Origin of the sequence: Bradyrhizobium sp. SMVTL-02 (assembly GCF_051853005.1) — a bacterium.
In the GTDB taxonomy this organism is placed as follows: Bacteria; Pseudomonadota; Alphaproteobacteria; order Rhizobiales; family Xanthobacteraceae; genus Bradyrhizobium.
The window spans coordinates 2724640-2780754 of sequence record NZ_CP182469.1; the positions used below are offsets into that span (position 1 = coordinate 2724640).

Consider the following 56115-nt stretch of genomic DNA (forward strand, 5'->3'; position numbering starts at 1 on the left):
CTGGTAACGCTCGGGCATGTTCTGCTCGATCATCTCCCAGACGCCGCCCTTGAAATAGACGGTGCCGGGCGAGACCACGTTGACCCGGATCTTCTTCTTCGCGTATTGCCGCGCCAGTCCCTTGGCCATGTGGATCAGCGCGGCTTTGATCGGGCCGTAGGAGCTGGCCGTGTCCGCCTGCGCCGCGGAGACCGACGAGATGATCACGAAGGCCGCATCGCCGCTGCTGGCGCCGCTGGCTTCGAGGAACGGCTGCGCGGCGTTGAAGGCGTGCACGGCACCGAGCACGTCGAGCCGGAAGTTCTGCTCCCAGGACGCCGGATCGCCTCCTTGTGCCATTGCGCCGGCGTTGGAGAACAGCATGTCGATGCCGCCGAGCTCTTTTGCAGCACCCTCGATCCAGCTTTTCAGTGCCGCGCCGTCGGTCACATCGACCGGGCTGCCGGTGGCGCGGATTCCGCTCGCCTTCAACTCCGCGACGGTTGCCGCGACCTGATCCGCGTTGCGCGCGCAGACCGCGACATTGCTGCCTTCACCTGCCAGCGTCGCCGCAATCGCCCGCCCGATGCCGCGCGTGCCGCCAAGCACGACGGCGTTCTTGCCATTGAGACCGAGATCCATTGTTGGCTCCTTTTTGTTGGTCGCAGGGACTGTAGCTGTTTCGACAGACGCCCAGAAGCCTCCACGTCGTCATTGCGAGGAGCTCTTGCCACGAAGCAATCCAGACTGACGCCGCGGAACGATTCTGGATTGCTGCTCGCGCAATGACGTCGAGAGAGGTCGGGCCGCCTCACTCCGGCGCAGCCCCCACCGGCGGGCCGCCGGGCGGGCGGTGGAGGAAGGTCAGCGATGCATAGGCGCCGACCCAGGAGCCGATCGCGGCGAAGGCGACATAGAAGGCGTTTTCGGTATAGCTGATCACGGCGTAGGAGGAGAGCAGGTACCAGATCGCGCTCCACGTCGCCGCCGGGACGCGCTTGCGCGCGACCACGGCGGAGGTGAACATCACATAGACCGCGTCGGTGGCCGCCGTTGCGACGAACACGGCGCCCGCGGTGAGGGGATCGATGGCGGCCATTGCATTTCCTTATGTGCTAATGAGATGGTCGTGAAAATTAAGGGAGCGAAGCGGCCATGCAAAGCCCCGCCGATATTCTCAAGGACATCTGGACCACCGCGGGCGGCGAGGCGGCCGCGCTCGATCGCGTGCGGCTGACCGGCACAGAGCCGCAGATCCCGTCCTCGTTTCGCGTCGCTGTCGCCGGCCAGGCCACGATCGCCGCCGTTGGTCTCGCCGCCGCCGAGATCTGGCGGCTGCGCAGCGGGCAGATGCAGGACGTCACCGTCGACATGCGCCACGCCGTGGCCGAATGCCGCTCCGAGCGCTATTTGCGCCTCGACGACAAGCCGCCGCCACCGGCCTGGGACGCGATCGCCGGCGTCTACAGGACGGGCGATGGCCGCTTCGTCCGCTGCCACACCAATTTCCCGCATCACCGCGACGCCGTCTGCAAGGTGCTCGGTTGCGAAGCGGAGCGCGAGAAGGTGCAGGCTGCGTTGATGCAGTGGAAGGGCGAGGATTTTGAAACCGCGGCCTATGCTGCGGGCGGCGTCGTTGCCTTGATGCGCTCGTACGACGAATGGTCGGCGCTACCGCAGGCGCGTGCGCTCGCCGAATTGCCGCTGCTCTCGATCGAGAAGGTCGGTGAGGCCCCGCCGAAACCATGGCCCAAAGGCGATCGTCCGCTTGCCGGCATTCGCGTGCTCGATCTCTCCCGCGTCATCGCAGGCCCTGTCGCGGGCCGCACGCTCGCCGCGCATGGTGCCGATGTGCTCTTGGTATCCGGGCCCGAGCTGCCCGCCATTCCCTGGCTCACCATCGACACCGGCCGCGGCAAGCTCACCACCTTCATCGAGCTGAAGAGCGAAGCGGGCAGGGCGCAATTGCGCGCGCTGCTCAAGGACGCCGACATCTTCTCGCAGGGCTATCGCCCGCGCGCGCTCGCCGCCCTCGGCTTTGCGCCTGAAGAGGTTGCCACGATCAGTCCCGGCATCGTCTATGTCACGCTGTCGGCCTATGGCCATGCCGGCCCCTGGGCCGAGCGGCGCGGCTTCGACTCGCTGGTGCAGACCACGACCGGCTTCAACCATGCCGAGGGAGAGGCAGCGGGCATCGAGGGTCCCAAGGAATTGCCGGCACAGATGCTCGATCACGCTACTGGCTATCTGATGGCGTTCGGCGCGATGATGGCCAGGGCGCGCCAGACGCGCGAAGGCGGCAGCTGGCACGTCCGCGTGTCGCTGGCGCAGACCGGCCGCTGGCTGTGGAATCTCGGCCGGCTCGACGGCGGACTGAACACCCCGGATATTACGGGGGAGGCCGTACATGCGGCGTTCATCGAGAGCATGCCATCTGGCTTCGGTACGTTGAAGGCGGTGCAGCATTCGGCCCTGCTGTCGAAGACGCCGGCGCAATGGAGCCGTCCGGCGATGCCACTCGGCAGTCATCCGGCACGGTGGCCGGTTCGAACCTGACGTGGGGCTGACGCGTCGCAAAATTTTAACGCAAACGGAAAGGAGCGAAGCGTTTTTTAGGTTGTTTGAAATCCCAATTCGGCACTATTAGCGCGACCGATAAGGCAGGCGTCTGCCGAGACCGTCGCAGATACGACCGGGCCCCATGGTACTCGAAAATACCAAGCGATTGCAGGTGCTTACAAAACAGCGGGTGATCACATCCGTAGTTTTACTAGCTCTTGCCGGCGGCGGGGCCTACGGCTTTCTCCATGTAGGCGCCAAGGAGAAGAGCCACTCCGAGATTTCCAGCCAGTCGCGCAGGAATGCGCAGACTTTCACGCCGACGCCGTCCGAATGGGCGACGCTGACGATCGAGCCGGTCAAGGCCAAGACCTTCCGGGCCGAATATGTCACCGAGGGCAAGGTCGCGGTCGACGAGGATCGCTCGACGCCGGTGTTCTCGCCTTATGCGGGCAGGGTCACCAAGCTGCTCGCAAAGCCCGGCGAGACCCTGACGCAAGGTCAACCGCTGTTCACAATCGAGGCCGCCGACACCGTGCAGGCCCAGAACGATTTCATCGCCGCGATGACCGCGCAGAACAAGGCGAAGTCGGCGATCGATCTCGCCGACATCCAGTTCAAGCGCGCGAAGGATCTCTATGAGGGCCACGCCATTCCGCTGAAGGACTATCAGCAAGCGGAGGCGAACCAGGTCCAGGCGCAGAACGACATGCGCTCCTCGGTGACGGCGCTGGAGGCCGCACGCAGCAAGCTGCGCATCCTCGGCTTCACCGACGAGGCCATCAAGGCGTTCCAGGACAAGGGCACGATCAACCGGGAGATCACGATCTACTCGCCGATCTCAGGCACGGTCGTGCAGCGCAAGATCGGCCCGGGTCAGTACGTCAATTCCGGCGCCAGCGATCCGGTGTTCGTGATCGGCGATCTCTCGACGGTCTGGCTCACCGCCTTCGTGCGCGAGAGCGATGCGGCCGCGGTGTGCATCGACCAGGACATCAGCGTCAACGTGATGGCGCTGCCGGGCCGCCCGCTCACCGCCAAGATCAACTACGTGGCCGCGGCGATCGATCCGACCACCCGTCGCCTTCTGGTCCGCGCCACCATCGACAACAAGGACGGCCTGCTCAAGCCGGAGATGTTCGCAAACGTCACGATCTATTCGGCCGGTGACCGTGCCGCGCCGGCGGTGCCCAAGCAGGCCCTGATCTACGAAGCCGACAAGGTCCGTCTCTGGGTCGCGCGCGAGGACAAGTCGGTCGAGCTGCGCGAGATCAAGATCGGCCTCATCAACGGCAACCTCGTCGAAGTCACCAGCAACCTGAAACCCGGCGAGCAGATCGTCGTCAAGGGCAGCCTGTTCATCGACCGCGCGGCGTCCGGCAGCTGATCGACGACTCAAGAAACTGAAGACCTGAATGGATCGCCTCGTCGCCCTTGCCGTCAACCGGCGCTTCCTGATGGTCGGCATGTTCGTGGCCGTGCTGATCGGCGGCCTGATCGCGTTCAACCAGCTCAACATCGAGGCCTATCCCGACCCGACCCCGCCGATGGTCGACATCGTGACGCAGAGCCCGGGCCTGTCGGCCGAGGAAATCGAGCGCTACATCACGATCCCGATCGAGACCCAGGTTGCGGGCCTGAAGAACCTCACCACCATCCGCACCATCTCGCTCTACGGCCTCTCCGACATCAAGCTGCAGTTCTCCTTCGCCTACACCTATGACGAGGCGCTGCAGCAGGTCCTGAACCGCCTGGCGCAGCTTGCGCCGCTGCCGGGCAACGTGCAGCCGCAGATCTCGCCGCTCAGCCCGATCGGCGAAATCTTCCGCTACCGCCTGGTCGGCCCGCCGAACTACAGCGTGCTCGATCTCAAGACCATCCAGGACTGGATCCTGCAGCGCCGCTTCCGCGCCGTGCCCGGCGTGATCGACGTCACCGGATGGGGCGGCAAGAGCAAGACCTACGAGCTTCAGGTCGATTTCAACAAGCTGGTCGCCAACGGCCTGACGCTGCCGCAACTGCTCCAGGCGGTCGGCAATTCCAACGTCAATGTCGGCGGCAACACCGTCAATATCGGCCAGCAATCCGCGGTGGTGCGCGGCGTCGGCCTGATCCGCTCGATCGACGATCTCGCCAACACCATGGTCTCGCAGACCAACGGCAACCCGGTGCTGGTCAAGGACGTCGCCACGGTCACCGTGGGGCAACGGCCCCGTCTCGGCATCGCCGGCATCGACGATTCCGACGACATCGTGCAGGGCATCGTGCTGATGCGCCGCGGCGAGCAGAGCTCGCCGACCATCAAGCGCGTGCACCAGCTCGTTCAGACCATCAACAACTCCAGCATCCTGCCGCCCGGCGTACGCATCGAGCGCATCTACGACCGCGGCGACCTGATCGAGCTCACCACTCACACCGTGCTGCACAACATGGTGGTCGGCATCCTGCTGATCGTGCTGTTGCAATGGATCTTCCTCGGCGACCTCCGCAGCGCGCTGATCGTCGGCGCCACGATTCCGTTCGCGCTGTTCTTCGCGGTGATCATCCTGGTGCTGCGCGGGGAATCGGCGAACCTGTTGTCTGTCGGCGCGATCGATTTCGGCCTGATCGTCGACGCCACCGTCATCATGGTCGAGGCGATCTTCCGCCGCCTGACGCAGACGACGCCGGTGTCGGAACACGAGCATATGTCGAACGAGACGCTGTTCGGCATGAAGAGCCACGCCATCCTCAGCGCTGCCGCCGACGTCTCGCGCTCGATCTTCTTTGCCGCCGCGATCATCATCGCGGCCTTCCTGCCGCTGTTCACGCTCTCCGGCGTCGAGGGCAACATCTTCGGGCCGATGGCGCGCACCTATGCCTACGCGCTGGCCGGCGGCCTCCTTGCCACCTTCACCGTCACCCCGGCGCTCTCCGCCATCATCCTGCCCGCGCATGTCGAGGAGACCGAGACCCGCGTGATGCTGATCCTGCACCGGCTCTACATGCCGGTGCTGAACTGGGCCGTGGCCAACCGCAGCATCGTGCTCGGCGGCGCGGTCGGCCTCGTGGTGATGACGGTGGCGCTGGGCCGGCTGCTCGGCCTCGAATTCCTGCCCAAGCTGGAAGAGGGCAATCTCTGGATCCGCGCCACGCTGCCGCCGACCATCTCGCTCCAGGAAGGCAACAGCTACGTCAACGAGATGCGCAAGGTGATCCGGGCCCGGCCCGAGGTCGAATCCGTGGTGTCGCAGCACGGCCGTCCGGACGATGGCACCGACGCCGCCGGCTTCTTCAATGCCGAATTCTTCGCTCCGCTCAAGCCCGTCAGCCAATGGCCCGGCACGCGCGACAAGGAGGAGCTGACCGCGGAACTGCTCAAGCAGCTCGACGACCGCTTCCCCGGCGTCGAGTTCAACTTCTCGCAATATCTGCAGGACAACGTCTCCGAAGCCGTCTCCGGTGTGAAGGGCGAGAACTCGATCAAGCTGTTCGGCAGCGACCTGCAGGCGCTCACCGACACCGCCAACAAGATCAAGCAGGTGCTGTCGACCGTGCAGGGCGTCACCGACCTTGCGGTGTTCACCTCGCTCGGCCAGCCGACCGTCCAGATCGACATCGACCGCGCCAAGGCGGCGCGCTACGGACTCGCTCCCGGCGACATCAACGCCACCATCAAGGTCGCGATCGGCGGTGACACCGCCGGCGATCTCTACGAGCCCGGAAGCGACCGCCACTTCCCGATCATCGTTCGCCTTGCGCCGGAATTCCGCAGGAGCGCCGAGGCGATCCAGAATCTGCGTATCGGCGCGCCCGGGCCGAACGGGACCGTCACGCAGATCCCGCTCAGCGAGGTCGCCACCATCAGCCTCGTCTCGGGCGCGGCCTACATCTATCGCGAGCAGCAGGAACGCTATCTGCCGATCAAGTTCTCGGTGCGCGAGCGCGACCTCGGCAGCGCGATCCGCGAGGCGCAGCAGAAGATCGCCGACCAGGTGCAGCTGCCGCCGGGCTCGCACATGGAATGGGTCGGCGAGTTCGGCAATCTCCAGGACGCGATCCGGCGGCTGTCCATCGTGGTGCCGATCTCGCTGGCGCTGATCGGTGTGCTGCTCTGGTTCAATTTCGGCTCGATGACCGACACGCTGCTCGCGATGAGCGTGATCCCGATGGCGATCTTCGGCGGCGTGCTGGGGCTGTTGATCTCCGGCACTGCGTTCAGCGTGTCCGCGGCGATCGGCTTCATCGCGCTGTTCGGCATCGCCGTGATGGACGGCATCATCATCCTGTCGCAGTTCAACCAGCTGATCGAAGAGGGCATGGACCGCATGAGCGCGGTGATCCGCACCGGCGAGCTGCAGCTCCGGCCCGTGCTGATGACCTGCGTCGTCGCGGGCGTTGGCCTGTTGCCGGCAGCGCTGTCCGAAGGCATCGGCTCGCAGGTGCAGAAGCCGCTCGCGGTCGTCGTCGTCACCGGCATGATGCTGGCGCCGGTCGTGATCTTGGTGACGCTGCCGGTGCTGATCTCCTTCTTCTCCCGCCGCGCGCGCTAACGCCCGGCGCGGACGTCAAAATCCGTAGAGCCGCGCCGGATTGTCGACAAGGATCTTCTTGCGCGCATCCGCGTCCGGCGCCCATACCGGCAGCTGGTTGAGCAGGCGTCCGTCGTCGATCTGGTAGAGCGGGGCGATGTCGGTGGCTTTGCGTCCTTCGACCCGGCTCGAATCCGGATGCGGCCAGTCGGTGCCCCAGACGATGCGATCCGGATTCGCCGCGATCAGGGCCCGCGCGAACGGCACCATGTCCTGATAATCCGGCGCGAGCTTCGAGGAGCGATAGGCGCCGGAGATCTTCACATAGGCCTTGCCGGACTTCACCAGCGCGACGAGATCGGAGAAGCCCGGCTGCTCCAGGCCGAGCGAGGCCTCCAGGCCGCCGAAATGGTCGAACACGACCGGCACCGGCGCCGTCTCGACCAGGTCCTTGATCGCGGAGATCATGGCCAGCGTGGTGTAGAGCTGCACGTGCCAGCCGCGCGCCTTCATGCGCTCGACGGCGGCGGTGAAGCGTGACCTTCCGACATTGGGGTCGTTGACGCCGCCAGTTGCGAGATTGAGGCGCATGCCGCGGAAACCGTCCGCCTGCATCGCATCGAGCTGTGCCTCGGTCGTCTTGTCGTCGATCACGGCGACGCCGCGCGCATTGGCACCGCGCGCCTTCATGCCGAACAAGGTCGACGAATTGTCGGTGCCGTAGACGCTGGGGGTGACGATCACCACGCGTTCGATATGCAGCGCCTTGTGCAGTGCAACCATTTCTTCAGGGCTTGCCGGCTAGCGGCGTGTAGACGCGCCCGGCGAAGAACGGAAACTTCTCGACATCACCATGAATGTGAGTGTGGCAGTCGCAGGCATGCGCGGGGACGTCGAAATTGACCGGCGTCGCAGGCTGCGCCGCGCGGGCGTGGGCTCTGTTGGTCATGGCTACTCCGGCGGCAAGGGAGGCAAGCAGGACGCTGCGTCGGTTGAGCACGGTTTCTCTCCCTGTTGTTGTTATTTGGCACTGGTGCCGGGACACTATCACATCAGCCGGGGCAGCCCCTGCGCCTCGTTGCATAGCTGCTCGACAAGCTCCGCAAGCGCGCGTGAGCCGTCAACGCGCACGACCGGGCAGGGCAGCTCCGAGAGCCATGCTTCATCTTTTGCGAGACTACGGCCCTCGCGATCGCCGGCTTCGTAGCGCGAGGCCCATTCCACGAACGACTCCGTCTCCTCATGACGCCAGCCGCCCTGTGCGACAGCATCGGCTCCGAAATGCGCGGCCTCGCGATCACGCAGGCGCTGCAACCGAAGCTCGCGCGGCGTCGTCACAAAGACGACGAGATCGAACAACGGAACGAGTTCGTTGCCCCAGCCGGTGACGGTTCCGCTCAGCACCCAATCGAGACGCGGCAGAAACATCTCGCGCATCAGGCGCAGGCGGTCGGCGACGAGGCGGGTCGTCTGGTAGGGCGGCACGGTTGGCAGCCAGAAATAATCGTCGGTGTCTTGATGCGACAGCGCAAGCCGGCCCGCCAGCGCGCTTCCGAGCGTCGTCACCCCGGAGCCCGAAGCTCCCATCAGATGGATGCGGCGGCTTTTCATCGGCACCGACCCAGGAGATTTTGAGGCTACTGCCCCGACGGCGTGCGCAGGCCGTGCCAGGCGTCGCGGACCTGCTGGTAGTGCACTTCGGGCAGATAGTCCGGTGTGTTCAGGTTCAAGGTCTTGACGTCGAGATGGCCAACGGCGCTGAGCAGCGTGTAGGAGGCGATCACGCGGTCGCGCATCGCACCGATCAGGCGGGCCTTGGCCTGGATCAGGTCGGCCTGCGAGTTCAGCACGTCCACCGTGGTGCGCTGGCCGCCGGCCGCCTCGCGCTGCACGCCCTGCAGCGCGACGGTTGCCGCCTTCACCTCGGATTCCGAGGCCGAGACCGCGATCTTGGCGCCTTCATTGGCGACCCAGGCGCTGACCGCCGCCGTGCGCGCCTGGTTCCGCACCTGATCGAGCACCAGCCGGCTCTGTGCAGTGACCTCCTTGGCCTGCCGGGTTTGCGCGGCGGCCTGGCCGCCGTCATAGATCGGCACGGTGACATTGGCGACGATCGAGGCCTGGTCCTCGGCGAAGGTTCCGAGTGTCGGGTCGTTGTTGCGGCTCTTGCTGGCGCTGCCCTGGACGCTGGCGCTCGGCAGCAGCGCGCCCTCGGCGACGCGGATGTTGGTCGAGGCGACGTCGACGTCGAAACCTGCCGCCATCACCGCCGGGTGCTGACGGATCGCCAGCGAGAGCGCATCCTCGCGGCTCTTCGGCAGATAGCGATCGACCACCTCGGCGGGCTTGAGCTGCGACGGTGCGTTGCCGATCACCTGCGTGTAAGTCGCCTGGCTCACCGCAAGCGCGACCTCGGCGGCGTTGAGATCGGAAAGGCCACGGTTGAGGCGGGCTTCGGCCTGGGCGCTGTCGGTCGGCGTCACGTCGCCGGCATTGAGGCGGCGCTGGGTGACCGCGAGGGTCTCCCGGAGGAAGGCCACGTTGGAGCGCTGCGCCTCGACAAGCGACTGGTTCGCCAGCACGTTGGTATAGGCGGTGACCGCGTCGAGCAGCACGCCCTGGCCGACATTGCGCAGCGCCTCGCGGCCCGACTGCACCTGGAGCTCGGCGGCCCGCACGTTGTTGGCGGTGCGGAAGCCGTTGAACAGGGTCTGCGTCACGGTGACGCCGATGATCCACGGCTTCAGATCGGCGGTCTGGATGGTGTTGTTGGGCAAAAGGTTGCGCACCGATTGCAGGCCGGCGCTGAGGCTCGCCACGAGCTGCGGACGGTAGCCGGCGAGCGCCTGCGGCACGCTCTCGTCGGTGGCGCGCTGGCGCGCGCGCTCGGCATTGAGTTGTGGGTTGGTCTGGTAGGCTTTTGCGAGCGCCTCGGGCAAGGCTTCGGCCCATGCAGCCGAGGGCAGGGCGCACGAGAACGCCAGCGTGGTCCATATCGCAAGCACAGGACCCACGCCCGATCGACGTCGCGCCATCACGCGACCAGCTCTGGCGGTACGCCCACTCATGTAATCCCGCTAAACCCCGGCTGTCCGCCCCCGCGACGGTGGCCTCTTAACTGTTTAACCAGCCGAGGTCCCGCAGGCAAACTGCCGCGGGGAAAACCCCCATCTATTCCGTGCTTGTTGCAGGTGCGTCACAGCATTTTGCGAAAAGACGCCGGAGCCTTACACCAGCCTGACGCTTCCGCGCGTTACCGGTTCTTGTTCACCGGCTGGCGCTTCTCGATGAACGCCGCCATGCCTTCGGAGCGGTCTTCGAGTGCGAAGGTCGCGTGGAACAGGTTGCGCTCGACGCTCATGCCCTCGGCAAGCGTCGTCTCGAAGGCACGGTTCACCGCCTCCTTGGCCATCGCGGCTGCCGGGCGCGACATCGAGGCGATCTTCTCGGCGGCGGCCATGACCTCGTCCATCAGCTTGTCGGCAGGCACGATGCGGCTGACGAGGCCCGAGCGCTCGGCCTCGGCCGCATCCATCATCCGCCCGGTGAGGCAGAGGTCCATCGCCTTGGACTTGCCGATGGCGCGGGTCAGGCGCTGGGTGCCGCCGATGCCGGGAATGGTGCCGAGGGTGATTTCGGGCTGGCCGAACTTGGCGGTGTCGGCGGCGATGATGAAGTCGCACATCATGGCCAGTTCACAGCCGCCGCCGAGCGCGTAACCCGCGACCGCGGCGATGGTCGGTTTGCGGCAGCGCGCGACGCGGTCGCCGCCGATCGCGGCGAAGTCTTCGGAGAACATGTCGATGAAGCCCTTCGGCTGCATCTCCTTGATGTCGGCGCCGGCGGCAAAGGCCTTCTCGCTGCCGGTCACGACGATGCAGCCGATGGCATCATCGGCCTCGAGATCGTCGACCGCCGCCGCGATCTCGCGGAAGACGCCGAAGGAGAGCGCGTTGAGCATCTTCGGCCGGTTCAGCTTGATGATGCCGACCGCGCCTTTGCTTTCGACGATGATGTGTTCGAACGTGCTCATGCTCCACCCACGCTTTTGATTGGGTGGGCAATGTGCCTGCTGGCGCGATGGGCTTCAAGAGCCCAAGGAAGCCTTCGGAACAAAGCGGCCCGGAACACGCTGCAAGTCGCGCGTTCCAGGCCTGGAAACTTAGGCGGGGCAACTCAGGCCAGCAAATTCAGGCCATGAACATGCGCGCGGCGGACGCCAAGGTCAGCAGCGTGCCGACGGCGATGAAGATCTTGCCGATCATGGAGCTCTGGTCCCAGGCCGAGCTCTGATGGCTGCTGGCCATCACCGGCGCGGGACGCGGCTGCGCCTCGCTTGCGGCAGGCACCGCCTTCTGGGCGGGTGGGCTGTCCTGTTGCGCGGCGCCGTCGAGATCGTTCGGCTGGTCGGGGGCGACGATCTGGCTCTCGGCATTCGGGGCCGCGGTATTGTCGGCCGCCGCCTGAACGTTGTCGTTGGCGCGGCCGGTCATGGCGGAGGCCGCAGCCGCGGGCGTATCGGCAGCGGCAAGCTGCGCATTGGCGTTGGCGACCCCGGGCGGCATCTGGCTCGAGGCGGTCGGGCCGCCGGCGGCCTTGTCGCCGGACGAGTTCTGCGCCGTCTTGTTGCTGGTGCGGCGAGAAGACTGGTGCCGGTGCTTGCCCGGTTTGATTGCATCGGCCTCTTTGCCCACGCTGTCCGATTGGCTGCTTGTGGTCGAGGCTGGCGCCGCCTGTGCAGCGCCTCCGAACAGCAGGAAAAACCCGGCAAGAAGAATCAGGGCAGCGCGCCCGCTGGCTTTCATCATGTTGACGATCTCCCCAATTCGCCCATCCCCGGACCGAACAGAGACGCCGCGAGGTGACGACAGCGGGGCAGAAAAGGGGAATCTTCGGGCCACACTGGGCAAAAGCGGGGCAGGTCCTCCGGTGCCGCCAGCCGCCGGGTGCGGACGGGAACGATCGGTGTTATGAGCCGTCGCGGGTTTTTGCGGTCGCATCGGCGCATCGGCTCTCAGCATCGATCACGAGTTCGTGATCGCGCGGGACCGGCGTAACAAATTGAAAGAGCGGCCGAATTGCATGGTGAGGGGCGCGCGTGCGCGGACGTGAGGACGAATGGACCGGCCTGATGCGGTCGGCCATGGCAGGCGATGATGCGGCGTATCATCGCCTGTTGAAGGCGGTCACGCCGGTGCTGCGCGTTGCCGCGAGGCGCGGCCTGGCGCGGGCCGGGCAGCCTCCCGACCAGGCCGAGGATATCGTGCAGGAGATTTTGTTGGCGGTGCACCTGAAACGGCACACCTGGGACAGCGAAGCGCCCTTCGCGCCCTGGCTGTTCGCGATCGCCCGCAACAAGCTGATCGATGCGCTCAGGCGCCGCGGCAGGCGCGTCTTCGTCAACATCGACGATTTCGCCGAGACGCTGCCGGGCGAGGCGCCGCACGAGACGGCTTCGGCCGGAGAGGTTGCGGCGCAACTCGGCACGCTGCCGCAGCGCCAGCGCGACGTGCTGCAGTCGATCGCGGTCGAGGCCGCCTCGATCAAGGACACGGCGGCGAAGTTTTCGATGAGCGAAGGTGCGGTGCGGGTCGCACTGCACCGCGGACTTGCCGCACTGACGGCCAAACTGCGGGACCACTAGGCATGGATACCGATCAACTCATTCGCTCGCTCGCGGCCGACAACGCCCACCGCGCGCCCCGCGTCGGCGCCGTGCTGACCATGGCGCTGCTGGTGGCCGCGCCGCTATCGATCCTGATCTTCGCGACCTTCCTCGGCGTGCGCGCCGACGTGATGAGCGCGATGGGCAATCCGTTCTTCGACATGAAGTTCGCGGTGACGCTGTCGCTCGCGATTCCCGCGATCATCGTCAGCCTGCATCTGTCGCGGCCGGAAGCCCTGCTGCGCGGCTGGGGCTGGCTGCTGCTGCTCCCCGTCGGCCTGCTTGCAGTTGCGATCGGCAGCGAGGCGATGATGGCGCCTGCGATGCCGATGACGATGCGCCTGATGGGCAAGAACTCCAGGACTTGCCTGATGGCGATCCCCGCTATGTCGCTGCCGCTGCTTGCGGGGGCGCTGATTGGCCTTCGCCACGGCGCGCCGTCGCGGCCTGCGCTTGCCGGTGCGCTCGCAGGCCTCGTGTCGGCCGGACTTGCCGCGACGCTCTATGCCTCGCACTGCACCGACGATTCACCGCTGTTCGTCGCGACCTGGTACACGATTGCGACGGCGGTGGTGACCGTGATCGGCGCGGCGGTGGGATCGAGGGTTTTGCGGTACTAAATCCGGCGGCTTCAAGCCGCCGGCGTCGCGTTCTGCATGCGATGGAAGCGCAGCACCTGCTGCGCGGTCGAGCTGCGGAGCGCCTCGTAGCTGTCGCGTAGCGCCAGCATGTCGGCCGTCGTGCCGCCTGAGAGCTTCTCGCGCATGGCGATGATCGCGCGCACGCTCGACCATTGCATGCCCGCGACCTTGGCGAGGATCATCACGCCCTCGGTGCGGCTTTCGATCATCATGGTCTCGGCGGTCTCGACCGCAACGCCCGCGAGCGCGGCGAGCCCCGCATTGGTCTCGTCGAACTTGCCCTGCTCGGCGAAGGTGGTGACCTGGAATTCGTTGAGGCGGCCGTCCTCGTGCAGCGACTTCACCAGCGCGCGCGCCATCTCGGTCTGCCGGGTCATGGCGGCGGCGCGGACCCGCTGGGCCGCCTGCTGCACCACGCTCGATACCTCGTCAGCGAGCCCGGGATGCGCCGCCTCCAGCTTCCTGCGCACGCTCAGGGACGCCTTCGCGACCAGCTTCAGGTAGTGATGGCGCGGCAGGCTGGGCCGCAGGCCGATGCAGGTCGCGAGGCCGTCGTCGCGTTCGGCGCGCGTGACGAGGTCGGTGAGACTTTGCTCGGAGAACTGCGCGCCCGGATTGCTGACGGTCGATTGCACCACGTCCTCGTTGCCGCGCGTCACCAGCACGTCGGTCAGCGCTTCCGACAGAACCCGCCGCAGCGAGATCGCCTTCAGATGGGCCTGGCCCCGCGTGCGCGCGATCTCGATCAGGGTGGCCTCGTCCAGCCGTTCCGATTTCGTCAGCACGGGTCCTGCGACCTCGATGACCTCGTCGAGCGCCAGCGTGCGGATGATCTTCGGCGGCGCGGCCGCGATCGGTGCGAGGCGATCGGCGAGCAGCGCCCTGGCTGACGTCTCGATCTGCTGGATCAGGCACTCGAACACGTCGTCGAACACGCGGATGTGGTCGTCGGAATAGTCCACCGCGTTGCCCACGAAGAGATCGGTGACACGGCGCAGCGTCTCGACCCGGCGCGCAACGGTGCCGTGCGAGAGCGCGGCCTGCAATTCTTCAAGCAAATTCTCGGATGATTTTTCGGGTCTGGATCTCATTGCCCTGTCCTGGAGCGTTAGGTCCGGCGGAGCCTCTGGCCCCCCGGGAGAAAAAATGGATTGGTCAGTTCGTTACGATGCGGTTGCGCCCTTGCGCCCTGGCGGAATAGAGCGCGCTGTCGGCGCGCGCGAGAAACGTGTCGGCAGTATCATTGTCGCGAAGCGTCACGACGCCCGCTGAAATCGTCACGTGCATGCCCGCAGAGAATTCGTTCCAGTCGAGTTCGGCGACGACGCGGCGAAAGCGCTCGAGTGTGCGCGAGACGGCGTCGCCTTCGGTGTCCGGCAGCAGTAGCAGGAACTCCTCGCCGCCGTAGCGGCAGAAGCTGTCGGCCACCGCCTCGGGCGTCAGGACGAGAGCCGCGATCTCAGCGGCATTCCTCTCGGGAAGCGACGTCGCGGCCGTGTTCATGGTCCCGCCAATGGTGGATGTCAGCCCAAAAATCTACGTGGCAAGCCTTTAGGTTTGGTATCCTTTGAAACGGAATCCGAAGCCTGCAGCGGAACAGGATGGCATTGGCCGGAGGGGGAATTTGCCCGCGGTTAGGCATCGTCTGCGATGCGGTCGAGCCAAAGCGGGAGTTCGTGAGACATACGTCGTGCAGGACTGCTATGGAACCGGACTTGATCGGCCCGCCTGTGCGGGCAGGCATCCGCAGGAAAGTGTTTCAGTATTATGTTACCGATCTGCACTGAGGAGGTCGCCCGGCGAGGGTGGGGCAAGAAAGGCGCATGTATGTGGGGCAGATCACACCGGTCCCCGTACGATCGTGGCAGGTTGAACAATTTTGCACCGCCCGTCGAACCCTCTGCCGCATCGACCCGACCAACCTTGCGAGACGAGCTTTGAGCGTGACACAGGCGGCTTCGGACGAGGTCCTGATCGCCAGGATCGCTCAAGGCGACCGGCTCGCCATGCAGGTGCTGTACGGGCGGCACCATGTCAGGGTCTACAGGTTCGGGCTGAGGCTCGTGCGGGACGAGCAGGCGGCGGAAGACCTCATCAGCGAGGTGTTTCTCGACGTTTGGCGTCAAGCCGGCAAGTTCGAAGGCCGATCCGCCGTATCCACCTGGCTGCTGGCAATCACCCGATTCAAGGCCCTCTCGGCGCTCCGGCGCAGGAAGGATTTTGAGCTGGACGAAGATGCCGCGAACGCGATCGAGGACCAGTCCGACGATCCGGAAACGGTGGTGCAGAAGAAGGATACCAGTGCGGCGTTGCGGGAGTGCCTCACGGGCCTCTCGCCGGAACATCGGGAGATCGTCGATCTCGTCTACTACCACGAGAAGTCCGTGGAAGAAGTCGCCGAAATTGTCGGGATACCGGAGAACACTGTTAAGACGCGCTTGTTCTATGCGCGCAGGAAACTGGCCGAACTGCTGAAAGCAGCCGGTGTTGAGCGAGGCTGGCCATGATGGCTTTGAGCAAGACGATGCTGCAGCAAGAGCCCAGTGAAATTGAACTGCTGCTGCCGTGGCACGCCGCCGGCACGCTGAACGCGCGCGATGCCCGCCGCGTCGAGGACGCGCTGGCGCGCGATCCGGAGCTCGCCAGGCAATATGCCGCGATCCGCGGCGAGTACGAAGAGACAATCCATCTGAACGAGAGCCTGGGCGCTCCGTCGGCGCGCGCGATGCAGAAGCTGTTCACCGCGATCGATGCCGAGCCGGCGCGTGCCGTCGGTTCGCTGCCGCTGTCGGCGCGCATCGCGACCTTCTTCGCGAGCCTGTCGCCGCGAACGCTGGCCTGGTCGGCGGGTCTCGGCGCCATCGCGCTGCTGCTGCAGGCCGGCATCATCGGCGCGGTGCTGATGAAGACCCAGACCGCGACCTTCCAGACCGCCTCGCTTTCGACCGGCGCGCCGATCACGCGCGAACTCGGTGCGTCCGCAGCACCGGCTCGCGCGCTGGTGCGCTTCACGCCCGAGGCGCGTGTTGCCGACATCACCGCATTGCTCGACAGCTACCAGGCGTCGATCATCGGTGATGCCAAGGGCGGCATGTTCCGCCTGCAGTTCGACAAGGCAATGAGCCAGGACGCGCTCGCCGCGCTGCTCGCCAGGATGCAGCGCGAGAAGTTCGTCAACCTCGCCGTTGCGGCGCCGTAGGGCGCCTCTGAATCTATGACGCGCAAGTCCGAGAGTAAGTTGCGAACCGCGGCCTACGCCTCGTCGGTCGGGGCCGCGCTGCTGCTCGCCGCCTGCCTCGGCGTCGAGGTCGCGCAGGCGCAGGCGATCATGCGCACGCCGACGATCAGCGTTCCCTCGCGCACGCCGACCATCACTCCCACCGTCACTGCGCGGGCGGTGAGCGTTGGTCCCGGCCCACGCACGATCACCACGACGACGGTCGCACGGATCCCGTCGGCTCGGATCGGGCCGATGCCGGTGCTGCCCTACGTGCGCTATTCGCCCAACCTGTATTCGAGCTGCACGGCGCCCTATCGCGATGCTGACGGCGAATGCCTGGCGCAGCCGAACGCAGGCGGCGAGGGCGGTGGAAAATCGGGCAAGAAGACTGCCGGCAAGGGGCGCGGGAACAACACGCGGGTTGTGGTGAACCAGCGCATCTTCCCGGGCGAATTCGTCGCCGAGATCGACGGCGGCCTCTCGGTAACGGAGGCCGACGCGCTCGCGCGCCGCCATGGCCTCGCGCGCCTCGCATCCGAGAATTTTCCGCTGATCGGGGCGACGTTCGGCCTGTTCCGCATCACCGACGGCCGGCCCACCGAGACGGTGCGGCGCGAATTCGCCGCCGACGGCAGTGTGCGCTCGGTCCAGCCGAACTTCCGCTACGCGCTGCAGGACCAGAAATCCGCCGTGCCGGTCGAGGGCGACCCTGCGCAATACGCGCTGGCAAAGCTTCGCCTTCCACAGGCGCACACGCTGGCGCATGGCGCCAATGTGAGGGTTGCGGTGATCGACTCCGGGATCGATGCCAAGCATCCCGAGCTCGCCAATTCCATCTCCGATAATTTCGACGCGCTCGGCAGCGCCGATGGCCCGCACGTTCACGGTACCGGCATCGCCGGCGCCATCGTGGCGCATGCCAAGCTGATGGGCGGCGCGCCCGAGGCGCGCATCATCGCCATCCGCGCCTTCGGCGGCACCACGGGCGGCGCCGAGAGCTCGTCCTATATCATCCTGCGCTCGCTGAACTATGCCGCCGAGCACGGCGCGCAGATCATCAATATGAGCTTTGCAGGTCCCAAAGACGCCGTGATCGAGCGCGCCATCGCGGCGACGGCCGCGCGCGGCCTCGTGCTGATCGCGGCGGCCGGCAATGCCGGCGCGAAATCGCCGCCGCTTTATCCCGCCGCCAATCCCAACGTGATCGCGGTCAGCGCGACCGACCAGCAGGACAAGCTGTTTTCCGCGTCCAACCGCGGCAATTACATCGCGCTGGCGGCGCCCGGCGTCGACATCTTCCTGCCGGCGCCGGACGGCAAATACCAGATGACCTCGGGAACCTCGTTCTCGGCGGCCTATGTTTCCGGCGTCGCGGCGCTGCTGCTCGAGCGCAACTACACACTCAAGCCGGAAGCGCTGCGCATGACGCTGGCGAAGACCGCGCGCGATCTCGGCTCACCCGGGCGTGATGATCTGTTCGGCGATGGCGAGCCCGATGCGTATGCCGCGGTGATGGCTATTCCCGCCGACAGCACGACGCCGGTCGCGGCTGCGCCCGGTACAACAAAACGTGAAGACGCCGACAAGCGTCGCGAGGAGCCGGGGATCCGCGCGATCGAGCAGCCCTCGCTGTCGAGCGCAGGCGATAAAGCCGCGATTTCTCAGGCGGATAGGGCCGCGACGCGATAGTCGCTGCGACAGATTGCGCGCACGCCAAAAGTCAAAAAATCAAACGGCGCATTTGAACGTTCAGCCGGGTAGCACGACCAAATTATGTGGGAGCGGTCATCCCTCCCCATCAGTCATATCAGGCGCGAGCGCCCATCCACCCCAAGCGCCCATATGGCTCGACCCGTCCGGTTGTCCCCCCGGACGGGTCTTTTCTTTTTTGGCATCCGAACCCTCCAAGCGATATTTGGGATCAGCTTCAGGTTGAGCGATCGCGGCGGCGCCGAGCGCCAGCGTTCATCAAGTGCAGCGCGCGTCCGTCATGCTTGTGCGAAGCTTGACTGGAAATCACAGCAATTGTCCGCGCGACTACGGTGTTTCACGACCCACCGTGTGTCGTTGCTGGACAAGTCAAAACTTTTCCACAAAATATTCATGTCGCGTCTAAATTGATTCGTGTGCGTTGCGTCCCCCGCGTCCGTCTCTTCTCCCAACGGGCTGGTTCATGACACATCGCCAAGAGTCTGGTTACGCGCCCTTCCGCGCGGAGGGTTGCAGCCGCGAAGTCGCGGCACGCTGGTGCGCTCTCGCCGAGCAGCGGCTGGAGCATCTGTCCGAAATGTTCGAGACCGGACGCTGGCGCCGCTATCACTCCGAGCTCGGCTTTCTCGAAAACATCCAGGAAGCCAAGCGCGCCGTCCAGACCTGGCGCGCCATCGCCACGGGCGGGGACGTCGCAGCGGCAGCGGCGAGCGTCACCTCCGCATTCGGCTGGTCGCCGGCGACGATGCCGCGCGTGTTTCCGCGCGAGCAGCAGGTGCAGACCGTGCAGCCCAAGACCGTGCAGCCCAAGACCGTGCAGCCCAAGACCTTGCAGCCCAAGACCTTGCAGCCCAAGACCTTGCAGCCAAAGGCCGTCCACATCGCCCCCGAGACCGCCCTGCCGATCAATCTCGATCCCAAGCCGGATGTTCGAGCCAAAGTCCCCGAAGCCCCGCTGGTGCCGCTGGCTGCGCCCGTGGCGATAGCCTCGTTCACCGCGCCCGCCGAGATGTCGCCGCCGCTCAGGGCTCCCACTGCGCGGGCCCCGTCAACCGCACCCGCCGTGATGCCGGCGGTCGCGACGCCTGCTGCGATGGCGCCCTTCACAGCGCCCGCTGTGAAGCCGTCGGTTGCTACGCCTGCGCCGGCCGCCGAAATCGTCGCGGCTCCCGAGCGCGTCGCCGAATTCACCCTCAGCCTCGACGGCATCGAAGCGAAGTACCCGCTGCTCAGGAATGCGTTCTAAGGGACGTGCGAAGACATCAGCGGCGTCCTAATTTGGCGGGTCATCCTGAGGTGCGAGTTTCGCGGTGCAGAGCACCGCGGACCGAGCCTCGAAGGAACGGCCCGGCTGCCAGCCGCGCACCTACCGCCGCACCGCATTCCCGCCCACCATGACCTGCGCAAACCGCTGGGCGTCGTCCGCCGACAGGTCCGCGGTCACCGCGCGGGCATGGTCGAGGCCGACCACGGCGCCGCGCGGGGTTTCCGAGATCATGTTGTTGTTGACGAGCGCGGTGCCGGCGCCGGGCACCACGGAGACGCCGATGCCGGCGAGTGCCTTGCGGATCACGTTGCCCGTGATCGCGACGTCGCGCAGATATTTGCCCCAGCCGGCGACGATGCCGTAGGACGGCGCGTTCTCGATCACGTTGCCGGTCACCGATGTGTCAGCCTCGATGTAGATGCCGACGCCGGCGCCGTCGTCGGGCGCGGTGCCTATGGGGCGCTTCGGGATCAGGTTGCGGATGATGTTGCCCTGGACCACCGCTATGCGGCCGCCCTCGTTGAAATTGCAGACGGAGATGCCGACGGCGGCGCCGTCCACAATGTTGTTGGCGATCACGGCGGCCTCGAACGCGAACTCGGAATAGAGCGCGACCTCGCGCACGTCGCTGACGCTGTTGCCTGTGATGTGGATGTTCGAAGCCGAATTGCCGCGCACCGCGGAATAATCGCAGTTCTTGATGCGGTTGCCGCGCACGATCACGTTGCCGGCGCGGAAGGCGTTGATGGCGTTCCCGTACTGGCCGGAGCCACCGGGCCCGGCCTTGATGTTTTCGATGCGGTTGTCGGTCACCAGCGTGCCGTCGTCGCCGGTCGCCGTGCGCAGGATCTCGATGCCGTTGTCATTGGTGCCGAGAATCGTGTTGTGGGAGACGCTGAGGCCCCTGGCGTCGAAAGAGACGACTGCGGTCACCGCTATATTCGTGAAGATATTGCCGGAGATGTCGCCGGCGACCTGCTCCAGCCAGATGCCGCTGCCGCCCGCGTTCGCGATCTCGCAATCGCTGATACGCACATCCCGCCCGCCGAGGACGTGAATCGATCCGCGCCGGGCCGGCAGCGGAATGCCGGCGCCGTCGAAGGTGATGCCCGTGAGGCCGATGGCATCCGAGCCGTCGCTCTGGATCGCCGAGGCGCCGCCGGTGAAGATGAATTTGGTCGCGCCGCGTACGCCGATCAGTTGCGCGCCGTTCGGCAGCCGCAGCAATCCGCTGCGGTAGATGCCGGGTGGCAGGGCGAGCGGAGTTTGCGCCCGCGCGGCCTCGTCGATCGCGCGCTGCAGCGGGCGGGTCTGGTCCTCGCTGCTACCTGGCCGCACGCCATATTGGGTGGCATCGCGGCCGAGCAGCGACGTCAGCGGCGCCGCACGCGCGACGTCGGCCGACATGGCCAGCGCGCCCGCAATGCCCGCGCTCGAGGCTCCGATGAGGTGGCGGCGATTGAGGTCCATGATGCGTCCTCCGGCGGACGCGGGGGTCCGCGCCGATTAGGTAGCGCAGGGCGACGAGGCCCGTGGGGATTGTTCGCGGTAGGGTTAAATGTTTACGCAAAGACGGTGCCGTAGGTTTGGCCCGCGGCCGCGCGAAGCGCAGTCCGCTGGCGTAACCCACCATGTCACCGCGAGTACGGAACCGTTGATGGAGAAGAGGTGGATTACACTTCGCTAATCCATCCTTATGAAGCGCGCCGTTTCCTTGCCAACGCCACCATCTCCATCAGCATCGCTTCCCCCGCATCCACAAGCTCCTCCAGCGTGATGCGCGGCGCGCCCTTGCGCCGCACCGCGCCGCTGCGCGCGAGCAGGGGAATATGGATGAACGCGGCGAGCCTCGGTCCGCCCGCCCTGACGTTCTCGATCGCGCGCCAGCTCAGATAGTTGCAGAGATAGGCGCCGGCATCGCGCGAGGCGCGCGCATCGATGCCGGTGCGGCGCGCGGCCCGCAGCAGCCGTGCCGTGTGCGGGCCGAACATCATCGCGTCGGCATGGCCGGCGATGCCGCGCTTGGTGGAGCGGGTGTTGGCGGCATCGGGCCAGAGCATGGTGATCGCATTGCGTGCCCGGGTCTCGATGCGCAGATACGGCGTGCGCGCGGCCAGGCCGAACATCAGGAGCGCGTCCGGCTTTTCCTTCGCGAGCACCTCAGCCAATTGCCGGTCGACCGCGGCATAAGTGACCGGGAAGATGTGGCTTGCGATCGCCACATCGTCGAGCGCCGGACGGCGCAATTGCGCCAGCCGTGCCACCAGCGGCCGGGTCGGATTATAGGGCGCGCCGGGGAACGCTCCGAAGCCGGTGAGGAGAATGCGGAGCCTGTCGCTCATTGCAGCAACTCCAGGATCTGCTCGGCGGCGAGCGCCGGCGTGAGATGGCCATCGGCGACTTCTGTCTCGATCTTGCGGACCTTGGTCCGCACTGAGGCCTCGCTGCGCAGCCGCGCCAGCATGCGCTGCTCCAGCATCGACCACATCCATTTCACCTGCTGCTCGCGCCGCCGCGCGGCGAAATCGCCGGAGGCATTCATCGCCTTGCGGTGATCCAGAACCTTCTGCCAGATCTTTGCGATGCCTGCACCGGTCAGGGCCGAATAGGTCTCGACCGGCGGATGCCAATGCTCGGACCGCGGCGCCAGAATGTGCAGCGCGCCGCGATAATCCGCGGCGGTGATCTTGGCACGCTTGAGGTTGTCGCCGTCGGCCTTGTTGATCGCGATCATGTCGGCGAGCTCGACCAGGCCCTTCTTGATGCCTTGCAACTCGTCGCCGCCGCCGGGCAGCATCAGCGCGAGGAAGAAATCGGTCATGTCGCAGACTGCGGTCTCGGACTGGCCGATGCCGACGGTCTCGACCAGCACGACGCCGAAGCCGGCGGCCTCGCAAAGCAGCATCGCCTCGCGCGTCTTGGCCGCGACGCCGCCGAGCGTGCCCGAGGACGGCGAGGGGCGGATGAAGGCATCGTCGGAGGCCGCGAGGCGCGCCATCCGCGTCTTGTCGCCGAGAATGGAGCCGCCGCTGCGCGCCGAGGACGGATCGACCGCGAGCACGGCGACCTTGTGTCCCTGCTCGATCAGATAGGTCCCGAGCGCGTCGATGGTGGTGGATTTGCCGACTCCGGGCGAGCCGGTGATGCCGACGCGAAAAGCCTTGCCGGTGTCGGGCAGGAGCTTCTGCACCAGCTCGCGCGCCAGGGCCTGATGGTCGCCGCGACGGCTCTCCACCAGCGTGATGGCGCGGGCGAGGGCCGCGCGACTACCGGCGCGGAGGTCGCGGGCGAGGGTCTTGATGTCGAGCGAGGTCTTCCTCTCAGTCATGCCCTGCTTTACAACGCCGCGGGGAGGCAGGCGAGGGCCGCCCGCCGATATCACCGGGTCGTTGCCGCGGCCGTCTGCATCGGTTTCACCTTACGCCAGATCCACACCATCACCGGCCAGAGCAGGGCGCCGATCGCCATGGCAGCGAGGATGGCGGCGACCGGGCGCTCGAAGAACGGCAGGATGCTGCCGTCGGACTTGATCAGGGAGGTGACGAAGGCCTGCTCGACCATGGTGCCCATGACGATGCCGAGCACCATCGCGGCCACGGGATAGCCGTTGGCCTCCATGACGTAGCCGATCACGCCGAAGGCGGCGACGGTGACGACGCCGAACATGTTGTTGCCGATCGCGAACGAGCCGACCGCGCAGCACAGCATGATGATCGGCATCACGGTCGAGCGTGGCGCCAGCAGGATATAGGCGGCGACGCGGATCATCGCGATGCCGAGCGGGATCATCAGGATGTTCGCGATGATGAACATCAGGTAGATCGCGTACATGCTCGACGCCTTCTCGGTGAACAGCGTCGGGCCGGGATTGAGGCCCTTCATGTAGAGCACGCCGATGGCGATCGCGGCGATGGTGTCGCCGGGGATGCCGAACAGCAGCGAGGGCACCCAGCCGGAGGCGATGCTGGCATTGTTGCTGGCGCCGGCCTCGACCAGGCCCTCGACATGGCCGGTGCCGAACTTTTCCTTCTCCTTGGAGAAGCGCTTCGACATCGCGTAGGACACCCATGCGGCCATGTCGGCGCCGGCGCCGGGCAGCACGCCGATGATGATGCCGACGATGTTCCCGCGCGTCATCTGCCAGTGGTATTTCCGGGTCAGCTTCCACTGGCCGGCCATGATGCTTCCGAATTTTCGGCGCGGCAGCGGCGGCGGCTCCGGCGTCAGCATCGCGCGCATCACCTGCGCCACCGCGAACACGCCGACGAGGGCCGGGATCGGCTCGATGCCGCCGAACAGATCGGTAATGCCGAAGGTGAAGCGCGGCACGCCGCCGGGATTCTCGATGCCGATGCAGGAGACCAGGAGGCCGATGAACATGCCGGCGATCGCCTTCACCGGCGAGGAACGCGCCACCAGGGTGGCGCACATCAGGCCGAGCAGCGCCAGCCAGAAATATTCGAAGGTCGAGAACGACAGCGCGATCTCGGCGAGCGGCGGCGCCAGGATCATCAGCGACAGCACGCCGGCGATGCCGCCGACCGCGGAGAACCAGACGCCCGCGCCCAATGCGAGCTCCGCCTGGCCCTTGCGCGTCATGGCATAGGCTTCGTCGGCATAGGCCGCGGAGGCGGGCGTGCCGGGAATGCGCAGCAGCGCGCCGGGGATGTCACCGGAGAAGATCGCCATCGACGACGCCGCGACGATGGTCGCGATCGCCGCGATCGGCGACAGGTAGAAGGTGACTGGGACGAGCAGGGCGGTCGCCATCGTCGCCGACAGGCCCGGCAGCGAGCCGATGACGAGGCCGTACACGGAGGCCGCGAACATCGAGATGATGACCTCCCAGGTGGAGATCAGCGCAAGAGCGTCAAGCAGCGTTTTCAGCATGGGGTTACCAGGGCGTCGGCAACAGGCCGGCGGGCAGCGGCACCCGCAGGAGCTTGCCGAAGATGAGGTGAATGGCGAACGGCGACAGCGCGGCGAGCGGCAGCGCCAGCTTCCACTTCGCGCCGAGCGCGGTCGAGGTGACGTAGACCATGATCGCCGCGGTGATGATGAAGCCGAGCCGGTCGGCGGCGAGGACGTAGAACAGCAGCAGCGCCGGGGGCAGCAGCGCGCGCAGGCCGTAGAGCTTGCTTTGCGGCGGCGGGGCGGCCGCCTGGCCGTCCTCGAGCGGGACCAGCTCTTCCTCCTCCTCGAAGGAATGCCCGATGCCGAACACGATCGCGAGGCCGCACAGTGCGAGGCCCGTGCCGATCACCAGCGGAAACACGTTGGGGCCGACCGGCTGCCCCGGCACTGGCGGCAGGATGTAGCCGCCATAGGCGGCAGCCGCGCCGAGCACGACGAGAAACGATCCCGTGACGGAGTCGGGAAGACGCATGGGAGGGGTCCTGTGAGCGCCCCGCTTGCGGGGAGAGGGTCGGGGTGAGGGGAGTCTCTGCGGGGACGGTGAGAGTTGGACTCGCGGAGACTCCCCCTCACCCGAATTCGAGCAAGCTCGACTTCGACCTCTCCCCGCAGGCGGGGAGAGGTGAACAATCACGCCTTGCTCAATCCCGCCGCCTTCATCGCCTCGCCCATCTGGGCATCGCCCTTGTCCATGAAGCCGGCGAAATGGGCGGCGTCGCCCCACACGGTGCCGAAGCCGCGATTGCTCATGAAGTCCTTGAACTCGGCGGAGTCGTAGACCTTCTTCAGCGCTGCAGTGAGCTTGGTTGCGATCTCCGGCGGCAGGTTCTTGGGCGCGCCGATGCCGCGCCAGGCACCGGTGGCGTAGTCGATGCCCATCGCCTCCTTCAGCGTCGGCACGTCCTTGAAGATCGGATTGCGCGCCGGCGCCATGATGGCGAGGCTCCTGGCCTTGCCGGCCTCGATGATGGCGCGCGCTTCCGGCACCGAGCAGGTGGTGAGGTCGAGGCCGCCGGCGGCGAGATCCTGCATCGCCGGTGCCGCGCCGTTCGAGGGCACCCAGGCGACCTGGTTGGCGGGCAGGCCCATCGCCTGCATCCAGCCGACCAGCGCCAGATGCCAGATGCCGCCCTGGCCGGTGCCGGAGGCCTTGAACTTGCCGGGAGGCGCCGCCTTGATCGCCTCGGAGAGCTCCTTGACCGTCTTGTAGGGCGAGGAGGAGGAGACCTGGATGCCGGGCGGATCCTCGTTCATCAGCGCCAGTGGCGTGTAGCTCTTCGGCGTCAGATCGGTGAGGCCTTGCCAATGCATCATCGAGATCTCGACCGTGAGCATGCCGATGGTGTAGCCATCGGGCTGCGCGGTCGCGATCGCGCTGTGGCCGACCACGCCGGAGCCGCCGGTGCGGTTGACGACGTTGAAGGGCTGGCCGAGGTCCTTTTCCAGCAGCGCTGCGACGATGCGCGCCGTCGCATCGGTGCCGCCGCCCGCGCCCCAGGGCACGATGACGGTGACCGGCCGGGCCGGATAGGCTTGCGCGCGTGCGGGCTTGAGGCCGAATGCGGCGGAAACCGCCGCGGCGGCGGTTGAAGCCGCAAAGGTGCGGCGCGAAATCTTGGACATGGATGCCTCCCAGCGGCGCCCGTCACACCGGGCGCTCTTGTCAATGGCGGCATTCTAGTCGGCTTTGCGGCGCGGCTGCAAGGTAGCGCTACCACAGTGCTGTGAGCAACGCGGCGCAGGCAGCAGCTTCAGTCGCGTTCTTGTCGAGCCACCTTTTGCCCTCCGTGAGGCAGTCGGCAGCGAGCGCCGCATCCGCCTTGATCGCCTCATCGAGGAAGATGCGTGCCTCGATGCTTTTGGTCTTGACGACGGCGTCGGGCTTGGGGTCGGCGGCGAGGGCGGAAAACACGCAAGTTGCGCTCAGCGCCAAGGCGACGCTCAAACCGGTCATGAACCTCAAGGATAGTGCTCCTGCGTGAGCGTCAGAATATTTCGACAATGTCGTCCGCGCTGTGCGCCGCAAAGCGGGGCGCCATCGAGCTGCGAACGGTTGCCTGCGTCTGCAGGCCGGTCGCATCCTCGATGATGTGCTCGACATCGATCAGGTTGAGTAGCGAGAAGCTGGTGTCCGGTTCAACCTCGACCAGAATGTCGATATCGCTGTCGGCGCTGTAGTCTTCGTCGGCCCGCGCGCCGAGGATGGCGAGCTTCGACACGCCCTTGCCCTTGATGGCATCCGCGTTCTTGCGGATCGCCGCGATGATTTCGTCACGTGTCATGGACAGATCTGGCCGGTTGCGCGGCCAGCCTATCATCTACTCCGCCGCCTCGCTATGGCCGAGCCGGGCATTCAGCTTGCGGATCAGCTCCTCGGCCGCATCCGCGATCACGGTGCCCGGCGGGAAGATCGCCTCGGCGCCGGCCGCGTAGAGGGCATCGTAATCCTGCGGCGGCACCACGCCGCCGACGATGATCATGATGTCGTCGCGGCCCTGCTTCTTCAGCGCGGCCTTCAGCTCGGGCACCGCGGTGAGGTGGGCGGCGGCGAGCGAAGAGACGCCGAGGATGTGCACGTCGTTCTCGACCGCCTGGCGCGCGGCCTCATCGGCGGTCGCGAACAGCGGTCCGATGTCGACGTCGAAGCCGATATCGGCAAACGCCGAGGCGATCACCTTCTGGCCGCGGTCGTGGCCGTCCTGGCCGATCTTGGCGACCAGGATGCGCGGGCGGCGGCCTTCCGCCTCCTCGAAGGCGTCGATCAGCGCCTGAACCTTCTCGACCTGGTTGCCCATGCTGGACGCCTCCCGCTTGTAGACGCCGGTGATGGATTTGATCTCGGCGCGGTGCCGGCCGAACACCTTCTCCATCGCGTCCGAGATTTCGCCGACGGTCGCCTTGGCGCGCGCTGCGTCGATCGCGAGCGCGAGCAAATTGCCGTTGCCTTCGCCGGCCGAACGCGTCAGCGCGGCGAGCGCGGCATCGACATCCTTCTGGTTGCGCTCGGACTTCAGCCGCGTCAGCTTGTCGATCTGGAGCCGGCGAACGTTGGTGTTGTCGACCTTCAGGATCTCGATCGGGACCTCGTCGGTCGGCTTGTACTTGTTGACGCCGATCACCGCCTGCTTGCCGGCATCGATACGGGCCTGGGTCTTGGCCGAGGCCTCCTCGATGCGCAGTTTTGGCACGCCGGCCTCGATCGCCTTCGCCATGCCGCCGAGCTCCTCGACCTCCTGGATGTGGCCCCAGGCCTTGACCGCGAGATCGCGCGTGAGCCGCTCGACGTAGTACGAGCCGCCCCAGGGATCGATGATGCGGGTGGTGCCACTCTCCTGCTGCAGGAACAGCTGGGTGTTGCGGGCGATGCGCGCCGAGAAATCGGTCGGCAAGGCCAGCGCCTCGTCGAGCGCGTTGGTGTGCAGCGACTGGGTGTGGCCTTGCGTCGCCGCCATCGCCTCCACCGTCGTGCGCATCACGTTGTTGAAGACGTCCTGCGCGGTCAGCGACCAGCCCGAGGTCTGGCTGTGCGTGCGCAGCGACAGCGAGCGCGGGTCTTTCGGATTGAACGGTTTCAGCAGCTTCGCCCAGAGCAGGCGCGCCGCGCGCAGCTTGGCGACTTCCATGAAGAAGTTCATGCCGATCGCCCAGAAGAACGACAGCCGCGGCGCGAAGCGGTCGACGTCTAAGCCGGCGGCAAGGCCGGCACGCAGATATTCGACGCCGTCCGCGAGCGTATAGGCGAGCTCGAGATCCTGCGTCGCGCCGGCCTCCTGCATGTGATAGCCGGAGATCGAGATCGAATTGTACTTCGGCATCTTTTGCGAGGTGTAGGCGAAGATGTCCGAGATGATCCGCATCGAGGGCGCCGGCGGATAGATGTAGGTGTTGCGCACCATGAACTCTTTCAGAATGTCGTTCTGAATGGTGCCCGAGAGCTTTTCCGGCGGCACGCCCTGTTCCTCGGCGGCCGCGACGTAGAGCGCGAGGATCGGCAGCACCGCCCCGTTCATGGTCATGGACACGCTCATCTGGTCGAGCGGAATGCCTGCGAACAGCGTGCGCATGTCGTAGATGGAATCGATGGCGACGCCGGCCATGCCGACATCGCCGCCGACGCGCGGATGGTCAGAGTCATAGCCGCGATGGGTGGCGAGATCGAAGGCGACCGACAGGCCTTTCTGCCCGGCCGCGAGGTTGCGGCGGTAGAACGCGTTGGAATCCTCCGCCGTGGAGAAGCCCGCATATTGCCTGATGGTCCAGGGCTGGTTGACATACATGGTCGGGTAGGGGCCGCGCAGATAAGGCGCGATGCCCGGATAGGTCTCGAGGAAATCGAGCCCGGCGAGATCCGCCTCGCCATAGGCTGATTTCACCAGAATGCCCTCGGGCGTCAGCCACGGCTCGGCGCTGCCGGCAGGCGCTTCGGTTGCGGTGCGCTCGAAGGCAACATCGGCAAAATTGGGAATGCGGCTCATGGTTTCAACCATATCAAAGGCGCTCAATCATGGTCCGGATGTTGATGGCTGACGATGGTCGCCATCTTCTCCGGCCCGTAATTCTGCTGCGTGGTCTGGCTCGGCAGATTGGCGATGCCGACGACCCAGCCGAGGCGGGATTCGGTGCCGTATTGCCGTGTCGGCACCACGTGGTCCGGACGGTCGAACGCGCCGGTCATGATCTCGATGCGCGGCCCATCGATGCGGCGGAAGCTCAGGGGCGTGCCGCAGGCGGCGCAGAAATCGCGCATGGCGATCGACGAGGATTGGAACGCCGATGGCGTGCCCTTGGTCCAGGCAAAGTCCGTCTTCTCGATGTCGGCGAAGGAGGCGAACGGTGCGCCGGTCGCCTTTTGGCACATCCGGCAATGACAGATGCTGACTTTGCCAGGCGGTGCTGAGACCGCAAAGCGCACCGCCCCGCATTGGCAGCCGCCGGTGAGAACGGGTTTGCTGGTCTCGGTCATGCCATTTCCATCCGTCGATAGGCGTCTTGCAACGTGGCAAGCGCATCGCCTCCGGCGAAGACAAAACCCGTGACGCCGGCGGCCCGCAGCGCCGCCTCGGCATCGGTCGGGCGGCCTGCCAGATAGATATGTCGCCCGCCGGCCGATTGCAGGGCCTTTGCCGCAGCTTCGGCGTGTTCCGCGTAGACCTTGTCGCTGGAACAAAGGCAGGCAAGAGCGGCGCCGGAGGCCCTGAAGGCGGCGGCGAGCTTGGCCGGATCGGTAAGACCCTCGCTCTCGACGGCCTGGATGCCGCCGGCCTCGAAGAAGCTTTTCGCGAAGGACGCGCGCGCCGTGAAATCGGCGGGCGTGCCGAGATTGGCCAGGAAGACCTTTGGCCGCGCTCCGTGCGCCTTGAGTGCCGCATCGGATTTGTCGCGCAGCGCCTCGAACGGCTCTGCCAGACGGATCGGCGGCAGCGCATCGAACTTGTATTTCCGTTCCCCGTAAGGCGCGAGCGTAACAGGCGTTGCCTTCAGCACCGCCGTCTCGCTCTCCTGCAGGTTCGGAAACTCGCTGGCGCCGGTCAGAACGTCGCGGCGCTTGGCGATGTTGGCCTCGCGGGCTTTGCGCGCGGTCGCGACCTTGCTCTGGAACAGACCCTGCTGGAGTGCGGCAAAGGCACCGCCGGCTTTCTCGCTCTCCTGGAACAGCGCCCAGGCCGGTTCGCAAAGCTGGGCGGTCAGTGTCTCGATGCCGCCGGCGCCTGCTGCGGGATCGCTGACCTTGGCGAGGTTGCTTTCCTCCAGCAGCAGAAGTTGCGTGTTGCGCGCCACCCGTCGCGCGAACGGATCAGGCAGGCCGAGCGCCAGCGTGTGCGGCAGCACGGTGATGGCACTGGCGCCGGCGAGCCCCGCCGCGAACGTCGCCATGGTCGCGCGCAGCATGTTCACGTAGGGGTCGCGCCGCGTCAGCATGCGCCAGGCCGTATCGGCGGCAATGAACAGCGGTTTCGGCGTCAGCCCGCACGCGGTCTCGATACGAGCCCACAACAGCCGCAGCGCGCGGAATTTGGCCATGGTCAGGAACTGGTCGGCATCGGCAGAGAGCCGCGCATAGATCATACCCTGTGCCTGCTCGAGCGGAATGCCGGCACCTTCGATCGCGCGCAGATAGGCGACGCCGCAGGCGAGCACGAAAGCCAGCTCCTGCGCTTCCGATCCACCGGCATCGTGGATCACGCGTCCGTCGGCCGAGGCAAACGGCCCCTTGAAGCCGAGCGCGGCGAGACCCTTGATGGCGCCGGTGACGGCCGGAACGATCTCGTCCCAAGTGTAAGGGCTGTGGCCCCACACGGCGCCGGCCGCAAGCGGATCGAGCCCGAAGCGGATGTTGCAGGCCGCGGGATCGAGGCCGTTGCTCTTGACATATTCCGCGACATGGATCGCGGCCATCCGTGATTGCGGACCGATCTCGAGCTCGACGCCGATGCCGGCATCGAGATGAACGTCCTTCAGGACTTTCGCGACTGCCTCGGCCGAAGGTTCCAGGCCGAAACCGCGCGCGCCGTTGGCGCCGGCGAACACCAGCGCGAGCCCGGTCGCGCCGTTCTCCAGGTCCTGCAAGGCCTGCGCATTCGCGAGCGCAGCGTCGGGATGGTCGATCCGCTGCACGATCTGCCACGGTGCGGCCGCCGGCCGGCCCGCCACGGGCGCGACGCCCTTGGCGCGCGGATAGAGCGGCTCGATCTTGATTCCGTCATAGGTCTTGCCGACCAGCTTCTCGAACGGCGCCCCCTTCAGCACGCCGTCGACCAGCTTGCGCCAGTCCTCGACGGTAGCCTTGGGAAAATCCGCCGCCAGCGGCAGGTCGTCAGTCACGGAGGTCATACGGCCAAGGGCTCCCGAAAATCTTCTTATTCGCAGGCGAAATTGCCACGGCGGACCGTCCCTGCAAACGGTTGTTTTTGGTTAACCGGTATCCGGAAGCCGCTCAATGCCTTGCGTCGAGACACCGGCAAGCCCGTCACGCACACGAATGCCCGAGATCACGCGGTCCGGCGCGATTTCGGCCAGCGGCACCAGCACGAAGGCGCGCTCGAACAGGCGCGGATGCGGCAGCGTCAGGTCGGGCTTCTGCAAGGACAGATCGTCATAGGCGATCATGTCGAGATCGAGCGTGCGCGGGCCCCAGCGCCGCTCCTTGTCCCGCGTGCGGCCGAATTTCTGCTCGACCTTCTGCAGCACGAACAGCAGCGCATGCGGATCGAGGCTGGTCTCGATCTCGACGCAGGCGTTGATGAAGGGGGCCTGGTCCTCGTCGCCCCAGGGCGGCGTTGCGTAGTCCGAGGAGCGCCCGATCAGTGCGGCCTGCGCCATGCCGCAGATGTGCGAGATCGCCTTTTTGAACGTCGCGCGGACATCGCCGACATTGCCGCCGAGTGCGATCAGCACGTTTCCCATGTCACGGATGCCGCGAGCGCGTCAGCATGATGCCGACGTCGTCGAAGATCGCGGCGATCGGCGCGTGCGGCTTGTGCACGGTGATCTTGACCGCGCGGATGCGCGGGAAGTGCGACAGGATGGCATCGGCGACCGCGCCGGCCGCGCCTTCCAGCAGCTTGTAATTGGTGTTCTTGAAGGCCGCCGTCGTGGTCGCCACGACTTCGGCGTAGGACACGGTGTCGGCGAGCCGGTCGGTGCGCGCAGGTTCCGACAAGTCGGTGTAGAGCTCGAGGTCGATGACGAAGCGCTGGCCGACTTCGGTTTCGTGATCCATCACGCCATGGCGCGCATGGATAGACAGGCCGGTCACGAAGATCGTATCGGTCATTGCTTGCTCTCGATTGCGTGTGCGACCCGCAGGGCCTGCAAGGTCTCGGCGACGTCGTGGGTCCGGATGATCCTGGCGCCGCGCTGCGCGGCGATCAGGTGCGCGGCGATCGAGCCGGCGAGCCGCTCCGATGGCTCCGACGGCGACACCGAGGCGATGAAGCGTTTTCGCGAGGCGCCAACGAGGATCGGCAGGCCGAACCTGTCGAGCTCGCGTAAGCGCGCCAGCGCGATCATGCTCTGCTCGGCTGTCTTGCCGAAGCCGATGCCGGGATCGAGCACGATTTTTTCGCGCGCGATGCCGGCTTTTGCGGCGATATCCAGCGAGCGCAGGAAGAATGCTTTCATGTCTGCGACGATGTCGATGGCGGGGTCGACGCTGTCGCGGTTGTGCATGACGATGACGGGAACGCCCCTTGCGGCGATCAGCGGCGCCATGTCGGCGTCGCGTTGCAGGCCCCACACGTCGTTGGCGATCACCGCGCCCTGGTCCAGCGCGAATTTCACCACCTCCGCCTTCATGCTGTCGATCGACACGGGCACGCCGAGCGCGACGACGGCTGGCAGCACCGGTTTCAGCCGGGCCAGCTCGTCCTCGGCGGTGACCGCCTTGGCGCCGGTGTAGGGCCGGGTGGACTCGGCGCCGATGTCGATGATGTCGACGCCGGCCTCGATCATCGCCCGCGCCCGCACCAGCGCCTGCTCGGGCGCGATGAACTTGCCGCCATCGGAGAAGGAATCCGGGGTGACGTTGAGCACGCCCATCACCGCCGGGATCGGTCGGCCCACGAGCGTCCGCAGCGCATCAGGCGCGGCCGAGCCGGCCGGCCGGACGGATGGGGAGGGCGAGGCATTCATGCGCGTGGCATTGCGCTGTCGTGGAGGGGGAGTCAAGCCGGGATTGGGGACGATTCGCGGCCATTCCGATGCGCACAGACGGCCGAGAGGAAGCGATGTTCTTGCCTACACTCCGTCATTGCGAGGGAGCGAAACAATCCAGACCGTCACCGCGGAAAGATTCTGGATTGCTTCCGCTGCGCTCGCAAGGACGACCTCGGATCAGTGGTACCCCATTTCTCCAGCTTGGTCCGCAGCCTAATACGTGATCTTCGGCGGCAGCTTCTTCGCCTTGGCGATGATGTCGCCGACCGACTTCTCCGACGGCAGGATGCGGACCAGCTTCTTCTTCTCGTTGGCCTCGCGCATGCTTTGCGCCAGCCTGGCCGGATTTCGGAAGGCAAGCTCGCGCACGGTGGTGACGCCGGCGGCGCGGACCAGGCCGACCTTGGCCCGGCCCATGCCGGGGATGCGCATGTAGTCGGAGACGTTGGCCCATTCCAGCAGCAGTTGCTCGCTGATGCCGGTCTTGGCGGAGAGCGCTTTGCGGCCCTTCACGGTCGAGGCGGCCTCGAGCAGCGCGTCGGTGGTGCGGATGCCCTGCGCCTTCAGCTTGTTGGCGGCAAAAGCGGGCAGGCCCTCAATCTCTGAGATCGGATATGTCATGATGCTCGATATGAAAAGCGTTGCTCAGGCGAACTGGCTGAGGCCCGGCGTCCCCGCGATCATCTTGCCCATCTGATCCGCTCCGATTTTATCTCGGCCGTAGCGGAAAGTTCGCGGGCAATGGACTGAATCTCGGACATGCCAAGGCCCAGCCCCATCCAGCCGTGTGCCGACGGCCATCAGGCCGTCGCCCATCAGCCGCGACAGTCCGCCGCCGCTTCTGGACGCCTCGATCGCCGCTTCCGCGCCGGGAATCTCGTTGATCAGGGCTTCGACGTTTTCGGAGGGGCCTTCGTTGCGCAGAAAGCCCAGGATAATGCCGACGGTCTTTTCGGCGACAGCACTATCTATGCTGGCGTTCGCCGCCAGCCGTCCGATCAGCTCGTCCATATGGCCTGCCCCTCAGCCGGTTCACATGCCGGAGTATTGTTTTCGAAAATGATCTTGAGCCGGTGCGATGTGAAATACAAGTGATGAACGCGGCCGACCTCCCGAACGCGCGAAAAGTGTTGCAGCGATGCAAGAGCGGAGATGGAATCAGCAAGAAATTACCGCGGTGCGTACGCCTCGTTCCAACTTTCGGCTGATGTCGCCCGCTTGTTTCCGACAATGTCGCATGTTTAGGCCGCGTTGAACGGTTTTAATCGGCGCGCGACATGCGTTAAACTACGGAACTGGCGCATTTTGGTTTCAATACGCGAAACACGGCAGAGATCAGAGAGAATAATGACGGCACAGGACAGCAAGCTCGGCGACACTGACGACAAGATCTTCGTCGGGAAAGGAGACGAGCAGGCATGGCTGACGCTGGCGCTCGCCAATCGCCATGGCCTCGTCACCGGTGCAACCGGAACCGGAAAGACGGTGTCGCTGCAAGTCATGGCGGAAGGATTTGCGCGCGCCGGTGTCCCGGTCTTCGCCGCCGACATCAAGGGCGACCTCTCCGGCATCTCCGAGCTCGGGGTGCCTAAGGACTTCATCGTCAAGCGCGCCGCCGAGATGGGGCTGGAATTCCAGCCCGATCAGTTCTCGACGGTGTTCTGGGACGTGTTCGGCGATCAGGGCCACCCGGTGCGGGCGACAGTCACTGAGATGGGGCCGCTGCTGCTCGCGCGCATGCTCGACCTCAACGATGTGCAGGAAGGCGTTCTCAACGTCGCCTTCCGCGTCGCCGACGATAACGGGCTCACCCTCATCGACATGAAGGATCTGCGCGCGCTGCTCGACGCCATCGTGCCGGAGCCCGGCAACAAGGGGGCGGATGCCGAGGAAAGCCCGCTGGCCGACATCAAGAAGGAGGCGCAGGGCTTCGGCAACGTGACCAAGGCCACCGTCGGCACCATCCAGCGCCAGCTCCTGGTGCTGGAGAACCAGGGCGGCGCCAAGTTCTTCGGCGAGCCGGCGCTGGCGCTGAAGGATTTCATGAAGACCGATCGTGACGGCCGCGGCATGGTCAACATCCTGGTCGCGGACAAGCTGCTGCAGAGCCCGCGGCTTTACGCGACATTCCTGCTGTGGATGCTGTCCGAGCTGTTCGAGGAGTTGCCCGAGGCCGGCGACCTCCCGAAGCCCAAGCTGGTGTTCTTCTTCGACGAGGCGCATCTGTTGTTCAACGACGCGCCCAAGGCGCTGATGGACAAGATCGAGCAGGTGGTGCGGCTGATCCGTTCCAAGGGTGTGGGCGTCTACTTCGTGACGCAGAACCCGATCGACGTGCCGGACCGCGTGCTCGGTCAGCTCGGCAACCGCGTGCAGCATGCGCTGCGCGCCTTCACCCCGCGTGACCAGAAGGCGGTTGCGGCCGCGGCCCAGACCTTCCGCCCCAACCCGAAGCTCGACACCGCCAAGGTGATCACGGAGCTCGGCAAGGGCGAGGCGCTGGTGTCCTTCCTCGAAGGCAACGGCACGCCGACCATGGTCGAGCGTGTAATGATCCGGCCGCCATCGGCCCGGATCGGGCCGATCACGCCGGAAGAGCGCAAGGCGATCATGGATGCAAGCCCGCTGAAGGGCAAATATGACACCGCCGTCGATGCGGAATCCGCCTATGAGATGCTTCAGAAGCGCATTGCCGGCACCGCGGCCACGGCCGACGGTCCGGCCGGTGAAAGTGGCGGCGGCATCCTCGGCCAGATCGGTTCGATGGTCGGCACTATTTTCGGCACCAACGTCAAGCGCGGCCGCCTCTCGACCGGCCAGGTCATTGCACGCGACGTGACGCGATCGGTCACCAACCAGGTGATCGGCGGGCTGGCCGCCAATGTCGGCAAGTCGATCGGCGGCCAGCTCGGCGGCTCGATCGGCCGCACCCTGGTCCGCGGTGCGCTCGGCGGGTTGCTGCGGAGATAGGCAGCAAGCCCGATTGGAAGCCATTCGTAGTCGAGCGCGGTCGCCTCACAGCGAGCACAATTTCAGGTGAGGGGACTCTCCAAGTCTTCCGCGGTCTGCTACGTCCTGTGCCTTGCCGGACCGGACCATATTGTGACCTTGACCGACCCACTCCCCAAGCCTGATGCGCCGAGACGCCTGTCGCTGCGTGCGCCGCTGGACCTGCTCTTCCTGCTCTGCTGCGTCATCCTGACCGCCGACGTTCTCGTTCCGGAGATCTTCGGCCACGGCAAGACCAAGGATTACGGGCTGTGGTACTGGGCCGGGCAGCAGGTTCTGAACGGCCGGCCGCTCTATCCCGCCGACATCCACTCGTATTTCGAATTCATCTATCCGCCGCTTCCCGCGATCCTGCTCGCGATCCCGAGCTGGTTCGGCAAGATCCCGCTCTACGTCGTGCTGTCGATCCTGAACGTGCTGGCGTGGTGGTACACCGGGACACTGTCCAATGCGATGACCGGCTCGGGCCGCACGGCGGGCCCCTGGCTCGAGGCGCTGCCGGCATTCGTTACCGTGACCTTCGTGTTCGACATGTTCGACCTCGGCCAGCCGAACCTTTTGCTGCTGGCGATGATGCTCTACGGTTTCTGGAGCCTGCAGCATCAGCGATCGTGGCTCGCAGGCTTCATGTTCGCGCTCGCCACCGCCATCAAGGTGTTTCCGATCGCGGTGCTGCCCTATCTGATGTGGCGGAGGAGGTGGGCCACCGTCGCAGCGACGGTCGCCTTCACCGGCATCCTTCTCTATGTCGTGCCGGCGCCGATCCGCGGCTTCGAGCGCAACGCGGCTGAACTCAAGACCTGGTATCAAGGCATGGTCGGCTCGAGCTCGGAAAAAGGCTTTGGCCAGCGCGACGAGCAGAACTGGTCATGGGTCAATCAGTCCCTCATCGCCGTCACGCACCGCCTGGTCCGCCCGATCAACTATAATCAGGAGGATCCGAACAAGCCGCCACGCACGATGAACCTCATCGACGTCGATTACAAAACGGCGAACTGTATCGTGCTGGCGCTGGCAGTGTTGCTCGGGCTCGGCTTCGTCGCGGTGATGCCACGGCAATCGCGGCGGACGGCGCGCTCGGATGCCGAGGAGCTCGGCATCCTGTTCTGCCTGATGACGGTGGCATCGCCGCTCGCGCGGCAATACTACTTCATGTGGCTGTTCTTCCCGATGACGGTGCTGATGCATCGTGCCGCCTTCGACGAGCGCGCGAATGTGCGGCTGGGAACCTGGCTCGCGCTCGGCGCGGCCGGCATTCTCATGCTGCTGGCGCTGCCGTGGTTTCCCAACGCCCTCCAGGCCTGGGGCAACAACCTCGCCGCCACGGCCGTTCTTGCCGGGAGCCTTGCATGGCACATCCGGCATCCGCCGGTTGCGGCTGGCTCCGAGCCCGCGACGGCGCTAAAAGCCAAGACATCTAGCGGGACATCCTAAGAAGACATCTTGAGATCAAAATCGGGAATCCGACCATGGCCAATGCGCAGCTTCAATCCGTGCTCGACCACATCGACAAGGATTTCGACAACAGCCTGGAGCGTCTGTTCTCGCTGTTGCGGATCAAGTCCATCTCCGCCGATCCGGCCTTTGCCGCCGATTGCAAGGCGGCGGCCGAGCATCTCGCCAAGGACATCGCAAGCCTTGGTGCGGCGACCGAAGTGCGCCCCACCGCCGGCCATCCCGCCATCGTCGGTAAGACCCAGGCAGGCGGGCGGCCGCATGTGATCTTCTATGGCCATTACGACGTGCAGCCGGTCGATCCGCTCGATCTCTGGCACCGTCCGCCGTTCGAGCCCGTGGTCACCGACCACGCCGACGGCCGCAAGATCATCGTCGCGCGCGGCGCCGAGGACGACAAGGGCCAGGTGATGACCTTCGTCGAGGCCTGCCGCGCCTGGAAGAAGGTGACGGGCTCGCTGCCGATCGACGTCACCTTCCTGATCGAAGGCGAGGAGGAGGTCGGATCGAAGAATTTCGTGCCCTTCATCGAGGCCAACAAGGACGAGTTCAAGGCGGACTACGTGCTGGTCTGCGACACCGGCATGTGGGACCGCAACACGCCGGCGATCACGACCTCGCTGCGCGGCCTGCTCTATGAGGAGCTGAAGATCACCGCCGCCAATCGCGATCTGCATTCTGGCGTGTTCGGTGGCAGCGCGATGAACCCGATCCGCGTGCTCACCAAGATTCTCGGCGGCCTGTTCGACGACGACAATCGCATCACCATTCCCGGCTTCTATGACGGGGTGAAGGATCTGCCGCCCGACATCCTGGAGCAGTGGAAGAAGCTCAACCTGACGCCGGAGACGTTCCTGAAGCCGATCGGCCTGTCGATCCCGGCCGGCGAGAAGGGCCGGCTCCTGATCGAGCAGGCCTCCTCGCGTCCGACCTGTGACGTCAACGGCATCTGGGGCGGCTATATCGGCGAGGGCTCCAAGACCGTGATCCCCTCGCACGCTTCCGCCAAGGTCTCGTTCCGCCTTGTCGAAGGGCAGGATCCCGCAAGGATTCGCAAGGCCTTCCGCGACTACGTGACAGCGCGCCTTCCCGGCGACTGCAAGGTGGAGTTCGGCGACCACTCCGCCGCGCCGGCGGTGGCGCTCGACTGGAACATGAAGCCGCTCGCCGCGGCCCGCAAGGCGCTGGCGGAGGAATGGGGCAAGGAGACCGTGCTGATGGGCTCCGGCGCCTCGATCCCGATCGTCGCCGACTTCAAGCGCACGCTCGGGCTCGATTCGCTGCTGGTCGGCTTCGGCCTCGACGACGACAATATCCACTCGCCGAACGAGAAGTACGACCTCCGCAGCTTCCAGAAAGGCATCCGCTCCTGGGCCCGCATTCTCGCGGCGCTCGCGGAGGTCAAATAACGCACGGCGCCGCGGGCCGGGCAAAGCGCAGCGTGTCCACCATCCATCCTGGATCGCGAGAGAGGACGTGTGCATGCTACGCTTTGCCCACTCTACGAAGACTCCATCCTCGTCGTTGCGAGCGCAGCGAAGCAATCCAGAATCCCTCCGCGGGTGCAGTCTGGATTGCTTCGTCGCTTTGGCTCCTCGCAATGACGAACGGGCCAAATAAAAACGCCGCCCCGAATTGGGCGGCGTTTCATTCCAAACGTGCAGAGGTAGTTGAGAACTATCCTACACGAAAATCGCCGAATCTCAAGAGCGGTAGCCGGGATTGACGCGGTCGAGCTTGCGCAGCAGCGGCGGCCACACGAGGTTGGTCGCGCGCAGCTCGGCGCGGTCGCGGTTCGACAACAGCTCGGTGTTCTTCTCGATCGCGATCTCCTCGACCGGATAGACCGGCGTGCCCAGCGCCCGCGTGCGCACCTGCATCGAGCAGGCGCGCTCGAGGTGGTACATGCGCTCGAAAGCGGAGGCGACCGAGCGGCCGACGGTCAGCGTGCCGTGGTTGCGCAGGAGCATGTGGTTGTGGTTGCCGAGGTCCTTCTGCAGCCGCGGCCGCTCCTCGTGATCGAGCGCGATGCCTTCATAGTCGTGATAGGCGAGGTCGTGGGTGACGAGCTGGGCGGTCTGGTTCAGCGGCAGCAGGCCCTCCGCGCTGCTCGACACCGCGGTGCCGTCGAGGGTGTGAAGATGCAGCACGCAGATCGCGTCCTCGCGCACCTCGTGGATCGCCGAATGGATGGTGAAGCCGGCCGGGTTGATGCTGTACTCGCTCTCGGAGAGCTGGTTGCCGTGCAAATCGACCTTGACGAGGCTCGAGGCCGTGATCTCCTCGAACATCAGCCCGTAGGGATTGATCAGAAAGTGATGGTCGGGACCGGGCACGCGCGCGGAGATGTGGGTGTCGACCAGATCGTCCCAGCCGTACAGCGCGACGAGGCGATAGCAGGCGGCGAGGTTGACCCGTTGCTGCCACTCGGCCTCCGTCATGTTGGATGGCACTTCCCTCAGGCGGGCTTCTGCTGGTGACATGGCAATTCTCTCCGAACCTCGTTGTTGCGGAGCGAGAGCCTAGACTTGAGCCGGGTTGGCGGCAAGGCGGTCAAATCGCAGCAGCCAAGCGCAGCCCGCATGGAGTGCGCCTGCAGGTTCCGGATTCCAGAACCGCTGATTGCAGGGCGACGCGAGGTTTCGTCTCCGCCACCGTCCGATCGGACAATGATCTTACGGCGCCGGGATCGAGAGCAGGCTGGAAATGCTGCGGCCGCGGATGTCGTAGACGCGGGCGAACACCACGTCGTCGCGCTTGATCTCGACCATGACGGGCGCGGTGAGGCCCTTGCAGTAGAACTCGCCGAGCGTCATGGCGAAATCGGCCGCATTGGAATCCCAGCCGATGGTGAAGTCGGGCCCGAGCGCGACCTGCGCCGGGCGCTGCGGACCGCACACCGCGACCTTCCACTTGCGATTGACGGGCGGCACTTCCTGGCGCTCGACCAGCTGCTCGCGCAGTTCGTCCGAGGCCTGCTTCAGCGCGAGGCCCCAATAGTCCAGCATGAAGCGGTCGTCGGCGGCGCGCACGGTGCCGGCGATGTGGTTGAAGTGGGTGTACTGGTAGGGGTGCAGCCGGATCATCTCGGCGAGCGAGAGCGCGAGGCCAAAACAGAAAGTCGCGAGCACGACCGGCTGCCAGGTGCGGTGGTTGACGCGCAGGCGCTCCATGCTCCAGGCGAAGGCGACGCCGCCCAGCACCGCCATCGGCGGGATCACGAAGACGAAATGGCGGATGCCGTTGTAGAGCGCCGGCCGCTTCACCATCGCGATCGCGAGCGGCAGGGTCGCAGCGAGCGTCAGCATCAGCAGGATGGTCTTGCGGCGGGCCGCAACGTCGTCGCGCGGCAGCAGCGCGAAGGTGCTGACCACGGCGCCGCCCATCAGCACCAGCATCACCTCCGGCAGCTGCAGCGCGAACAGCGTCGGCAGATAGGACCAGGGCATGTCGGGCACGGACACGATCGCGCCGTCGAACATCTCCTTCCACGGCTTCTCGAAGAAGTGCGAGAAGTAGGTCAGCGCCTCGAACGGATTGCCGGGCTCCATGATCGACCACGGCCAGATCAGGCCCATCACCAGGTAGCCGACCACGAGGCCGGGCAGCAGCACGTAGACCACGTGGGCGAAGCGCCGGACCGACTCGCGCGGGCCCTCGTTGCGCAGTTCCTCGAGGAACAGCGGGATGAAGCCGATCATGGCGTAGACCAGCGAAAGGCCGCCGAGGATGCGCGTGCCGAGCGCGAGGCCCGCCCCCAAGCCGACGATGAGGATCGTGCGCGGCGAAGGTTGCGGATATTCCTCGGCGAGCCGGACCAGCCCCAGCATCAGGATGATCATGGCCACCGCGAAGGGCGCATCCTTCGGGTTCATGAACATGTGGCCGTAGAAGATCGGGCACAGCGCGAGCAGCAACAGCGCGGCAAGACCCGCAAGGGGCCCGCCGACGCGGCGGCCGAGCCGCCAGGTCACGGCGAGTCCGGTCACGCCGACGATGGCGCCGACCAGACGGCGCGTCTCGAACAGCTCGAGCGGGAGCACCTTGTGCAGCAATGCCGCGACCATGTCGAAGCCGCCGCCATACATATAGAGATTGGCAAAGGAGAGCGCCGCGGTGTCCTTGAAGCCGGAACCGTACATGCGCAGCAGCAGGTCGGCATATTCAGCGTGGGTGTAATCGTCCCAGCCGAGCCCGTAGTCGCGGAAGGTCAGGCCTGCAATCACGGCGACCGCGGCCAGCACCAGCATGGCGAGATCGTCGCAAGTCCGTTCGACCGAGCGCCGCAGAGGCGTGTCGATCGCCGAAGTCGTGATGGATGTCATGGCTATTGGTGACCCGGAATCCCCTCTTGGCCCAGCTGGTGCGCGCGGGCCACTTCCCCGGACTCCGTATAGCGCAGTTCCATGACCAAGTAATTGGGCATTATGGCTAAATTCCTGATGCGGCGCAGCAAATCCTTGCAACCGGGGCATCCCATCAGTAGCGAGCCGTAGCTGAAGGGAATGTGAATAAGTCCCTGATTTCCTTCTCTTTAGGAACGCGGACCACAATTCACGGTTGGCGTGCAACGCCGTATGACGCTATCGTGGCGCAACGGGTGTCGCGTGTGGATGCGCGGCCGGGGGTGAGTTCGATGAGCTTGGCATTGTTGATCGTGGGGATTGTCGCTGTGGTGGCGGGCCTCCTTGCGATCCTGTTCGGCTTCACCGTCAGGGAATTCAGCCTCGGCAGCACTCTCATAATCTCCGGCACGATCGGCGTCTGCTCCGGGATGTTACTGGCCGGCCTGCACTTGGTGCTGCTGGAGCTGAAGGGCATCGCTCGCCGGCTCGCCGGTGCACCGTCCGAGGTTCGGGTCAGGCCCGTGCTGCCGGGCCTCGCGGTGCCGGGCGCGCCTGTGCCCGAGCCGCTGCCTGGTCCCGCCATGCGAGCCGAGCCGACATCTCCGCCCTCGCCGGCAACGGCGCCGCCATGGCTGGGCGAAGCACCGGTGCGCGAGCGTCCGCGCGTCGAGACGCCGCCGGAGCCGGTCGCCCCGACGCCTCCTTCGCCACCGGAACCGCCGCGCCGTCGCAACCTGCTGTTCGCCTCGAGCTCACGCAAGGAGCGCGAGCGCACGCAGGCCAAGGCCGCCAAGGGCACGCTGCCGGCTGCTGAGCCCGCAACACCTGCCGCGCCTGACACCCCTCCTGCGAGTTTCGACGATGCGTGGCCGACGCCGGATCGCATGCGTCCGCCGGAACCGCTGGCCGCCGCACGCCGTCCGTTCCCGCCACCGCGCCCGCCCTCGTCCTTCACCGAGGCTCCCCCGCCGCCGGCTTCAGCCGAGCCGGAGCCGGCGGCCGAGCAGCCGCCGGTGACGGTGCTCAAATCCGGCATCGTCGACGGCATGGCCTATTCGCTCTACTCCGACGGTTCGATCGAGGCGCAGATGCCGGAAGGCATGATGCGCTTTGCCTCGATCGACGAGTTGCGCACGCATCTCGACCAGCGGTCCTGAGACCTGGGGAACGCAAGTCCGGGTACGCAAGTCTGGGCTTTGCAAGTAAAGCGCGACCGTTCTTGTCACGTCGTCAGTCGTCAGCTCATATTCGCCAGTTGTCGTATTTTCGCCGAACGTATTGTTGACACGGAATACTTTGGCGTCGTCAATCCCGCGCGGCGCAACAGGGAAGGGGCAAGCCCATGTCGGATGCCGGGGCCAAGAATTTCATCGAGCTGACGGCGAGCATCGTGTCGGCCTATCTCGGCAACAATCCGACGCCGGCTGCCGAGATTCCGAACTTGATCAGCCAGGTGCATGGCGCCCTGGTGCGGGTCTCGACGGGCCGCACCGAGGCGGCGCCGCTCGAGCCGGCAAAGCCTGCCGTCTCGCTGAAGAAGTCGATCGCGCCCGACTATCTCGTCTGCCTGGAAGACGGCAAGCGCTTCAAGTCGCTGAAGCGCCATCTGCGCACCCAGTACAACATGACGCCAGAGCAGTATCGCGAGAAATGGGGCCTGCCGGCCGACTATCCCATGGTCGCGCCGAATTACGCGGTTGCGCGCTCGCAGCTGGCCAAGCAGATGGGACTGGGACAGCAACAGCGGAAGAAGGGGAAGTAGTTCAGCCGATATTCCGTGGGGTCGGGCAAAGGGGCTCTTGCGCCGTGCCCACGAATTCTCACCAGGTCACACGCAAAGGGGGGCAGGCGCCGCTTTCCCCATCCCACGGAAGTTTGCTGTGTGGTTCGCTACGTGCGCTGCTCACTCGAGGGGGCATCTTTACGACGCTTCCGCGAGCGCCTCTTTCGCATCCGTTTTGATGCGCTCGACCATCGAGCGCAGGCCGTTGGACCGCTGCGGCGTCAGATGATCGCGGAAGCCGAACTCGTTGAACACGGCGATCGCGTCGGTATCGAGGATTTCTTGCGGCGTGCGGCCGGAATAGAGCGCGAGCACGATCGCGACGAGCCCGCGCACGATATGGGCGTCGCTGTCGCCGCGATATCTGAGGATCGGCACGCCGTTGCTGCGGTCGACCAGCTTCTGCAACCAGACCTGGCTGACGCAGCCCTGCACCTTGTTCTCGGCGGAGTGCTCGGCCTCCGGCATCGGTTCCAGGGTGCGGCCGAGCTCGATGACGTACCGGTATCGGTCGTCCCACTCGTCCAGAATCTCGAAATTGTCCCTGATTTCGTCGATCGTCGTCATATCGGCCCACAGTTCCCGTTAGGGCCAATATAGGGACGCGACGCCGTGAAATCGATAGGGTTTGGCTCCTAATTCGCTGCCTGAGGACCGCGCCATTCCAGCGCGAGGTCGTCCTGGGTCAGGGTGTCGCGCGGCGCCTCGTTCGCGGCGGCGTCGCCTTCGCCGGCCATTGCGATCGAGCCGGTATGGTCGGGTGCCTTCTTGTTGTCGTTCTTGTTGTTCTCGTTCTTGTCGTTGGTGATCTGCTCTTTCTTGTCGTTGATCATCTGATAGATCTTCTTCGCGCCGTCCTGGGCGCGCTGGCCGATGATGGTCGCGGCCTGGCCGCCGACCTCGCAGGCCGCCGGCTGGCGCTTGCAGAATTGCGTCATGTCGGAGACGGCCGCGGTCGCAGCCTGCACCGCATCGGCCGCGCCGATCTGCGGCAGCTTCTCCGATTCGGGCGTCTTGTCCCTGGGCAGGAGCACCAGCACCAGCCCGAGCCAGAATGTGATGCGGAGCAGAAAGCGCATCTTGAGGAACCTGTACGTTAGACCGCCGCGGCGATGTCCGCAGAGCGCGTCGGACCTGGCAACCCTCGATAAATCGCAAGTGATTGCCTTGAGCTTAATTCGCGGAAAATCGCCGCAAAAATCTTCGCGAGGCCCCGGTCTCGTAAATTTTCCATTGATGCTGTGACCGTGGCCTTCGGGGATCCGCGCATCCACCATTTCGAAACCATGCGGAGGACGCTGAAACCCTGTGTTCACCATCCCCACGGAAGACGTCGTCAAATCGTCTAAAAAGCCGCGCGACGACACGGGTGTCCGGCCGCGCGCGTTGCCGCCTTAGCACTCGTTTAAGGTCGCTCTGACAGGTTGGCTCAACGACAAGGAGGCGTTCCGGCGCGTCTTCTCAAGACGATTGAGCCGAAGCGCGAGACCCGTGACAGTTTTGAGTATCATCCGCGATTGTCTCGATGCGCTGCTGCATCCCTCCGCGCGTTACGATGCGCTGACGCGAGCGCGCCATCGTGCCTTCATGGCGCCGCGGCTGCTCGGCAGCCTGGCGGCCTTTGCCGCATTCCCTGTTTATCTCGCCATGCGTGGCGCGCCGAGCGCGCTCGAGGTCGCGGCCTTTGCCTGGCTGATCGCGCCCATCATGCTGTCCTGGTTCCTGTCGCGAACCGGCCGCTACGAGGGCGCGCATGTGCTGTCGTCGCTGGCGCTCTCCGGCCTGATCATGGCGGTCGCGGTCACCACGGGCGGCATCGCGTCATTCGCCGCGGTCTGGCTGGTGGTTGTTCCCCTCGAAGCTGCGCTCTCGGCCTCGCGGCGCGTCGCAGCCTTTGCGTCGCTGCTCGCGCTGTCCTGCGCCGGAGTGCTGATCATCGTCAGCCAGCTCGGCTGGCTGCCGGTGGAGGAGCCGAGCGCTGCGCAGCGCGGCGTGCTGATGGCCTTCGGTATCGCCTCGGCTACTCTCTATGCTGCGGGCCTTGCCTTCGGCGCGGAATCGCTGGCGCGCACCAGCGTCGTCCTGTTGTCGCGCGAGGAGGAGCGCTATCGCCTGCTCGCGCGCAACATGAGCGACGTCATCTCCCGGCATCAGCGCAACGGGGCTGTGCAGTTCATCTCGCCGGCAGCCGAGGCCATGCTCGGCATACCTGTCGCGCAACTGCACGGCCACGGCCTGTTCGACCGCGTCCATGTCGCCGACCGTCCGGCCTATCTGACCGCGTTGTCCGATGCCGCGCGCGGCGACGTGCGCAGCGTCGAGTTCCGGTTGCGGCGCGAGCCTGCCGGCTCGGAGCGCGGCCAGGTTGATTTCATCTGGGTCGAGATGCGCTGCCGGCCGCTCGACCAGAATGGCGGCCGCGATCCCGCGCGCGAGGTCGAGGTCGTCGCCGTGATGCGCGACGTCACCGACCGCAAGCATTCCGAGCAGGCGCTCGATCAGGCCCGCAGCGCGGCGGAAGCCGCCGATGCCGCCAAGACGCGCTTCCTCGCCACCATGAGCCACGAGCTGCGCACGCCGCTCAATGCGATCATCGGCTTCTCCGAGATGATCGCGCAGGAGCAGACGCTGATGCTGGGTGCGGCCCAGCGCAAGGAATATGCCCAGCTCATCAACGATTCCGGCCAGCATCTGCTCTCGGTCGTCAACGGCATCCTCGACATGTCCAAGATGGAATCGGGAAATTTCGAGATCGCGTCGGAGCCGTTCGCGCCGCGCGCCGCGCTGCTGCATTGCTGCAACCTGCTGGCATTGAAGGCGCGGGAGAACGGCATCGACCTTATCACCGACGCGCCGCAGGACCTGCCGGTCATGACCGCCGATCCCAGGGCCTTCAAGCAGATCGTGCTCAACCTCGTCGCCAACGCCATCAAGTTCACCGAGCGCGGCGGGCAAGTGTCCGTATCAGCCGTGGTGACCGGATCGCAGCTCACGCTGCGCATCAGCGACACCGGCGTCGGCATCGCGCCCGACGATCTCAAGCGCATCGGCGCGCCGTTCTTCCAGGCCGGCAAGACCTATCAGCGCCGTCACGAAGGCACCGGCCTCGGTCTTTCCATCGTCAAGAGTCTGGTGGCATTGCATCTCGGCGAATTGACGGTACAAAGCAGGTTGGGTGAGGGCACCGCCGTCACCGTCAAGCTGCCGCTCGACTATACGCCGCCGCAAACCAAACCGGTCGAGAGCAAGGTCACGACCTTGACGCCGGTGCCGCGCCAGGAGCTTCACAAAGAAATTCGCGAGCTTCACGAAGAACTCAACGATCAACGTCACGACCAACCCGCTCCGGTGAAAAAAAGTGCCTAGGAAGTCTGCGAAGGACGAAGCTGCTCCGCGTCGCCGCGGCGGCAAGGCTGCGGTCATCGATGTCGAGACCGAGCGCAACCTCGTGATGCGCGTGCTGCTGCACAGCCCTAAGGACACGATGGCCGGCCTCGTTGCCGTCGCCGCCATCGGTGCGATCGTCGCCAATGCGCTGTTCCTGCAGACCGGCCGGCATCCGGCGCCGATGTTCGGCACCGTGATCAATCTTCCCGCGCCGTCCCCGGTGCCGCTGTCGAATCCAATGCCGCGTCCGCGCCCCGTCGGCGCCGATACCTCGCCGCTCGAGCCGAGGGCGACCGAGTTTCGCGTCGAGCCCAAGCCGGCCGAGCGCGTCGCCGAGAAGCCGGCGGAGAAACCGGTCGAAGCGACCGCATCGACGCCGCGCGCGGGCAATGATCCCATGACCAGTCTGGTCAAGGCGACGACCTCGACGCCGCCGTCCGCGATCCGTCCGCCGGCACCGATTCCGGTGCAGCAGAGCCCGGCCGCGCGGCGCATCGCCGGCGTGCAGCGCGCCCTGTCCGAATACGGCTACGGCAATCTGAAGATCACGGGCACGCTGGGCGGCGAAACCCAGTCCGCGATCCAGAAATTCGAGCGGGAGCACAAGATGCCGGTCACCGGCCAGGTCTCCGACCGCCTGCTGCGCGAGCTCGCCGCCGCAATCGGCCATCCCGTCGAATAGTCGTCACGGCAGCGCGCAAGGCTGGTGCTGTTGGCGGCACTGGCCTATCGTCCTTTCCATGCGTTTGAAATCCAACATATGGGTCGCGGCCTATTTGCGCCGGTGTCAGACCGAGGGCGTGTTCGGGGCGGTGCGCCGCCGCGGCGCCGAGGAGGCGGGCGCGGTGTTCGTGAAGGTGTCGCTGCTCGACGGCAACGCGATGCTCTACGTGCCGGCGCCGCAGACATCTTATGACGACGGCCGCCCGGTTGACCGCTTCTTCGTGCCGGTCGCGCCGCAGCCGCTGCCGGAGCACGCGATCGAGGAGCGCCTGACCAAGGAGCTCCGCTTCGATCCGGATGCATGGATCGTCGAGACCGAGGACCGCGCGGGGCGGCATTTCCTGGAATTGGCGAAGACGTAACGCCAACGGTCATTGCGAGCGCAGCGGCTTGTCCGCCGAAGCTTGCGCGAAGGCGGAAGCAATCCAGAATCTTTCCGGGGAGGGGCTCTGGATTGCTTCGCTGCGCTCGCAATGACGAGCTTGGGCACGTTGCGTGCCCAATACCCAACGTCGGCCGCCCCGAGGCAGGTGCGGGCAAATCAGCCCTCCGACGATCCGCCGGTACCCGTCCGCATCGCAGGCGCGGAGCCCGGCTGCACGCCCGGCCGCGTCTGGCTGGCGCCGGCGCGGGCGCGATGGCGTTCGCCGTCATGCAGCGAGGACTGGTGCTTGGCTCGCGTGACGGCGAGCGTCGAGCCGCGCCAGGCCGCCAGCATCACCAGCGCCGAGCGGTCGTCGAGGCGATCGTAGAGCCGCGACAGCCGGTACACCTCGTTCACGGAATTGCCGATCTCCGGCTTGAAGAACAAGAGGATGCGCTGGAAGTTCGGGCTCGGCATGTCGAGCGCGCGCGCGGCGACCGCAAGCGCTTCGCCGCCGGCATCGTCGACGATCTGTGCCGCGACGCGCGAGGGCAGGATCAGGCTGTCGCCGAGCTCGAGCGTGAAATTATCGACGTCGCCTGCGATCGCCGCCATCTCCAGGATCTGGATCGCGCGCTTGGCGCGCACGGTCGGAATCCGCGGTGCTGCCTTCAGCGGCGTCTGCGCCAGATTGTGCAGATCAGCGCGCGCTCGGAGGCGGTCGCGCGGAAGAACATGTCGTGGATCTCGGCGGCGTCCTTCGGCTGCATCGCCATGTTCGCGGCCATGCGCTGCTCGGCCTCGGTCGGCGTGCTGGCCTGGGACGGGGCCGGCGCGGTCGCGGGGATTTCGCGCGCCAGCGGCACCCTGCGGCCTTCCTGGGCCGCGACCAGCCCGAGCTTTTGCAGCACCGGGACGGGCGTCTGCGGATAGATGGCGAGCTTCGCCTTGATGGCCGCGCGCGTCGCATCGTCGACCTGGTCGATCAGCCGCGTCGCAAGCTCGATGAACTGACGCTGTTCGTCATCGCTATGGACGCGGGTCTGGACATAGAGGTCGGTCAGCACGCGCAGCAGCGTCGGCCGAACATCGACGCCTTCGCGACGGGAGAGGCTCATCAGCCCGTCGAATCCGGGAAACAGCGACTTGGTCATGGAGGCGTACGCAACTCGGAGAAGATACTTGGGGCGAGCCTAGCGCAGGTTCCTTTAAAGCCTCGTTAAGGAAAACGAGACGTGAAGCCGACGCTTAAATTGAGGCCTTCTCGTGCCGCGTCGGGACGGCGCCGCCGGTCCGTGCGGTTACGGTCCAAAGCGCATGTTTACACCCCGTTAACCATGAGCTGATCTTAATGATCGCGATGTTGCAGGGGCGTATTTTGATCGCGCGGCAATTGAGAGAGCTGACATGGGGACCATCATCGAATTTCCGGCCGGTCGCCGGGCAGGCTCGTCGGGGGACGTCACACCGCGCGCGGACACGGGGATGATTCTGATTCTCCCGGTGATCCGTATCGAGCGCGAGAGCGACGAAACCAGCGGCGATCGCGGGCCGGAGCAGGGCACAGCGCCGGGGCGCCGTCGTCGCCGCCGCTAGGACCGGCTTCTTTGCAATGCCGGACCCCATCCGCCATATCCGGCCTTTCGTATCGGCCGTCCTGCTCGCGCTGCTCGGCGCGACGTTGGGCGCTTGCAGCGGCGGCGATTTCGGCCGCACCCGCGCCGACATGCGCAGCGACGACATGCATCGCTGGCTGGGCGCCGAGGCTACCGGCAGCGTCGGCCTGAGGCCTTCGCAATTCCAGCTCACCGACGAGGAGCGCCAGCTTCGCGACCTCGCCTATCCCATGATCGAGCCGCCGCTGTCGCGCCCGGCCTGGAAGAGCGTATTCGGCGACTACAAGCCGCTGCCCTCGCCGTGGCGGCAGAAGATCGTGTTCGACCGCACCATGTACGGCCGCACCCTGATCGACGAGCCGCACCGCTCGCACTCCTCGCGCTATGCGCAGCTGATCGAGGACGTCCGCAACGACATCACCCGTTTCGAGCCGTTCTTCGCCAGCGCGATCCGGGTCATCGATCTCGACAGGAAGCGCGATGCCAGCATGGCGCGCGTCTCCGCGCTTTCGCCGTGGGAGAGGGACGATGCGGTCGCGCGCATGCAGGAGAACTCGCTGATCGTGCAGTGGGTGCAACAGTGCCTGGAGCAGCGCGTCTCCTCCTATCGCTGGGCCCTGGAGCGCCTGGTGATCCAGGCGCCCGACGGCATGGCCGCCGATGCCGACCGCCTGATCGGCGAGCTCGCCGCGCAGACCGCCAATCCGCCGGTCATGAGCCAGCCGCCTTACGGCCGCGCCGTCGTGGTGAAGGGCTGAGCGGTTTGCGAGCGACCGGTTTCCTGTGACGCAGAGACGGGCGGCGCGTCAGCGCTGCCCGTCGTGCACGCCGAGGCTTCGCAGCATGCGCTGCTTCACCGTCCGCGCGATCGCGGCCGGAGCCTCATCGGGGATCGCAAAGCAGGAGCTCGCGTTGATCTCGCACAGCACGTAGCTATCGGCGCCGGCCGCATCTTTCGGCCCGTACAGGAAGTCCGCATCCCAGATCACGGGCAATGACGGCTCGTCGATACCGAGCGTCGCCATCATCTGCGGCGTCCACTCGTCCTCCATCGCTCGCCGCAGCGCCTGGAATTGCGGTGCGTCAGGACCGTGCATGATGCGCGGCCCAGGCTGAGCTTCGGGGGAATCCGGCCCCTCCGGCGGCGGCGGGATCAGGGCCTTGATCTTCTGGTGTCCAAAGCCTGCAACCCTGGCGCCACTCATGTAGCAACGAATCATGCCGTCGGGCAGGCGCGGCTGAAACGCCTGGTCGATGATGCAGCCGCCCCCGCCGAAATAGGGCTCGCACCGCGCGAAGAGAGCATCGAGCGGCATGTCCTCGGGCGTGCTGCCGCGCTGCGCATGCAGCACGCGAACCATGCCGTCGCTGTCGGGCAGCGCTTCCACCTTCCAGACGCCCTGGCCGCCATTGCCGCGGTTCTGCTTCAGCACGCGCGGCCCCTTCGCGCGAAGGCGCGCGGGAAACTGGCTGCGGAAGCCTGCGGCGGTGTCATAGCGATGCGTGTCCGCGCCCCAGCCGAGATGACGCGTCCGGTAGAGCACCTCCTTGACGCCCATTTTCAGGATAGCGTCGGGATGCGCGCTCACCCATGGCCCATGCGCGGCGACGTCGCGCAGCAGGGCGTCGAGCCCGGCGCGCGTCTTGCCCTGGTGGATCGGATCGACCCAGACCAGCACGCCGTCGGCTCCGAGCAATTGATCGCGGACGGCGCCCGCGAAGCTCTCGTCGTAGATCACCGGGTAGGCTTCGATGCCGACGGCGGCGAGGGCTTCGAAGACGCGGACGAAGCGGCTGTTCTGCGCCGTGGCCTCGCGGCGCACGGCAGCGTCGCCGCGTGAGAGGATGGCTACGGTGTGGCGGGGAGAGGAGTGACGTTCGGTGTCCATGCGCAAGCTCCACGTATTGCGTGCTGCGCAGAGCTTGGACCGGGGTCTCAAGGGGAGTCTGCATTGTCCCCGTGAGGACCAGCTTACGTGAGATGGTCTTCAGGGTTCAAGAGTGTTGGCGTGGTTCCAACGAATCGTAAAATTCTTTGTGAGGACCCTTGGGGAGCGGTGAGTTGACAGCCCGCCCACCCCGGCTTCTACTCGGCCGCCCGGGGACATGCGATCTCCCCGTGAGGCGACATGCCCAAGAATCGCGTCCTGATTTTTCGCCAAGGACGCCACATGTCATCTGACACCCCGATATTATCCGACACATCATTTCGGCTCATTGTTCCGGCGCGGCGCGCCGGCCTTGCCGATGCGCGTCACCTTGCGAAACGGACTTCACCTGGGGCGGGGACACGACCAGGAGAACGACCATGCGCACACGGACAATCCTTCGGGCTTTCCTCATTCTGGCGCTGGCGGGCGGCGCATCGGCCGCACGCGCGCTGACCCAGGACGAGCTCGTCGCCAGGATCAAGGCGGCTGGCTACACCGAGGTCAGCGACATCAAGTCGACCGCAGAGGGAACGACCGCCAGGGCGATCAAGGACGGCAAGCCGGTGCAGCTCGTTGTCGACAGCAGCGGCCAAATCAAGGAGCGAAACTAAGGCAGCTCCGGAATCCGAATTCAAGCTCAAGGGAGCGAAACAATGCGCAAGACAATCTCGGCGCTCATGGCCATCGGCGCCTGCTTCATCACGACCGCCCGCGCGCAGGATGTCGACTGGCAAAAGGTCGATGATGCGCTCGGCCGCAAGCCGGCGGTGACCGGCGACGTGCATCGCTACGGCTTTCCGCGCACCGACCTCACGGTGACGCTCGATGGCGTCACGATCAAGCCGGCGCTGGCGCTCGGGGGCTGGGTTGCGTTCAAGCCCGCCCATGGCGGCGTCATGGCGATGGGCGATCTGGTGCTGCTCGAGTCCGAGATCAACCCGGTCATGCTGAAGATGATCGCGAGCGGGCTGGAGATCACGGCCGTGCACAATCATCTGCTCGGCGCGAGCCCGGCGACGTTCTACATGCACGTCGCCGGTCACGGCGATCCGCTCAAGGTCGCAACCGCCCTCAAGGAGGCGCTCACCGAAAGCAAGACGCCGCTTTCCGTGCCGGCTCCTGCGGCCCCGCCGCCGGCCGTCGATCTCGACACCGCGCAGCTCGACCAGATCATCGGCGTCAAGGGACAGGCCAATGGCGGCGTCTACCAGTTCAACGTGCCCCGCCGCGAACCCGTCACCGAGCAGGGCATGCAGCTGAGCCCGGTCGGGCCGCTGGGCGTTGCAACCGCCATCAACTTCCAGCCCACCGGCGGCGGCAAGGCGGCCATCACCGGCGACTTCGTGCTGACCGGCGACGAGGTGAACCCCGTCATCAAGGCGTTGCGGTCGCACGGCATCGCCGTAACGGCGCTGCACAGCCACATGCTGGATGAGCAGCCGCGCCTGTTCTTCATGCATTTCTGGGCCAACGACGACGCGATCAAGCTCGCCAATGGCTTGCGGGCCGCGCTCGACAAGACCGCGAGCACGAAGACCTGAAGCGGTGCCCGATCTGAATCGGTCTCCGATCGGGCCGTCTGAGTGAAATGCGTTCGTGGCGTTCGAGCCTACCTGGCCTCGACCACTTCACCATCCTCTTTCACGAACCGCCCGACCGGATTGTCCAGCAGATCGATGACGGCCTCCGAGGGCCGGCACAGCCGCGTGCCCTTCGCCGTCACCACGATCGGACGGTTGATGAGAATCGGATGCGCCATCATGAAGTCGAGCAATTCGTCGTCCGTCCATTTGGGATCGGCGAGGCCGAGCTCCTTGTAGGGCGTTCCCTTTTCGCGAAGCAGCGCCCGGACCGGAATTCCCATCGCCGCGATCAGCTCCTTGAGCCTGTCGCGCGACGGCGGCGTCTTCAGATACTCGATGACGACTGGCTCGGTGCCGCTCTGCCGGATCATCGCAAGCGTGTTGCGCGAAGTGCCGCAGCCGGGGTTGTGATAGATCGTGACACTCATGATCGGGTCTCCGCAACAATACGGTTGACGGCGCGGACGATCGGGCGCATCGTTGCGCCATGAAGATTGCCGACGCAGCAGCACGTTTGGAAGCCCTGGGTAATCAGACCCGGCTTCAGATCTATCGCGCATTAGTCAGGGCTGGACACGCGGGCATGCCCGTCGGTCGCTTGCAGGAAAAGCTGAAGATTCCAGCCTCGACGCTGTCGCACCACATCAAGACTCTGGTCTCGGTGGGGCTCGTCAGTCAGATCAGGGAATCGACAACGCTTGTCTGTCACGCGAACTTCGAGGCCATGCAGGGTCTGGTCGATTTCCTGGCGGCGGAGTGCTGCGCTGACGAGGTCGGGTGCAGGAATACGCAGACGGCCGCGTGATGTTTTTTGGCCTATGTTGTTCGATGATTCTAGAAATATGGGAGGAGAACGAATGAACGCCAGGATGGTCGCCATCATCGGGGCAGGACCTGTCGGCTTGGCTGCAGCAGCCCATATGCTCGAACGCGGCATGTCGCCCGTTGTGCTGGAGGCCGGCCCCGAGGCTGGGCACGCCATCCGCCAGTGGCAGCATGTCCAGCTGTTCTCGCCGTGGGAGCACAACGTCGACAAGGCTGCCGCGCGCATGCTGGCGCCGACGGGATGGAATTCGCCGGACCCACAGTCCTATCCGACCGGCGGCGAGCTGCTTGACGGGTACCTGACGCCGCTCGCCACGCGAACGCCGCTGCGCGAGGCGATCCGGACCTCCAGCCGCGTCACGGCCATCAGCCGCGCCGGCTTCGACAAGGCGAAGACCAGGGGCAGGGAGCAGGCGCCGTTCGAAATCCGTTACCAGAACGGCAAGGGGCCCGAGGTGCTGCATGCGGATGCCGTGATCGACACATCAGGCACATGGCTCTCTCCCAATCCGGCCGGCCGCAACGGCTTGCCTGCGATCGGCGAGCCGGAGTGCAGCGCTCGTATCGCTTACGGCATGCCGGATGTGCAGGGTGCGCGCCGCGCCCGATATGCCGGCAAGACCGTTGCTGTCCTGGGCGCGGGCCATTCCGCGATCGGTACGCTCATCGATCTCGTGCATCTCGCCGACGATGAGCCGGGCACGCAACCCGTCTGGCTGTTGCGCGGCGCCGATCCTGCGAAGGCATTCGGTGGCGGCCGGAACGACAAGCTCGCTGCACGCGGCGAGCTGGGCGCTGCTTTCGCCGCGCTTGTCGCCTCCGGCAACATAAAGGTCGAGACCGAATTCGGCGTCACGCACCTCTCGGAATCCGACGGTCGCCTCGAGATCGCGGCTGGCTCGTGTTGCGGTGCGCGCAGCGTGATCGCAGACGAATTGATCGTATCGACCGGCTTCCGTCCCGACTTCTCCTTCTTGTCCGAGCTGCGCCTGCGGCTCGATCCCGCCATCGAGGCGCCCGCCGCGCTCGCGCCGCTGATCGACCCCAACGAGCATAGCTGCGGGACGGTGCGCCCGCATGGCGCGCGGGAGCTCGCGCATGACGAGCCGGGCTTCTATCTCGCCGGCATGAAATCCTACGGTCGTGCGCCAACTTTCCTGATGATGACGGGCTATGAGCAGGTCCGCTCGATTGCCGCCGATCTTGCTGGCGACAAGGCGGCGGCGGCCAGAGTCGAGCTCGTGCTGCCCGAGACCGGCGTCTGCACGCGCGGCGGCCTCGAGACCGTTGCCACGTCGGAATGCTGCGGCGGGCCGGCAAAGCAGGCTTCATTGGCCTGCTGCGCCGCCGACGAAACGGCGAAGACGTCGGGCGCTTCCGGGTGTGGCTGTTCATGAGGCGCTCTCGCCGGCGATCGCGCTGTCTTGCTCGCGATGGAGGGCTCCATTCCTAAGCTGAGCGGTCGGTCCCTGATTGCGGTGATGTGCATCGGCCAGGTCGGCAATCTGCTGCCGCATGTCACGCTGTCCGCAAACCTGGCGCAGCACCTGATGCCGGCGTGGGGGCTCTCCGCCGCCGAAGGCGGCTTGATGGCGAGCGGCTATGCCTTCGGTTACATGCTCGCAGTGCCCGTGCTCACGACCTTGACCGACCGCATCGATGCGCGCCTCGTCCTGCTCTGGGGCTCGATCATCAGCGGCCTCGCGACCGCAGCGTTCGGTCTCTTCGCGCAAGGGTTTTGGTCGGGGACCGCGATCTGGTCGCTCGCGGGACTTGGCTTTGCCGGCGCCTACATGCCGGGCCTGAAGGCGCTGACGGATCGGCTTCCCGCCGGCGACACGTCGCGGGCGGTCACGCTGTACACGTCGAGCTTCTCGGTCGGCGTCGGCCTCTCGTTTCTCGTCGCGCAATTGATCGCCGACGGCTGGGGATGGCGGTCCGCTTTCCTTGTCACCGGCTGCGGCCCGATCGC

Annotated in this window: 51 protein-coding genes and 5 pseudogenes (2 of these 56 cut by a window edge); 24 read left to right on the forward strand and 32 right to left on the reverse strand. The window is 65.9% G+C overall.

Annotated elements, in window-relative coordinates:
* A protein-coding gene (locus ACNJYB_RS12635; RefSeq protein ID WP_439374264.1) for an SDR family NAD(P)-dependent oxidoreductase crosses the window boundary here: on the reverse strand, positions 1-621 show its 5' portion. Its footprint begins 150 nt before the window's first position; 621 of the gene's 771 nt are visible here — the first part of the coding sequence; its start codon is at positions 619-621; its stop codon lies off the left edge, out of view.
* A 169-nt stretch (positions 622-790) separates the two neighbouring features.
* A complete protein-coding gene (locus tag ACNJYB_RS12640; RefSeq protein WP_100230195.1) occupies positions 791-1078 on the reverse strand; it encodes a hypothetical protein in 288 nt (95 codons plus the stop codon).
* A gap of 56 nt (positions 1079-1134) precedes the next feature.
* Between ACNJYB_RS12640 and ACNJYB_RS12645 the strand changes: the two genes are divergently transcribed.
* From ACNJYB_RS12645 to ACNJYB_RS12655, 3 genes are all read left to right on the forward strand, one after another.
* Positions 1135-2535 carry a CoA transferase gene (locus ACNJYB_RS12645; RefSeq protein ID WP_439374265.1) on the forward strand — a complete coding sequence of 467 codons (1401 nt, stop codon included), beginning with the start codon at positions 1135-1137 and terminating at the stop codon, positions 2533-2535.
* Positions 2536-2680: 145 nt separating this feature from the next.
* Positions 2681-3925, forward strand: a complete 1245-nt coding sequence (locus ACNJYB_RS12650; RefSeq protein ID WP_439374266.1) for an efflux RND transporter periplasmic adaptor subunit — start codon at positions 2681-2683, stop codon at positions 3923-3925.
* 28 nt (positions 3926-3953) lie between these two features.
* Entirely contained in the window at positions 3954-7070 is a 3117-nt protein-coding gene (locus ACNJYB_RS12655) for an efflux RND transporter permease subunit (protein WP_439374267.1), read from the forward strand.
* 15 nt (positions 7071-7085) lie between these two features.
* On the opposite strand, the pseudogene ACNJYB_RS12660 reads toward ACNJYB_RS12655, so the two are convergent.
* The 5 genes and pseudogenes from ACNJYB_RS12660 to ACNJYB_RS12680 form a co-directional block, all read right to left on the reverse strand.
* Positions 7086-8049: pseudogene (locus tag ACNJYB_RS12660) on the reverse strand (amidohydrolase family protein).
* Positions 8050-8096: 47 nt separating this feature from the next.
* Positions 8097-8660: a hypothetical protein gene (locus ACNJYB_RS12665; protein ID WP_439374268.1), complete on the reverse strand. Its 564-nt coding sequence runs from the start codon at positions 8658-8660 to the stop codon at positions 8097-8099.
* Positions 8661-8686: 26 nt separating this feature from the next.
* On the reverse strand, positions 8687-10084 hold the full coding sequence (locus ACNJYB_RS12670; protein ID WP_439374269.1) for a TolC family outer membrane protein: 1398 nt from the start codon (positions 10082-10084) through the stop codon (positions 8687-8689).
* 218 nt (positions 10085-10302) lie between these two features.
* Positions 10303-11082, reverse strand: a complete 780-nt coding sequence (locus tag ACNJYB_RS12675) for an enoyl-CoA hydratase (protein ID WP_439374270.1) — start codon at positions 11080-11082, stop codon at positions 10303-10305.
* Between the two features lie 157 nt (positions 11083-11239).
* Positions 11240-11857: a hypothetical protein gene (locus tag ACNJYB_RS12680; protein ID WP_439374271.1), complete on the reverse strand. Its 618-nt coding sequence runs from the start codon at positions 11855-11857 to the stop codon at positions 11240-11242.
* A gap of 290 nt (positions 11858-12147) precedes the next feature.
* Between ACNJYB_RS12680 and ACNJYB_RS12685 the strand changes: the two genes are divergently transcribed.
* Together ACNJYB_RS12685 and ACNJYB_RS12690 are read left to right on the forward strand one after the other, a co-directional pair.
* The gene (locus ACNJYB_RS12685; protein WP_439374272.1) at positions 12148-12693 is read left to right on the forward strand and encodes a sigma-70 family RNA polymerase sigma factor; all 546 of its coding nucleotides are present in this window, start codon (positions 12148-12150) and stop codon (positions 12691-12693) included.
* Positions 12694-12695: 2 nt separating this feature from the next.
* Positions 12696-13334 carry an NrsF family protein gene (locus ACNJYB_RS12690; RefSeq protein WP_439374273.1) on the forward strand — a complete coding sequence of 213 codons (639 nt, stop codon included), beginning with the start codon at positions 12696-12698 and terminating at the stop codon, positions 13332-13334.
* Positions 13335-13345: 11 nt separating this feature from the next.
* On the opposite strand, the gene ACNJYB_RS12695 is transcribed toward ACNJYB_RS12690, so the two are convergent.
* Together ACNJYB_RS12695 and ACNJYB_RS12700 are read right to left on the reverse strand one after the other, a co-directional pair.
* Entirely contained in the window at positions 13346-14446 is a 1101-nt protein-coding gene (locus ACNJYB_RS12695; RefSeq protein WP_439374274.1) for a DUF2336 domain-containing protein, read from the reverse strand.
* Positions 14447-14510: 64 nt separating this feature from the next.
* Positions 14511-14780 (reverse strand): annotated as a pseudogene (locus ACNJYB_RS12700) (GGDEF domain-containing protein); the annotation flags it as partial.
* A 512-nt stretch (positions 14781-15292) separates the two neighbouring features.
* On the opposite strand from ACNJYB_RS12700, the gene ACNJYB_RS12705 reads away from it, so the two are divergent.
* From ACNJYB_RS12705 to ACNJYB_RS12720, 4 genes are all read left to right on the forward strand, one after another.
* The gene (locus tag ACNJYB_RS12705; RefSeq protein WP_439374275.1) at positions 15293-15862 is read left to right on the forward strand and encodes a sigma-70 family RNA polymerase sigma factor; all 570 of its coding nucleotides are present in this window, start codon (positions 15293-15295) and stop codon (positions 15860-15862) included.
* Positions 15859-16554: a hypothetical protein gene (locus ACNJYB_RS12710; RefSeq protein ID WP_439374276.1), complete on the forward strand. Its 696-nt coding sequence runs from the start codon at positions 15859-15861 to the stop codon at positions 16552-16554. The genes ACNJYB_RS12705 and ACNJYB_RS12710 overlap by 4 nt, the downstream gene beginning before the upstream one ends.
* A 15-nt stretch (positions 16555-16569) precedes the next feature.
* Positions 16570-18264, forward strand: coding sequence for a S8 family serine peptidase (locus tag ACNJYB_RS12715; protein ID WP_439374277.1), 1695 nt, complete (start codon positions 16570-16572; stop codon positions 18262-18264).
* 484 nt (positions 18265-18748) lie between these two features.
* Positions 18749-19531, forward strand: coding sequence for a TIGR03809 family protein (locus ACNJYB_RS12720; protein ID WP_439374278.1), 783 nt, complete (start codon positions 18749-18751; stop codon positions 19529-19531).
* A 120-nt stretch (positions 19532-19651) separates the two neighbouring features.
* On the opposite strand, the gene ACNJYB_RS12725 is transcribed toward ACNJYB_RS12720, so the two are convergent.
* The 16 genes and pseudogenes from ACNJYB_RS12725 to ACNJYB_RS12800 form a co-directional block, all read right to left on the reverse strand.
* The gene (locus tag ACNJYB_RS12725; protein ID WP_439374279.1) at positions 19652-21022 is read right to left on the reverse strand and encodes a TIGR03808 family TAT-translocated repetitive protein; all 1371 of its coding nucleotides are present in this window, start codon (positions 21020-21022) and stop codon (positions 19652-19654) included.
* 224 nt (positions 21023-21246) lie between these two features.
* Positions 21247-21894 carry a pyroglutamyl-peptidase I family protein gene (locus ACNJYB_RS12730; protein WP_439374280.1) on the reverse strand — a complete coding sequence of 216 codons (648 nt, stop codon included), beginning with the start codon at positions 21892-21894 and terminating at the stop codon, positions 21247-21249.
* Positions 21891-22880 (reverse strand): methylmalonyl Co-A mutase-associated GTPase MeaB, encoded by a 990-nt coding sequence (gene meaB / locus ACNJYB_RS12735; RefSeq protein WP_439374281.1) that lies wholly within the window; start codon positions 22878-22880, stop codon positions 21891-21893. The genes ACNJYB_RS12730 and meaB overlap by 4 nt, the downstream gene beginning before the upstream one ends.
* A 50-nt stretch (positions 22881-22930) precedes the next feature.
* Positions 22931-24442: a tripartite tricarboxylate transporter permease gene (locus tag ACNJYB_RS12740; protein WP_439374282.1), complete on the reverse strand. Its 1512-nt coding sequence runs from the start codon at positions 24440-24442 to the stop codon at positions 22931-22933.
* Between the two features lie 4 nt (positions 24443-24446).
* Positions 24447-24938, reverse strand: coding sequence for a tripartite tricarboxylate transporter TctB family protein (locus tag ACNJYB_RS12745; RefSeq protein WP_232955051.1), 492 nt, complete (start codon positions 24936-24938; stop codon positions 24447-24449).
* Positions 24939-25096: 158 nt separating this feature from the next.
* Positions 25097-26089, reverse strand: coding sequence for a tripartite tricarboxylate transporter substrate binding protein (locus ACNJYB_RS12750; RefSeq protein ID WP_439374283.1), 993 nt, complete (start codon positions 26087-26089; stop codon positions 25097-25099).
* 118 nt (positions 26090-26207) lie between these two features.
* Positions 26208-26420 (reverse strand): annotated as a pseudogene (locus ACNJYB_RS12755) (hypothetical protein); the annotation flags it as partial.
* A 31-nt stretch (positions 26421-26451) separates the two neighbouring features.
* Positions 26452-26748 (reverse strand): nucleotidyltransferase family protein, encoded by a 297-nt coding sequence (locus ACNJYB_RS12760; protein ID WP_439374284.1) that lies wholly within the window; start codon positions 26746-26748, stop codon positions 26452-26454.
* Positions 26749-26784: 36 nt separating this feature from the next.
* Entirely contained in the window at positions 26785-28941 is a 2157-nt protein-coding gene (gene scpA / locus ACNJYB_RS12765) for a methylmalonyl-CoA mutase (protein ID WP_439374285.1), read from the reverse strand.
* 23 nt (positions 28942-28964) lie between these two features.
* A complete protein-coding gene (locus tag ACNJYB_RS12770) occupies positions 28965-29429 on the reverse strand; it encodes a GFA family protein (protein ID WP_439374286.1) in 465 nt (154 codons plus the stop codon).
* Positions 29426-31297 (reverse strand): methylmalonyl-CoA mutase family protein, encoded by a 1872-nt coding sequence (locus ACNJYB_RS12775; RefSeq protein ID WP_439374287.1) that lies wholly within the window; start codon positions 31295-31297, stop codon positions 29426-29428. Before ACNJYB_RS12775 ends, ACNJYB_RS12770 begins: the two co-directional genes overlap by 4 nt.
* A gap of 81 nt (positions 31298-31378) precedes the next feature.
* Positions 31379-31870 (reverse strand): 2-amino-4-hydroxy-6-hydroxymethyldihydropteridine diphosphokinase, encoded by a 492-nt coding sequence (folK, locus tag ACNJYB_RS12780; RefSeq protein WP_439374288.1) that lies wholly within the window; start codon positions 31868-31870, stop codon positions 31379-31381.
* 1 nt (position 31871) lies between these two features.
* Entirely contained in the window at positions 31872-32240 is a 369-nt protein-coding gene (gene folB / locus ACNJYB_RS12785) for a dihydroneopterin aldolase (protein WP_008132622.1), read from the reverse strand.
* Positions 32237-33097: a dihydropteroate synthase gene (folP, locus tag ACNJYB_RS12790; RefSeq protein ID WP_439374289.1), complete on the reverse strand. Its 861-nt coding sequence runs from the start codon at positions 33095-33097 to the stop codon at positions 32237-32239. The genes folB and folP overlap by 4 nt, the downstream gene beginning before the upstream one ends.
* 237 nt (positions 33098-33334) lie before the next feature.
* A complete protein-coding gene (locus ACNJYB_RS12795; RefSeq protein WP_439374290.1) occupies positions 33335-33742 on the reverse strand; it encodes a DUF4332 domain-containing protein in 408 nt (135 codons plus the stop codon).
* Between the two features lie 24 nt (positions 33743-33766).
* Positions 33767-34132 (reverse strand): annotated as a pseudogene (locus tag ACNJYB_RS12800) (DUF2267 domain-containing protein).
* A 336-nt stretch (positions 34133-34468) separates the two neighbouring features.
* Here ACNJYB_RS12800 and ACNJYB_RS12805 point away from each other — a divergent pair.
* The 3 genes from ACNJYB_RS12805 (at position 34469) to ACNJYB_RS12815 (ending at position 38994) form a co-directional block, all read left to right on the forward strand.
* On the forward strand, positions 34469-36091 hold the full coding sequence (locus tag ACNJYB_RS12805) for a helicase HerA-like domain-containing protein (protein WP_439374291.1): 1623 nt from the start codon (positions 34469-34471) through the stop codon (positions 36089-36091).
* A gap of 132 nt (positions 36092-36223) precedes the next feature.
* On the forward strand, positions 36224-37564 hold the full coding sequence (locus ACNJYB_RS12810; RefSeq protein WP_439374292.1) for a glycosyltransferase family 87 protein: 1341 nt from the start codon (positions 36224-36226) through the stop codon (positions 37562-37564).
* 35 nt (positions 37565-37599) lie between these two features.
* Positions 37600-38994: a M20/M25/M40 family metallo-hydrolase gene (locus ACNJYB_RS12815; RefSeq protein WP_439374293.1), complete on the forward strand. Its 1395-nt coding sequence runs from the start codon at positions 37600-37602 to the stop codon at positions 38992-38994.
* Positions 38995-39288: 294 nt separating this feature from the next.
* Here ACNJYB_RS12815 and ACNJYB_RS12820 read toward each other — a convergent pair whose 3' ends face one another.
* Together ACNJYB_RS12820 and ACNJYB_RS12825 are read right to left on the reverse strand one after the other, a co-directional pair.
* A complete protein-coding gene (locus tag ACNJYB_RS12820; RefSeq protein WP_439374294.1) occupies positions 39289-40068 on the reverse strand; it encodes a class II aldolase/adducin family protein in 780 nt (259 codons plus the stop codon).
* Between the two features lie 192 nt (positions 40069-40260).
* Positions 40261-41910 carry a glycosyltransferase family 39 protein gene (locus tag ACNJYB_RS12825; protein ID WP_439374295.1) on the reverse strand — a complete coding sequence of 550 codons (1650 nt, stop codon included), beginning with the start codon at positions 41908-41910 and terminating at the stop codon, positions 40261-40263.
* A gap of 311 nt (positions 41911-42221) precedes the next feature.
* On the opposite strand from ACNJYB_RS12825, the gene ACNJYB_RS12830 reads away from it, so the two are divergent.
* Positions 42222-43088, forward strand: a complete 867-nt coding sequence (locus tag ACNJYB_RS12830) for a DUF308 domain-containing protein (protein WP_439374296.1) — start codon at positions 42222-42224, stop codon at positions 43086-43088.
* A gap of 185 nt (positions 43089-43273) precedes the next feature.
* Positions 43274-43693, forward strand: a complete 420-nt coding sequence (locus ACNJYB_RS12835; RefSeq protein WP_063690921.1) for a MucR family transcriptional regulator — start codon at positions 43274-43276, stop codon at positions 43691-43693.
* A gap of 159 nt (positions 43694-43852) precedes the next feature.
* Here ACNJYB_RS12835 and ACNJYB_RS12840 read toward each other — a convergent pair whose 3' ends face one another.
* Both ACNJYB_RS12840 and ACNJYB_RS12845 read right to left on the reverse strand, forming a co-directional pair.
* Positions 43853-44281 (reverse strand): SufE family protein, encoded by a 429-nt coding sequence (locus ACNJYB_RS12840; protein ID WP_439374297.1) that lies wholly within the window; start codon positions 44279-44281, stop codon positions 43853-43855.
* Positions 44282-44349: 68 nt separating this feature from the next.
* Complete coding sequence (locus ACNJYB_RS12845) at positions 44350-44793, reverse strand: DUF5330 domain-containing protein (protein ID WP_439374298.1); 444 nt, start codon at positions 44791-44793, stop codon at positions 44350-44352.
* A gap of 412 nt (positions 44794-45205) precedes the next feature.
* On the opposite strand from ACNJYB_RS12845, the gene ACNJYB_RS12850 reads away from it, so the two are divergent.
* Genes ACNJYB_RS12850 through ACNJYB_RS12860 form a run of 3 tightly spaced genes read left to right on the forward strand, consistent with a single transcriptional unit; the run spans position 45206 to position 48186 of the window.
* Complete coding sequence (locus ACNJYB_RS12850; RefSeq protein WP_439374299.1) at positions 45206-47080, forward strand: ATP-binding protein; 1875 nt, start codon at positions 45206-45208, stop codon at positions 47078-47080.
* Positions 47073-47783, forward strand: a complete 711-nt coding sequence (locus tag ACNJYB_RS12855; RefSeq protein WP_439374300.1) for a peptidoglycan-binding protein — start codon at positions 47073-47075, stop codon at positions 47781-47783. The genes ACNJYB_RS12850 and ACNJYB_RS12855 overlap by 8 nt, the downstream gene beginning before the upstream one ends.
* A 58-nt stretch (positions 47784-47841) precedes the next feature.
* Positions 47842-48186 carry a DUF1491 family protein gene (locus ACNJYB_RS12860; RefSeq protein ID WP_439374301.1) on the forward strand — a complete coding sequence of 115 codons (345 nt, stop codon included), beginning with the start codon at positions 47842-47844 and terminating at the stop codon, positions 48184-48186.
* A 179-nt stretch (positions 48187-48365) separates the two neighbouring features.
* On the opposite strand, the pseudogene ACNJYB_RS12865 reads toward ACNJYB_RS12860, so the two are convergent.
* Positions 48366-49342: pseudogene (locus ACNJYB_RS12865) on the reverse strand (DUF2336 domain-containing protein).
* 253 nt (positions 49343-49595) lie between these two features.
* Here ACNJYB_RS12865 and ACNJYB_RS12870 point away from each other — a divergent pair.
* Together ACNJYB_RS12870 and ACNJYB_RS12875 are read left to right on the forward strand one after the other, a co-directional pair.
* Positions 49596-49784 (forward strand): hypothetical protein, encoded by a 189-nt coding sequence (locus ACNJYB_RS12870; RefSeq protein ID WP_439374302.1) that lies wholly within the window; start codon positions 49596-49598, stop codon positions 49782-49784.
* Between the two features lie 16 nt (positions 49785-49800).
* Entirely contained in the window at positions 49801-50562 is a 762-nt protein-coding gene (locus ACNJYB_RS12875; protein WP_439374303.1) for a hypothetical protein, read from the forward strand.
* Between the two features lie 48 nt (positions 50563-50610).
* Here ACNJYB_RS12875 and ACNJYB_RS12880 read toward each other — a convergent pair whose 3' ends face one another.
* Positions 50611-51693: a Cj0069 family protein gene (locus ACNJYB_RS12880; RefSeq protein WP_439374304.1), complete on the reverse strand. Its 1083-nt coding sequence runs from the start codon at positions 51691-51693 to the stop codon at positions 50611-50613.
* 419 nt (positions 51694-52112) lie between these two features.
* Here ACNJYB_RS12880 and ACNJYB_RS12885 point away from each other — a divergent pair, with 419 nt between their 5' ends.
* The gene (locus tag ACNJYB_RS12885; protein WP_439374305.1) at positions 52113-52346 is read left to right on the forward strand and encodes a hypothetical protein; all 234 of its coding nucleotides are present in this window, start codon (positions 52113-52115) and stop codon (positions 52344-52346) included.
* 42 nt (positions 52347-52388) lie between these two features.
* Positions 52389-53276, forward strand: a complete 888-nt coding sequence (locus ACNJYB_RS12890) for a DUF1259 domain-containing protein (protein WP_439374306.1) — start codon at positions 52389-52391, stop codon at positions 53274-53276.
* A 68-nt stretch (positions 53277-53344) separates the two neighbouring features.
* On the opposite strand, the gene arsC is transcribed toward ACNJYB_RS12890, so the two are convergent.
* Positions 53345-53746: an arsenate reductase (glutaredoxin) gene (gene arsC, locus ACNJYB_RS12895; protein WP_439374307.1), complete on the reverse strand. Its 402-nt coding sequence runs from the start codon at positions 53744-53746 to the stop codon at positions 53345-53347.
* A gap of 59 nt (positions 53747-53805) precedes the next feature.
* Between arsC and ACNJYB_RS12900 the strand changes: the two genes are divergently transcribed.
* The 3 genes from ACNJYB_RS12900 to ACNJYB_RS12910 form a co-directional block, all read left to right on the forward strand.
* Positions 53806-54123, forward strand: coding sequence for an ArsR/SmtB family transcription factor (locus tag ACNJYB_RS12900; RefSeq protein WP_439374308.1), 318 nt, complete (start codon positions 53806-53808; stop codon positions 54121-54123).
* 52 nt (positions 54124-54175) lie between these two features.
* Positions 54176-55540: an NAD(P)-binding domain-containing protein gene (locus tag ACNJYB_RS12905; protein WP_439374309.1), complete on the forward strand. Its 1365-nt coding sequence runs from the start codon at positions 54176-54178 to the stop codon at positions 55538-55540.
* Between the two features lie 84 nt (positions 55541-55624).
* Positions 55625-56115, forward strand: the beginning of a protein-coding gene (locus tag ACNJYB_RS12910) for an MFS transporter (RefSeq protein WP_439374310.1). It continues 676 nt past the right edge of the window; the window shows 491 of its 1167 coding nt (coding positions 1-491); it begins with the start codon at positions 55625-55627; its stop codon lies beyond the right edge, outside the window.

Coding starts and splice junctions, on each gene's coding strand:
- ACNJYB_RS12820 (WP_439374294.1), bottom strand. CDS start 40,068: ATGTCACCAGCAGAAGCCCGCCTGAGGGAAGTGCCATCCAACATGACG.
- ACNJYB_RS12640 (WP_100230195.1), bottom strand. CDS start 1,078: ATGGCCGCCATCGATCCCCTCACCGCGGGCGCCGTGTTCGTCGCAACG.
- ACNJYB_RS12760 (WP_439374284.1), bottom strand. CDS start 26,748: ATGACACGTGACGAAATCATCGCGGCGATCCGCAAGAACGCGGATGCC.
- ACNJYB_RS12645 (WP_439374265.1), top strand. CDS start 1,135: ATGCAAAGCCCCGCCGATATTCTCAAGGACATCTGGACCACCGCGGGC.
- ACNJYB_RS12690 (WP_439374273.1), top strand. CDS start 12,696: ATGGATACCGATCAACTCATTCGCTCGCTCGCGGCCGACAACGCCCAC.
- ACNJYB_RS12795 (WP_439374290.1), bottom strand. CDS start 33,742: ATGACATATCCGATCTCAGAGATTGAGGGCCTGCCCGCTTTTGCCGCC.
- ACNJYB_RS12715 (WP_439374277.1), top strand. CDS start 16,570: ATGACGCGCAAGTCCGAGAGTAAGTTGCGAACCGCGGCCTACGCCTCG.
- ACNJYB_RS12830 (WP_439374296.1), top strand. CDS start 42,222: ATGAGCTTGGCATTGTTGATCGTGGGGATTGTCGCTGTGGTGGCGGGC.
- ACNJYB_RS12905 (WP_439374309.1), top strand. CDS start 54,176: ATGAACGCCAGGATGGTCGCCATCATCGGGGCAGGACCTGTCGGCTTG.
- ACNJYB_RS12840 (WP_439374297.1), bottom strand. CDS start 44,281: ATGACGACGATCGACGAAATCAGGGACAATTTCGAGATTCTGGACGAG.
- ACNJYB_RS12730 (WP_439374280.1), bottom strand. CDS start 21,894: ATGAGCGACAGGCTCCGCATTCTCCTCACCGGCTTCGGAGCGTTCCCC.
- folP (WP_439374289.1), bottom strand. CDS start 33,097: ATGAATGCCTCGCCCTCCCCATCCGTCCGGCCGGCCGGCTCGGCCGCG.
- ACNJYB_RS12670 (WP_439374269.1), bottom strand. CDS start 10,084: ATGGCGCGACGTCGATCGGGCGTGGGTCCTGTGCTTGCGATATGGACC.
- ACNJYB_RS12675 (WP_439374270.1), bottom strand. CDS start 11,082: ATGAGCACGTTCGAACACATCATCGTCGAAAGCAAAGGCGCGGTCGGC.
- ACNJYB_RS12900 (WP_439374308.1), top strand. CDS start 53,806: ATGAAGATTGCCGACGCAGCAGCACGTTTGGAAGCCCTGGGTAATCAG.
- ACNJYB_RS12710 (WP_439374276.1), top strand. CDS start 15,859: ATGATGGCTTTGAGCAAGACGATGCTGCAGCAAGAGCCCAGTGAAATT.
- ACNJYB_RS12770 (WP_439374286.1), bottom strand. CDS start 29,429: ATGACCGAGACCAGCAAACCCGTTCTCACCGGCGGCTGCCAATGCGGG.
- ACNJYB_RS12870 (WP_439374302.1), top strand. CDS start 49,596: ATGGGGACCATCATCGAATTTCCGGCCGGTCGCCGGGCAGGCTCGTCG.
- scpA (WP_439374285.1), bottom strand. CDS start 28,941: ATGAGCCGCATTCCCAATTTTGCCGATGTTGCCTTCGAGCGCACCGCA.
- ACNJYB_RS12720 (WP_439374278.1), top strand. CDS start 18,749: ATGACACATCGCCAAGAGTCTGGTTACGCGCCCTTCCGCGCGGAGGGT.
- ACNJYB_RS12875 (WP_439374303.1), top strand. CDS start 49,801: ATGCCGGACCCCATCCGCCATATCCGGCCTTTCGTATCGGCCGTCCTG.
- ACNJYB_RS12725 (WP_439374279.1), bottom strand. CDS start 21,022: ATGGACCTCAATCGCCGCCACCTCATCGGAGCCTCGAGCGCGGGCATT.
- ACNJYB_RS12835 (WP_063690921.1), top strand. CDS start 43,274: ATGTCGGATGCCGGGGCCAAGAATTTCATCGAGCTGACGGCGAGCATC.
- ACNJYB_RS12880 (WP_439374304.1), bottom strand. CDS start 51,693: ATGGACACCGAACGTCACTCCTCTCCCCGCCACACCGTAGCCATCCTC.
- ACNJYB_RS12890 (WP_439374306.1), top strand. CDS start 52,389: ATGCGCAAGACAATCTCGGCGCTCATGGCCATCGGCGCCTGCTTCATC.
- ACNJYB_RS12740 (WP_439374282.1), bottom strand. CDS start 24,442: ATGCTGAAAACGCTGCTTGACGCTCTTGCGCTGATCTCCACCTGGGAG.
- ACNJYB_RS12775 (WP_439374287.1), bottom strand. CDS start 31,297: ATGACCTCCGTGACTGACGACCTGCCGCTGGCGGCGGATTTTCCCAAG.
- ACNJYB_RS12655 (WP_439374267.1), top strand. CDS start 3,954: ATGGATCGCCTCGTCGCCCTTGCCGTCAACCGGCGCTTCCTGATGGTC.
- ACNJYB_RS12815 (WP_439374293.1), top strand. CDS start 37,600: ATGGCCAATGCGCAGCTTCAATCCGTGCTCGACCACATCGACAAGGAT.
- ACNJYB_RS12845 (WP_439374298.1), bottom strand. CDS start 44,793: ATGCGCTTTCTGCTCCGCATCACATTCTGGCTCGGGCTGGTGCTGGTG.
- ACNJYB_RS12750 (WP_439374283.1), bottom strand. CDS start 26,089: ATGTCCAAGATTTCGCGCCGCACCTTTGCGGCTTCAACCGCCGCCGCG.
- ACNJYB_RS12680 (WP_439374271.1), bottom strand. CDS start 11,857: ATGATGAAAGCCAGCGGGCGCGCTGCCCTGATTCTTCTTGCCGGGTTT.
- ACNJYB_RS12805 (WP_439374291.1), top strand. CDS start 34,469: ATGACGGCACAGGACAGCAAGCTCGGCGACACTGACGACAAGATCTTC.
- ACNJYB_RS12860 (WP_439374301.1), top strand. CDS start 47,842: ATGCGTTTGAAATCCAACATATGGGTCGCGGCCTATTTGCGCCGGTGT.
- arsC (WP_439374307.1), bottom strand. CDS start 53,746: ATGAGTGTCACGATCTATCACAACCCCGGCTGCGGCACTTCGCGCAAC.
- ACNJYB_RS12885 (WP_439374305.1), top strand. CDS start 52,113: ATGCGCACACGGACAATCCTTCGGGCTTTCCTCATTCTGGCGCTGGCG.
- meaB (WP_439374281.1), bottom strand. CDS start 22,880: ATGACTGAGAGGAAGACCTCGCTCGACATCAAGACCCTCGCCCGCGAC.
- ACNJYB_RS12825 (WP_439374295.1), bottom strand. CDS start 41,910: ATGACATCCATCACGACTTCGGCGATCGACACGCCTCTGCGGCGCTCG.
- ACNJYB_RS12745 (WP_232955051.1), bottom strand. CDS start 24,938: ATGCGTCTTCCCGACTCCGTCACGGGATCGTTTCTCGTCGTGCTCGGC.
- ACNJYB_RS12665 (WP_439374268.1), bottom strand. CDS start 8,660: ATGAAAAGCCGCCGCATCCATCTGATGGGAGCTTCGGGCTCCGGGGTG.
- ACNJYB_RS12695 (WP_439374274.1), bottom strand. CDS start 14,446: ATGAGATCCAGACCCGAAAAATCATCCGAGAATTTGCTTGAAGAATTG.
- folB (WP_008132622.1), bottom strand. CDS start 32,240: ATGACCGATACGATCTTCGTGACCGGCCTGTCTATCCATGCGCGCCAT.
- folK (WP_439374288.1), bottom strand. CDS start 31,870: ATGGGAAACGTGCTGATCGCACTCGGCGGCAATGTCGGCGATGTCCGC.
- ACNJYB_RS12650 (WP_439374266.1), top strand. CDS start 2,681: ATGGTACTCGAAAATACCAAGCGATTGCAGGTGCTTACAAAACAGCGG.